41 protein-coding genes, 5 tRNA genes and 1 pseudogene are annotated in these 46111 nt (G+C 40.6%); 37 read left to right on the forward strand and 10 right to left on the reverse strand.

Annotated elements, in window-relative coordinates; all coding sequences use genetic code 11:
- Positions 1-22 precede the first annotated feature (22 nt).
- From C2M30_RS08000 to ihfA, 10 genes are all read left to right on the forward strand, one after another.
- A tRNA-Gly gene (locus C2M30_RS08000) sits at positions 23-98 on the forward strand.
- A gap of 32 nt (positions 99-130) precedes the next feature.
- A tRNA-Leu gene (locus C2M30_RS08005) sits at positions 131-217 on the forward strand.
- A 102-nt stretch (positions 218-319) separates the two neighbouring features.
- Positions 320-395, forward strand: a tRNA-Gly gene (locus tag C2M30_RS08010).
- Between the two features lie 101 nt (positions 396-496).
- Positions 497-570: transfer RNA gene (locus C2M30_RS08015), tRNA-Cys, on the forward strand.
- Between the two features lie 42 nt (positions 571-612).
- Positions 613-699, forward strand: a tRNA-Leu gene (locus C2M30_RS08020).
- A 95-nt stretch (positions 700-794) separates the two neighbouring features.
- Positions 795-1850, forward strand: coding sequence for a DUF2066 domain-containing protein (locus C2M30_RS08025; protein ID WP_100913497.1), 1056 nt, complete (start codon positions 795-797; stop codon positions 1848-1850).
- Positions 1850-2557: a DnaA inactivator Hda gene (gene hda / locus C2M30_RS08030; protein ID WP_010559932.1), complete on the forward strand. Its 708-nt coding sequence runs from the start codon at positions 1850-1852 to the stop codon at positions 2555-2557. Before C2M30_RS08025 ends, hda begins: the two co-directional genes overlap by 1 nt.
- A gap of 392 nt (positions 2558-2949) precedes the next feature.
- Positions 2950-3930 (forward strand): phenylalanine--tRNA ligase subunit alpha, encoded by a 981-nt coding sequence (gene pheS, locus C2M30_RS08035; RefSeq protein WP_105171274.1) that lies wholly within the window; start codon positions 2950-2952, stop codon positions 3928-3930.
- A gap of 13 nt (positions 3931-3943) precedes the next feature.
- Positions 3944-6331 carry a phenylalanine--tRNA ligase subunit beta gene (pheT, locus tag C2M30_RS08040; RefSeq protein WP_105171275.1) on the forward strand — a complete coding sequence of 796 codons (2388 nt, stop codon included), beginning with the start codon at positions 3944-3946 and terminating at the stop codon, positions 6329-6331.
- Between the two features lie 3 nt (positions 6332-6334).
- Complete coding sequence (gene ihfA, locus C2M30_RS08045; RefSeq protein WP_010559935.1) at positions 6335-6631, forward strand: integration host factor subunit alpha; 297 nt, start codon at positions 6335-6337, stop codon at positions 6629-6631.
- A 366-nt stretch (positions 6632-6997) separates the two neighbouring features.
- Here ihfA and C2M30_RS08050 read toward each other — a convergent pair whose 3' ends face one another.
- Entirely contained in the window at positions 6998-7789 is a 792-nt protein-coding gene (locus tag C2M30_RS08050; protein ID WP_010559936.1) for a DUF2989 domain-containing protein, read from the reverse strand.
- 248 nt (positions 7790-8037) lie between these two features.
- Between C2M30_RS08050 and C2M30_RS08055 the strand changes: the two genes are divergently transcribed.
- The 6 genes from C2M30_RS08055 to C2M30_RS08080 all read left to right on the forward strand — a co-directional run bounded on the left by C2M30_RS08055 (position 8038) and on the right by C2M30_RS08080 (position 15966).
- Positions 8038-9483: a glyceraldehyde-3-phosphate dehydrogenase gene (locus tag C2M30_RS08055; protein ID WP_010559937.1), complete on the forward strand. Its 1446-nt coding sequence runs from the start codon at positions 8038-8040 to the stop codon at positions 9481-9483.
- 123 nt (positions 9484-9606) lie between these two features.
- The gene (locus C2M30_RS08060) at positions 9607-10734 is read left to right on the forward strand and encodes a M14 family metallopeptidase (RefSeq protein ID WP_105171276.1); all 1128 of its coding nucleotides are present in this window, start codon (positions 9607-9609) and stop codon (positions 10732-10734) included.
- 215 nt (positions 10735-10949) lie between these two features.
- Positions 10950-12626: an alanine/glycine:cation symporter family protein gene (locus C2M30_RS08065; RefSeq protein ID WP_100913493.1), complete on the forward strand. Its 1677-nt coding sequence runs from the start codon at positions 10950-10952 to the stop codon at positions 12624-12626.
- Positions 12627-12676: 50 nt separating this feature from the next.
- On the forward strand, positions 12677-13000 hold the full coding sequence (locus C2M30_RS08070) for a hypothetical protein (RefSeq protein WP_105171277.1): 324 nt from the start codon (positions 12677-12679) through the stop codon (positions 12998-13000).
- A gap of 1 nt (position 13001) precedes the next feature.
- Positions 13002-13283 (forward strand): YeaC family protein, encoded by a 282-nt coding sequence (locus tag C2M30_RS08075; protein ID WP_010559941.1) that lies wholly within the window; start codon positions 13002-13004, stop codon positions 13281-13283.
- Positions 13273-15966, forward strand: coding sequence for a DUF349 domain-containing protein (locus tag C2M30_RS08080; protein ID WP_158683352.1), 2694 nt, complete (start codon positions 13273-13275; stop codon positions 15964-15966). The genes C2M30_RS08075 and C2M30_RS08080 overlap by 11 nt, the downstream gene beginning before the upstream one ends.
- A 183-nt stretch (positions 15967-16149) precedes the next feature.
- Here the strand turns inward: C2M30_RS08080 and C2M30_RS08085 are convergent, their stop codons facing one another.
- The 3 genes and pseudogenes from C2M30_RS08085 to C2M30_RS08095 form a co-directional block, all read right to left on the reverse strand.
- Positions 16150-16611 carry a DUF4124 domain-containing protein gene (locus C2M30_RS08085; protein WP_105171279.1) on the reverse strand — a complete coding sequence of 154 codons (462 nt, stop codon included), beginning with the start codon at positions 16609-16611 and terminating at the stop codon, positions 16150-16152.
- A gap of 61 nt (positions 16612-16672) precedes the next feature.
- A pseudogene (locus C2M30_RS21725) lies at positions 16673-18138 on the reverse strand (DUF3413 domain-containing protein).
- Positions 18139-18142: 4 nt separating this feature from the next.
- On the reverse strand, positions 18143-18355 hold the full coding sequence (locus C2M30_RS08095; protein WP_010559945.1) for a DUF1414 domain-containing protein: 213 nt from the start codon (positions 18353-18355) through the stop codon (positions 18143-18145).
- Between the two features lie 62 nt (positions 18356-18417).
- Here C2M30_RS08095 and yejK point away from each other — a divergent pair, with 62 nt between their 5' ends.
- Entirely contained in the window at positions 18418-19428 is a 1011-nt protein-coding gene (gene yejK / locus C2M30_RS08100; RefSeq protein ID WP_105171280.1) for a nucleoid-associated protein YejK, read from the forward strand.
- A 122-nt stretch (positions 19429-19550) separates the two neighbouring features.
- On the opposite strand, the gene C2M30_RS08105 is transcribed toward yejK, so the two are convergent.
- The 3 genes from C2M30_RS08105 to rne all read right to left on the reverse strand — a co-directional run bounded on the left by C2M30_RS08105 (position 19551) and on the right by rne (position 24873).
- Entirely contained in the window at positions 19551-19787 is a 237-nt protein-coding gene (locus C2M30_RS08105; RefSeq protein ID WP_105171281.1) for a hypothetical protein, read from the reverse strand.
- Between the two features lie 831 nt (positions 19788-20618).
- A complete protein-coding gene (locus C2M30_RS08115) occupies positions 20619-21476 on the reverse strand; it encodes a hypothetical protein (RefSeq protein ID WP_105171283.1) in 858 nt (285 codons plus the stop codon).
- Positions 21477-21888: 412 nt separating this feature from the next.
- Entirely contained in the window at positions 21889-24873 is a 2985-nt protein-coding gene (rne, locus tag C2M30_RS08120) for a ribonuclease E (RefSeq protein WP_105171284.1), read from the reverse strand.
- 522 nt (positions 24874-25395) lie between these two features.
- On the opposite strand from rne, the gene rluC reads away from it, so the two are divergent.
- A complete protein-coding gene (gene rluC / locus C2M30_RS08125) occupies positions 25396-26355 on the forward strand; it encodes a 23S rRNA pseudouridine(955/2504/2580) synthase RluC (RefSeq protein ID WP_010559949.1) in 960 nt (319 codons plus the stop codon).
- Positions 26356-26994 (forward strand): HAD-IIIA family hydrolase, encoded by a 639-nt coding sequence (locus C2M30_RS08130; protein ID WP_105171285.1) that lies wholly within the window; start codon positions 26356-26358, stop codon positions 26992-26994. It abuts the gene before it with no gap.
- On the opposite strand, the gene C2M30_RS08135 is transcribed toward C2M30_RS08130, so the two are convergent.
- Positions 26986-27591: a Maf family protein gene (locus C2M30_RS08135; RefSeq protein WP_105171648.1), complete on the reverse strand. Its 606-nt coding sequence runs from the start codon at positions 27589-27591 to the stop codon at positions 26986-26988. The genes C2M30_RS08130 and C2M30_RS08135 overlap by 9 nt on opposite strands.
- 118 nt (positions 27592-27709) lie before the next feature.
- Here C2M30_RS08135 and yceD point away from each other — a divergent pair, with 118 nt between their 5' ends.
- The 14 genes from yceD (at position 27710) to C2M30_RS08205 (ending at position 39394) form a co-directional block, all read left to right on the forward strand.
- A complete protein-coding gene (gene yceD / locus C2M30_RS08140) occupies positions 27710-28234 on the forward strand; it encodes a 23S rRNA accumulation protein YceD (RefSeq protein ID WP_040641640.1) in 525 nt (174 codons plus the stop codon).
- Positions 28235-28245: 11 nt separating this feature from the next.
- Positions 28246-28413, forward strand: a complete 168-nt coding sequence (rpmF, locus tag C2M30_RS08145) for a 50S ribosomal protein L32 (RefSeq protein ID WP_010559953.1) — start codon at positions 28246-28248, stop codon at positions 28411-28413.
- 10 nt (positions 28414-28423) lie between these two features.
- Positions 28424-29500 carry a phosphate acyltransferase PlsX gene (gene plsX, locus C2M30_RS08150; protein WP_051320891.1) on the forward strand — a complete coding sequence of 359 codons (1077 nt, stop codon included), beginning with the start codon at positions 28424-28426 and terminating at the stop codon, positions 29498-29500.
- A 72-nt stretch (positions 29501-29572) separates the two neighbouring features.
- Entirely contained in the window at positions 29573-30505 is a 933-nt protein-coding gene (gene fabD, locus C2M30_RS08155; protein ID WP_010559955.1) for an ACP S-malonyltransferase, read from the forward strand.
- Positions 30506-30520: 15 nt separating this feature from the next.
- The gene (gene fabG, locus C2M30_RS08160; RefSeq protein ID WP_010559956.1) at positions 30521-31267 is read left to right on the forward strand and encodes a 3-oxoacyl-ACP reductase FabG; all 747 of its coding nucleotides are present in this window, start codon (positions 30521-30523) and stop codon (positions 31265-31267) included.
- Positions 31268-31476: 209 nt separating this feature from the next.
- Positions 31477-31713: an acyl carrier protein gene (gene acpP / locus C2M30_RS08165; protein ID WP_010559957.1), complete on the forward strand. Its 237-nt coding sequence runs from the start codon at positions 31477-31479 to the stop codon at positions 31711-31713.
- 105 nt (positions 31714-31818) lie between these two features.
- The gene (gene fabF / locus C2M30_RS08170) at positions 31819-33057 is read left to right on the forward strand and encodes a beta-ketoacyl-ACP synthase II (protein ID WP_054981060.1); all 1239 of its coding nucleotides are present in this window, start codon (positions 31819-31821) and stop codon (positions 33055-33057) included.
- 60 nt (positions 33058-33117) lie between these two features.
- The gene (gene pabC, locus C2M30_RS08175; RefSeq protein ID WP_105171286.1) at positions 33118-33909 is read left to right on the forward strand and encodes an aminodeoxychorismate lyase; all 792 of its coding nucleotides are present in this window, start codon (positions 33118-33120) and stop codon (positions 33907-33909) included.
- Positions 33906-34892, forward strand: a complete 987-nt coding sequence (gene mltG / locus C2M30_RS08180) for an endolytic transglycosylase MltG (protein ID WP_105171287.1) — start codon at positions 33906-33908, stop codon at positions 34890-34892. Before pabC ends, mltG begins: the two co-directional genes overlap by 4 nt.
- Positions 34889-35518: a dTMP kinase gene (gene tmk / locus C2M30_RS08185; protein WP_105171288.1), complete on the forward strand. Its 630-nt coding sequence runs from the start codon at positions 34889-34891 to the stop codon at positions 35516-35518. Before mltG ends, tmk begins: the two co-directional genes overlap by 4 nt.
- Positions 35515-36405, forward strand: a complete 891-nt coding sequence (locus C2M30_RS08190; RefSeq protein WP_105171289.1) for a hypothetical protein — start codon at positions 35515-35517, stop codon at positions 36403-36405. The genes tmk and C2M30_RS08190 overlap by 4 nt, the downstream gene beginning before the upstream one ends.
- Before the next feature lie 13 nt (positions 36406-36418).
- Complete coding sequence (locus tag C2M30_RS08195; RefSeq protein WP_010559963.1) at positions 36419-36745, forward strand: PilZ domain-containing protein; 327 nt, start codon at positions 36419-36421, stop codon at positions 36743-36745.
- 14 nt (positions 36746-36759) lie between these two features.
- Positions 36760-37533 carry a TatD family hydrolase gene (locus C2M30_RS08200; RefSeq protein WP_010559964.1) on the forward strand — a complete coding sequence of 258 codons (774 nt, stop codon included), beginning with the start codon at positions 36760-36762 and terminating at the stop codon, positions 37531-37533.
- Between the two features lie 43 nt (positions 37534-37576).
- On the forward strand, positions 37577-39394 hold the full coding sequence (locus tag C2M30_RS08205) for a metallophosphatase (RefSeq protein ID WP_199775881.1): 1818 nt from the start codon (positions 37577-37579) through the stop codon (positions 39392-39394).
- 318 nt (positions 39395-39712) lie between these two features.
- On the opposite strand, the gene rsmF is transcribed toward C2M30_RS08205, so the two are convergent.
- Positions 39713-41152: a 16S rRNA (cytosine(1407)-C(5))-methyltransferase RsmF gene (rsmF, locus tag C2M30_RS08210; protein ID WP_105171291.1), complete on the reverse strand. Its 1440-nt coding sequence runs from the start codon at positions 41150-41152 to the stop codon at positions 39713-39715.
- A gap of 87 nt (positions 41153-41239) precedes the next feature.
- Between rsmF and C2M30_RS08215 the strand changes: the two genes are divergently transcribed.
- The 4 genes from C2M30_RS08215 (at position 41240) to C2M30_RS08230 (ending at position 44826) form a co-directional block, all read left to right on the forward strand.
- Positions 41240-42466 carry a nucleoside recognition domain-containing protein gene (locus tag C2M30_RS08215; protein WP_105171292.1) on the forward strand — a complete coding sequence of 409 codons (1227 nt, stop codon included), beginning with the start codon at positions 41240-41242 and terminating at the stop codon, positions 42464-42466.
- Positions 42467-42569: 103 nt separating this feature from the next.
- The gene (locus tag C2M30_RS08220; protein WP_105171293.1) at positions 42570-43163 is read left to right on the forward strand and encodes a Crp/Fnr family transcriptional regulator; all 594 of its coding nucleotides are present in this window, start codon (positions 42570-42572) and stop codon (positions 43161-43163) included.
- Between the two features lie 192 nt (positions 43164-43355).
- Positions 43356-43784, forward strand: a complete 429-nt coding sequence (locus C2M30_RS08225) for a hydrogenase (RefSeq protein ID WP_105171294.1) — start codon at positions 43356-43358, stop codon at positions 43782-43784.
- 277 nt (positions 43785-44061) lie between these two features.
- On the forward strand, positions 44062-44826 hold the full coding sequence (locus C2M30_RS08230; protein WP_105171295.1) for a hypothetical protein: 765 nt from the start codon (positions 44062-44064) through the stop codon (positions 44824-44826).
- A gap of 354 nt (positions 44827-45180) precedes the next feature.
- Here the strand turns inward: C2M30_RS08230 and C2M30_RS08235 are convergent.
- A partial coding sequence (locus C2M30_RS08235) for an IS110 family transposase (RefSeq protein ID WP_105171296.1) occupies positions 45181-46111 on the reverse strand: 931 nt, incomplete at its 5' end.

Consider the following 46111-nt stretch of genomic DNA (forward strand, 5'->3'; position numbering starts at 1 on the left):
TTGATTTTAGAATCAATTTGATGCGAGTATAGCTCAGCTGGTAGAGCGCGACCTTGCCAAGGTCGAGGTCACGAGTTCGAACCTCGTTACTCGCTCCAAATTGGTTTTTGCTGCAACGTAGAAACCCGATGCCCGGGTGGTGGAATTGGTAGACACAAGGGATTTAAAATCCCTCGCTAGTAATAGCGTGCCGGTTCAAGTCCGGCCCCGGGCACCACTTATTTGAGTTAAGCCTCACAAAAAGCCATTGGCAGCGAGTATAGTGCAACTGCTCGAAGTAACCTTTAGTTACTAAGCTAAAAAACGGTTGAAATGGAATGCGAGTATAGCTCAGCTGGTAGAGCGCGACCTTGCCAAGGTCGAGGTCACGAGTTCGAACCTCGTTACTCGCTCCAATTTTTAGGAAAAATAATTAATAATTTGGTTTCACCAAGCCAGAACTACTATCTTTAAGAGTTAGAACCAATTATTTATCCAGCTTCATTATGAAGACATTGGCGGAATGGCAGAGTGGCCATGCAGCGGATTGCAAATCCGTCTACCTCGGTTCGACTCCGGGTTCCGCCTCCATTATCGAAAGATAATACTCTCCACATGCGAAAGCAGCCCGATGCCCGGGTGGTGGAATTGGTAGACACAAGGGATTTAAAATCCCTCGTCAGTAATGACGTGCCGGTTCAAGTCCGGCCCCGGGCACCACTTTATATCAAATTTAATCCCTTATAATTCTAAGCATATTTTTAGCTAAATTTACTTTGCTTTGCATCATCTGATGTTTTAGGATCAGACCCACGATGGAATACAAGTTTAACACTTTGAAAAACGCACTGATTTTTACTTTATTACTGGTTTTCAGTAAGGCTATTCTAGCCGTTGAAGTGACCGACCTTTATCAATATAAAGCGGTAGTTGATGATAAATCTCAAGCGCAACAACGCCGAGCAAACCGTGTTGGTTTTATTGGTGTGCTTGAAAAAGTATCCGGCCGCAGTATTGATAAATCACACCCAGCAATTGGTGATGCGTTTAAAAACCTGTCTCGCTTTGTACTCAAATACGAGTATGAAGAGTCTTTATACCAAACGTATTTAAAAATTCGTTATCAGCCACAATTAATCGACGGCGTACTTAATGAGATGGAAATCCCGATTTGGGGTAACCGCAGACCGCTGACGTTAATTTGGCTTGCAATTGAAGAAGACGTGCAACGCTCATTAGTCACCAAAGAAGACTACCCACAAATTTTTCACTTACTCGATACTAATAGTAATAATGCAGGCTTACCGATTGTTATGCCGTTACTTGATCTCGAAGATCGTATGAATTTAACGGTTACAGATGTGTGGGCTAACTTTCCGCAGCAAATTTTAAATGCGTCGCGTCGTTACGAACCTGAAGTAATTGTGTCGGCAAGGCTGTATCAACGCGAGAATGTATGGCATTTGGATTGGCAATTTACCAACCAAGGCACATTCCAATTACACCAGCTTAAGGGTGACAAACTCACGATTATCGGAGAGCTTGTTAGTAGTATTTCAACGCAAATCGCCAAGCAGTATGCATCACTTAGTGAAACTGAGGTTACCAGCAGTGTGTCAGTACGCTTTTTTGGTGTAAAAGGTATTAAACAGCTTGAAGCGTTAAAAACTCGCTTACGTACGCTTACCCAAGTTGATGAATTAGATATAAGTTTCCGTCAAGGGGAACGTGTGGATTTAGTGCTATATCTTAATGCGCACGTAGATAGCTTGAAAAAAGCGCTACAATTGGATTCACAATTTGAGATTATTTTTGATCCATTTAGTCATCAAAGTACACAACAACTTGAGTATCAATGGCTAAGCCAGTAATGAGTGAATATCAACAAATGGCGTTGCCGGTAACATTGCCGGACGACGAAACATTTATGAGCTTCTTTGGCGGTGAAAATTCCCATGTTGTTAAACAACTTGAAGTGGGATTAACACAACTGCAAACAATGCCATTTAATTATGTGTACTTGTGTGGTTTTTCCGACTCAGGTAAATCACATTTACTGTATGCAACGTGTATTCGCGCACAGGAGCTCGGTTTATCGTGCTTTTTGTTATCCTGTAAAGATCTCGCTTGGCTTGACCCTCACGTACTTGACGACCTAGAAAAGCTCGATGTTATTTGCATTGATGATATTCAGCAAGTAGCAGGCGACCCACTGTGGGAAAAAGCGCTATTTAACTTTTTCAATCGCTTCAATAGTGAAGGAAAAATGTTAGTAGTAGCAGGGGATTTACTGCCTAATATGCTTAATATTGCATTGCCAGATCTCGAATCGCGACTCAACTGGGGCACCACTTTTCAAATCCGCTCGATGAGTGATGATGATAAAGCCGAAGCGTTAGTAAAACGTGCGAAAATGCGTGGCCTAACACTCACTGAAGAAGCGACACGTTTTTTATTGTCACGCGTTAGTCGTGATATGCGTGCATTACTGGATATTTTAGATAAGCTTGATCATGCTTCAATCGTTGAACAGCGCAAGCTTACCATTCCGTTTATTAAGTCTATTTTAGATCTATAAAGCATGAGCACGTTTTGAAAAATAGTGCTCGTGTCTATTTTATTTGTAACACAGGCATCGATGCGAGCGAAACGCAGCAAAGACTGTGTTGAAAATCAAAATATAAGCTCGCTATCTATTAAATCTTCAGCTTAGTTCTAAATTGTTTTTTATCGCAATATACGACCACTAAATTAGTGCAATCGAAATAAGCCAAAAAAAACCACCTAAAATTAACAATAACGTGCCTTTTTAACCATTATCGCTCTAGTAAAAACAATTGTTTTTCGGGTATCATAATGGGCTAATTTTTATTAAAAAATGTTACGTTAATCGATAGTTAAACGTTACGAGAAATCAAGCCAACTCAATGTAATATTGAGCTGGTTGGCAAAAACGAGTGAAAAGCCCTTATGAATTTAGAAGCAATCTTGGCTGAAGCCCTTGAAGCTGTTGAGAAAGCCAGTGAAATCGCTCATTTAGAAGATGTGCGCGTAAATTACCTAGGTAAAAAAGGCGAAATTACTAGCCTATTAAAAAGCCTTGGTAAAATGGACCCAGAAGAACGTAAAACTGCAGGTCAGGTAATTAACCAAGCAAAGCAGCAAGTTCAAGAAAAAATCAATGCGAAGCGCGAAGCGCTTCAAGAAAAAGCATTAGCAGAGAAGCTAGCAAAAGAAACTATTGATGTGACGCTACCGGGTCGTACTCAACCGACTACGGGTCTACATCCTGTAACACGTACTATCGAACGAATTGAAAGCTTTTTTGGTGAGCTAGGTTTTGCTGTTAAATCTGGTCCGGAAGTGGAAGACGATTTCCATAACTTTGACGCGTTGAATATTCCTGAACATCACCCAGCACGTGCTGATCACGATACCTTCTATTTTAATCCAAAGCTGGTATTGCGTACGCAAACAAGTGGTGTACAAATCCGTACTATGGAAGCGGAACAACCACCACTGCGTATCATTTCACCGGGTCGTGTATACCGTAATGATTACGACCAAACGCATACGCCAATGTTCCACCAGGTAGAAGGCTTGATGGTTGATAAAAACGTAAGCTTCACAGAGCTTAAAGGGATTTTGCACGATTTCTTACGTAACTTTTTTGAAGAAGATATGGAAATCCGTTTCCGTCCTTCGTACTTCCCATTCACTGAGCCATCAGCAGAAGTGGACGTGAGAGGTAAAAACGGTAAATGGTTAGAAGTATTAGGCTGTGGCATGGTTCACCCAAATGTACTTCGCTCTGTTGGCATCGATCCTGAAGAATACACAGGTTTCGCATTTGGTATGGGCGTTGAGCGCTTAACCATGTTGCGTTACGGCGTAAATGACTTACGTGCATTTTTCGAAAACGACTTAAAATTCCTAAACCAATTCAAGTAAGAGTGAAGTAACAATGAAATTTAGTGAAAAGTGGCTAAGAGAATGGGTAAACCCAGCAATTGATACTGATGCACTTTCTGAGCAACTGTCGATGGCAGGCCTTGAAGTGGATGGTTTAGACGCCGTTGCCGGTGATTTTTCAGGCGTTGTTATTGGTCAAGTGGTTGAATGTGGCCAACACCCAGATGCAGACAAATTACGCGTAACTAAAGTAGATGTTGGCGAAGACGAACTACTTGATATCGTTTGTGGTGCTGCAAACTGTCGCCAAGGTTTAAAAGTAGCGGTTGCTAAAGTTGGCGCGGTATTACCGGGCGATTTTAAAATTAAGAAAGCAAAATTACGCGGTCAACCTTCTCACGGCATGTTATGTGCGTTCGAAGAGTTAGGTATGGCTGAAAGCTCAGACGGCATTTTAGAGTTACCTGAAGACGCAGTAATTGGCACAGATATTCGCGAATACTTCGGCTTAGATGATGTGACTATTGACGTTGATTTAACGGCAAACCGCAGTGATTGTCTTGGTATTAAAGGTCTTGCACGCGAAGTAGGCGTATTAAACAGCCTTGACGTTACTAACGTTGAAATTACGCCGGTTACACCGACAATTGATGACAAAATTGACATTGAATTAGTTAATCCTGAGTCATGTCCTCGTTATTTAGGTCGTGTAATTAAGGGCATTAACCTAAACGCTGAATCACCACTTTGGATGGTTGAGAAATTACGTCGTAGCGATATTCGTTCAATTGATCCTGTGGTTGATGTAACAAACTACGTATTACTCGAACTTGGTCACCCAATGCACGCGTTTGACTTAAACGCAATTGAAGGTGGTATTAAAGTACGTAACGCAAATCCAGGTGAAGAGCTTGTATTACTTGACGGCAATACGGCAAAGCTAAAAGAGAACACGCTGTTAATTGCTGATGACCAAAAAGCACTTGCGATGGCTGGTATCTTCGGTGGTGAGAAATCAGGTGTTACCGAAACAACACACGATATCTTATTAGAAAGTGCTTTCTTCAGCCCGCTGGCAATTGCAGGACAAGCGCGTAGCTACGGTTTACATACGGATGCATCGCACCGTTATGAACGCGGTGTTGATTACAAACTTCAGCATGACGCAATGGAGCGTGCAACCCAACTATTACTCGATATTGTTGGCGGTGAAGCAGGCCCTGTAGTTGAAGCTGTATCTGAAGCGCACCTACCAAAAGCTAAATCAGTGACATTGCGTCGCGCACGTTTAGACCGTGTTATCGGCTACCACATTGATGATGCTACGGTAACAAATATTCTTACCCGTTTAGGTCTAACAGTTAGCTTTGAAAATGACACATGGCAAGCTGATGTACCAAGTTACCGTTTTGATATTTCAATTGAAGAAGACTTAATTGAAGAAGTCGCACGTGTATTTGGTTACAACAATATTCCAAACGTAGCACCAACAGCGAAATTGGCGATGACAGATCACCAAGAAGCCGTGCTGCCGCTTAAGCGTTTTCGCAATGAATTAGTAAGCCGTGGTTACCAAGAGGCAATCACCTACAGTTTTGTTGACCCTAAAGTACAAAGCTTACTACACCCAAGTGCTGATGCGCTGGTATTACCGCACCCAATTTCAATTGAAATGTCGGCAATGCGCGTAAGCTTATTACCTGGCTTATTAGGCTCTGTGGTATATAACCAAAACCGTCAGCAATCACGTATTCGCCTATTTGAATCAGGCTTAAAGTTTGTTAAAAACGATGCCGCTGAAAATGGTGTTGAGCAAACGCAAATTATTGGTGGTGTGATTTACGGTAACACGCATAACGAACATTGGGGTATCGCATCAACACCAGTCGACTTTTTTGATGTAAAAGGCGACGTTGAAGCACTGTTAAACCTAACTGGTGATATGGCGAATATTTCGTTTGTTGCTGAGCAAAATGAAGGTTTACACCCAGGTCAATCAGCTTCGATTATAAGAAATGGTAAAAAAATTGGTTACTTAGGCTGTATTCACCCAGAAATACAGTCTAAACTAGGAATTAACAATCAAGTTTTTGCCTTTGAAATCGAGTTGTTAGGTTTAGAAAACCGTGTATTACCTGAAGCGGTTGAGGTTTCTAAGTTCCCATCTAACCGACGCGATATTGCGATTGTTGTTAAAGATTCGGTAAATGCTGGTGATATTTTAGAGTCAATTAAAAAAGTTGGCGGAAATCAACTAGTTGACCTAAACTTATTCGACGTGTATAAGGGCAAAGGAGTTGAGGCTGATCACAAGAGTTTAGCGATTGCATTAACACTGCAAAATTCAGAGCGAACCCTTGAAGAGAAAGACATCAACTCAATTGTAGACTTAGTGGTGGCCGAATTGGCTGAACAATTTAACGCATCGTTGAGGGACTAGATTATGGCGCTTACAAAAGCCGACATAGCTGAACACCTATTTGTAAAACTGGGTATTAACAAAAAAGACGCTAAAGACCTTGTCGAAAGCTTTTTTGAAGAGATTCGTACTGCACTAGAAGCAGGCGAGCAAATTAAGCTTTCTGGCTTTGGTAATTTTGATCTTAGAGATAAGAAAGAGCGTCCGGGGCGCAACCCTAAAACGGGTGAAGATATTCCAATTTCTGCACGCAGAGTTGTTACATTCCGCCCAGGTCAAAAACTGAAGACACGCGTAGAAGTTGGTACCAGTAAAGACTAACCAAGCGTATGTATGAAGCCAATTCGAAAAAGCCTGCTTAATGCAGGCTTTTTTATTTGCTCTTTACTAGGGTCTGTTGACCTTTCAAGTTCATTTTTGCAGCAGTTTGATTGGGTTTTATACAAGGCAGAGGCTGCGTGGCATAGTTATTCTATGTGAGTCAGCCGATAATACAGTAGAAAAGCCAATCAAGCGCTGCCGAATGGTTCTTTTGAGCGCACTTTTCTCATTGTTGCTCGATATTTGCTTAGATTACTAGGCCACACATCGAGCGCCGCGATAAACGCACGCTCAAAAAGAACAAAAATAGAACAGCAAAGGTCAGCAGACCCTACAAGCAATCGAATTTTACTTGATGTAAAAACCTTATCGTGGCGACGTGAAATTACCGTCTTCAATACGCGATAGGGTATCTGCCGCAAGATTTGCGAGCTCACTTAATGATTTACCTTGATTCGTAAGCTCATATTCAAGCGGTGCTAAGTCAATATTTTGCACGCCAGCTTCTTTTGCTACTAATGCCCAAATATAAGAAAGCTTATGCTCTTCCATTTGATAAAACATATTTGTCAGAGCGGTGTAGATTTCTGGCTTGGCTTCGTTGCCAGCCGGGTTTAACTCAAGCGCATGGTAAAGCTTATCTATTGCCAAATCGCTATCAAACTTAGTGTAGTAAGTAGCTAATTTGTATTGGAATTCAGACGTTTCTAACTCACGTTTTTCATCCATTGCAATCAGTGATTGAATGGCGCCTTCGTCACCATTTCGTGACCAGTGATAGAATAGCAGGTGTGGATATTGTGAATTTCGCGTTTCTTTCGATAAACGGTTTATCTCTTTTAGTGCAGTGAGGTGACCATTTACGCGCGACGTGGTTTTTTCTTTTAGTTTAATGTGTTCAATGCTAGCTGCTAACTCAACACATTTCGCATAATCGTGAAATGCGCTGAGTAGTTTGTATTTAGTTGCATCATCAGGCGTTTTTGATTCTGCATAACGCCCTAAAATAACGTCGGCACGCTCGGTATTACAATGGCTGTCGGTATTAAGATCGGCGCAAAACTGGCTATTTTCGTCACAAATTTCACGAATACTTTTGGCATTGTCGCAGCCAACGAGAAGAGAAAGCAAACAAAGTGCAGATAGTTTTTTTAACACAATTTAATGACATAACTACAATAGGATGTTCTAAGCTTAGCGAATCCTTTGCTTAAATGTAATAGTGCATTGGTCATAATTCGCATAAATTTGTTTTCGCTCAAGGGGATTATCGGTACGCGGCAAAAGTCTGATATTGAAATGGTGGAAAAAACAATGTTTTTCAATTAGAATGCACGCGTCTAAAGCACTTCTCACAATTAACGCTTTAGGCTATCCGTTCAAAATTTTACGTTTAGGTAGACAAAATGACCTCATCTCACGAGCAAGATTATCTGAATAGCTGGCAGGAACGCCAAGACTTCGCTGAAAGCATGCAACCAATTATTGGTAAGCTTTACCGTAACCGTGGCATCGAGATTGCCATCTACGGTCGTCCACTAATTAATGCAAGCACAATTGACGTTATTAAAGCACACAAAACTGTTGCACAATTTGAAGACAGCAAACTACGTCTTCGCGAAAGCTTCCCGTTTTTAGAAGCTATCGACAAAATGGAACTGACTTCAGCACGTATCGATTTAGGTAAACTAGCTTATGCTTATATCTATAAAAATGCGGGTGAAGGTCGTTCAATCGAAGAGTACCTAGCAGCAGAACTTGCTGAAATCCACAATAAAGAAGACAAAATTGAACCGCGCGACGTAGTCCTTTACGGTTTCGGTCGTATCGGTCGTTTATTAGCACGTCTTCTAATCGAGAAAAGTGGTCCTCACACAGATTTACGTTTACGTGCAATTGTTGTACGTGGCGGTAAAAAAGGCGACCTTGAAAAGCGTGCAAGCTTATTACGCCGCGATTCAATTCATGGTCCTTTCAACGGCTCAATCACTGTTGATAATGAGCGTAATGCAATTAAAGCAAACGGTAGCTACATTCAAGTTATCTACGCTAACTCGCCAAGCGAAGTAGATTACACGCAATACGGCATTGAAAATGCGCTTGTAGTTGATAACACAGGTATCTGGAAAGACGAAGATGGCCTTGGTCAGCATTTAGCGGCAAAAGGTGCGTCAAAAGTACTTCTTACAGCACCAGCTAAAGGCAATATCAAAAACGTTGTTTACGGCGTAAATAACAAAGATATCCTGTCTGAAGATACAATTATCTCAGCAGCAAGCTGTACAACAAATGCGATTACGCCAACGCTAAAAGCATTAAATGACAAGTTCGGTATTAAGAACGGTCACGTTGAAACAGTTCACTCGTACACGAACGACCAGAACTTAATTGATAACTATCACAGCGCTGAGCGCCGTGGCCGTGCTGCGGCACTTAACATGGTTATCACGTCAACGGGTGCTGCAAAAGCAGTATCTAAAGCATTACCTGAGCTTGAAGGTAAGCTTACAGGTAACGCTATTCGCGTACCGACACCAAATGTGTCAATGGCAATTCTTAACCTTAACCTTGAAACTGCAACATCAGTTGAAGAGTTAAACGAATTCCTACGTGAAACCGCACTTTACTCAGATTTACGTGATCAAATCGATTACACTGCATCTACTGAAATCGTATCAACTGACTTAGTTGGTAGCCGTTATGCAGGTGTTGTTGATTCACAAGCAACGATTGTTGATGGTGATCGCGTAGTACTTTACGTTTGGTACGATAACGAGTTTGGTTATAGCTGTCAGGTTGTTCGCTGTATGCAAGATATGGCTGAAGTAACACACCCAAGCTTACCTCGTTAATCTAATTTTTTATCTAAAAGCCGGCCATTGTGCCGGCTTTTTTATTCAATTACTCGCATATTGTTTCAGCCCACTCGTTATTTTGATAGGCTTAAAGCTATTGTGCGTTAGGGAACACAGTTTATGAGAATTACAAGCCAATTCGATAGCGGTAATATTGAGGTACTTAGCCTTGAGAACCGTGAAGATATTCAATTAAAAATTAAAAATGACAACCAGTCTGAATTTTTCCAGTGGTTTCACTTTAAATTAGAATCACAAATTGATTTATTACATCGTTTGACGATTGTTGATTTAGATAAATCAGCGTACCCAGAGGGGTGGGTTGATTACCAAGCAGTTGCATCGTATGACCGTCAAACATGGTTCCGAGTACCAACTAAGTTTGAAAATAACCAATTAGTTATCGAGTTTACACCAGAGTGCGAACAAGTATATTTCGCATACTTTGCACCATACAGCTATGAGCGCCATCAAGACTTACTTTCTTGGGCGCAATCACACGAAAGCTGTACCATCGAAACATTAGGTGAAACACTTGATGGCCGCGATATTAGCGTATTACAAATCGGCGAACCTGCTGATGATAAGAAAACAATTTGGATGATCGCCCGTCAGCACCCTGGTGAAACCATGGCAGAGTGGTTCATTGAAGGTGTGCTTCACAAACTATTGGATGACGAAGACGCACATGCCGCTGCACTATTAAATAAAGCGGTTTTCTATATTGTGCCTAATATGAACCCAGACGGTAGTGTACGTGGTCACCTTCGTACCAATGCGGCGGGCGTTAACCTAAACCGTGAATGGCAAACACCATCAATCGAAAAGAGTCCAGAAGTATATTTTGTACGCGAAAAAATGTTCGCTACCGGTGTTGATATGTGTCTTGATGTACACGGCGATGAAGCGATTCCGTTTAACTTCTTTGCGGGCAGTGAAGGCATTCCACGTTACGATGCGCGCTTAAAAGACCTAGAAGATAGCTTTAAAGCGGCGATGTTTGTTACTACACCAGAGTTCCAAGATGAACATGGTTATCCAAAAGATGAACCAGGTCAGGCAAATTTAACTGTGGGTTCTAGCTGGGTGGGCCAAGAATTCAATTGTTTGTCTTACACAATTGAAATGCCATTTAAAGATAATAATAATTTACCAGATCTTGATTACGGCTGGTCAGATCGCCGTTCGTATTCATTTGGACAAGACACACTTGCAGCAATCGTAAGTGTGGTAGATAAACTACGATAATAAAAACAGGGGAGCTTATACCAATTCACTTAAATAGCTGGTCATTTTAGCGGGTTAAATATCATGCTAACTGCGTTTGAATTTATCAATGTAGAACAACTACATAAGAAAAATTCTGCCTTGTTATCATTTTATTTCTCCAGCGCTAGTTCTGATCACATACTTAACAGAATTGGTATTGCTCCCCAAAAAAATAATAACAAGAGGAACAAGTTGTGGAAGCATTTGGCAATTTTTTAGATATGCTAGATGGTATGTTAGGGAGTGCCTTTTGGTTTCCTTACGTGCTACTAGGGGTTGGTCTATTTTTTACCATTTACTTAAAATTTCCACAGGTGTTGTATTTTAAACACGCCTGGAAAATTGTAAGTGGTAAATACGATAAAAAAGAACACGAAGGTGATACTACGCACTTCCAAGCGTTAGCAACAGCGCTTTCAGGTACCGTGGGTACGGGTAACATCGGTGGTGTCGCACTGGCAATATCAATTGGTGGTCCAGCGGCGCTTTTCTGGATGTGGATGACTGCGTTTTTCGGTATGACAACCAAATTTGTTGAGGTAACGTTATCTCATAAATACCGTGTTAAAACAGAAGACGGCACTATGGCCGGTGGCCCAATGTACTACATGGACCGTCGCTTAAATATGAAATGGCTAGCGGTACTGTTTGCAATCGCAACCGTAATTAGCTCATTTGGTACAGGTTCACTGCCACAAATCAATAATATCGCCCAAGGTATGGAAGCAAGCTTTGGTCTTGAACCGATGCTAACGGGTGGCGTTTTAGCAATTTTATTAGCACTGGTTATTTTAGGTGGTATTAAACGTATTGCGGCAATTACTTCACGCGTTGTGCCATTTATGGCAGCCGTTTATATCATTGGTGCGTTTGGCGTAATTTTTTATAACATCGAAAATATCGGCCCTGCATTTGCCTCGGTATTTACTAATGCCTTTACCGGCTCTGCAGCAGCAGGCGGCTTTATTGGTGCGTCATTTGCCTATGCGTTTAACCGTGGTGTAAACCGTGGTTTATTCTCAAACGAAGCAGGTCAAGGTTCTGCGCCAATTGCCCACGCCTCAGCGAAGGCGGATGAGCCAGTATCTGAAGGTATGGTGTCAATTCTTGAACCGTTTATCGATACAATTATTATTTGTACGTTAACGGGTCTTGTAATTTTATCATCAGGCGCGTGGACAGAAAAATTTGATACACGTTTTGAACGTACCAGCATGGAATTTATCGATGGTACATATCATGAGCGTGTTGATGCACAGCGCAACGAACTTTACGCGTATTTAAATGGCGGTGAGTCAAGCGTTAAGCCGTTTAATGGTACGCTAAATGTTGTTGAAGGTAAGGCTGTAAATCAAAACTTTACCGTGTTACATAATCGTTCGGTGGGTGAGAAAATTCGTTTCTTACTTGATGGCGACCACTTGCATACCGGTACAATTGTTATCAAAAAAGGTAAAATTGTTGATAAAAGTATCGTTGTTAAGGGTAAGTCGCTTGTACACTCAGCAGAGCTAACAACGCTTGCATTCCAGCGAGGCTACTTTGGTGAAAATGGTCAATACATTGTATCGATTGGTTTATTACTATTCGCGTTTTCTACGGCAATTGCATGGTCTTACTATGGTGACCGCGCAATGACCTATTTACTAGGATCTCGTTCAGTAATGCCTTATCGCGTATTTTATGTAGCAGCGTTTTTCTGGGCATCATTTGCAGACACCACTTTAGTGTGGAAATTGGCGGCAGTTGCCATTGTTGTAATGACCTTACCTAACTTATTCGGCATTATGTTGCTGCGTAAGGAAATGAAACAGTCAGTAGATGACTATTGGGTGAAGTTTAAAAAAGACAACAGCCAAGAAAAAGAGTAAAATAGAAGGCGCCTTAAGGCGCCTTTTTTATTAGTTTAATGGAGCAGTAAATGGCGAGGATAAGTTGTCCAGCGTGTAGCAAACCGATTTCCGATAAACATAAAGTATGTCCACATTGTGATACTGCTGTAGCAGGGCTTGATGATCATGAAAGAGCAAGGCTCGCTGGTCGTCGTTACGTTAAGCGTAAGCAAGCGCTGCTCAATCAGTCATTTGTTGCATTGATTATTTTCTTAGGCGGTTTTTTGTACCTTTACTCACGAGAGCCAGCTGCAGATAGCATCGAACAAATGACAACCTATGGCGCCATTGCTGTGGGTTTTATCTGGTACCTTATTAACCGTATTCGCATCATTTTATTGAAAAAGTCTTAGCATGAACATTGAACATTTAGTTAACACCTTAACGCCAGAAATTTTCGAACGCCTTGAGTACGGCGCTGCAACCGGAAAGTGGCCAGATGGCACGCCACTGTCTGATGAGCAACGAGAGCAAACTGTTCAGCTAGTGATGTTGTACCAAGCAAAAGTAGCTAAAACCAATGAGCAATTCACGATTGGTGAAGATGGCCAGATGGTGCAAAAGTCAAAAGCAGAATTAAAGAAAGAATTCAGTCCTAAAAATGAGATCGCAAGGTTCGCGCAAGATGATATTTAGTAGTTTATTCACGCCGAAATGGAAAAGTAAAAAAGCATCAGATCGTTTATTAGCAATTAGCCAACTTGATGCCAATAAAGTAAAAGATAATACAATCTTAAACCAGTTAGCTAATAATGATGACGACGACAAGGTTAAGATTGCAGCATTAAAACGCATTAATGACATTAGTTTATGGTGGCAAACATATAAACAAGAAAACAGCCAGCCAGTTGTTAGTGCAGCTGAAAAAGAAATTTTTAATCAGCTTGAACAAAAAAAGCCAACTAACGATGAACTCGAGTTACTGGTAAAACGTTGTGATAAAACCCAACAATTAGAAGCGTTACTGCCACTAGTAAACGATTTTAATGTGCAAGTTTCGTTACTAAAGCGAATCGGTAAAAAGCCGTTAATCACAGATTTCTTTGCTCACGCCAGTGATTCGCAACAACTGGAGTTAGTTCCAGTTATGCAGCAATATCAATTAGATAAAGCATTGTTGAAGCATGCAAAACCAGCACTTGCTGAACAACTAAAACAACAAGAAGAAACGCGTAAATGCGAAGCGCTTAAACCAATCGAGGTGAATAAGGCAAGTACATTAGTATTGGCTAAACTAAACGCATTGCGCGATAAGTTTGATTTTGTAAAGTGCGATACCGAATACAAACAACTTGAAGCCCAGTGGCAGCAGCTTGAATTAGATTACTTAGACGATAAGCAAAGTGTGGTTGCTAAATACCAAGATATTACGGCAAAAGCACAAAAGCATTTAGTTGGTTTAAAAGCCAAGTTTGATGAAGAACAAGCGGCTAAGTTAAGACAAGATAAAATTAAGTCAATAAAGCAAACAAGCGTAAGCTTGAAAGAACGCGGTGAAAATGCGCTAGATGCGCTATTGCTTGAACCGACAGCTGATAATGTATCAGCACTAGAAACGGCATTATCAGCAATGAATGCGCATCAAGCAGAGCTAGATAGCTTATCACAAAGCGATAGTGACTTTACTAAGTTCACTCAGCGTTTAACAGCGCAATGTGCTGAAATAAAAGATGTTATTGAGTCATTGCCTGCGATTGCTGAGCAAGTTAATTTAGGTAAAACATTAATTTTTGCAAGTGACTTACAAGGGCTTGATGAAGCGCAAGAAGCTAAGTCTCAGTGGTATAGCACCACGTCAGATATGCTAAAACAGTTACCAAAACCGTTATTGCAAAACTATCAAAAGCAAATGCGCGAAATGGATAAGCACTGGAAAGCGTCGCATCAAGACCTGCTTAAAGAAGTTAAATCGCTTCAGCAGGATATAACGAAACAGCTTAAAGATATCAAACGTTTAATTGACGCGGGTCGCTACAAGGTGTGTTTTGGTATTTTTAAAGGTGTACAAGAAAATATTGAAAAGCTACCTAAGTCATCACAACAAAAGCTTGAAGCAGAATATCAACTTGTTGATCAAGAATTAACGAAGGTAAACGAGTGGCAACGTGAAATTAGTTTGCCGAAACGTCATGAGTTAATTGAAGAAGTTAAGCAGAAAATTGCACTAAATGATGTAGATATTGCCGAGTTAAGCCAATGGATTAAGGTAGCACGTAAACGTTGGAACGAACTTGGCTACATTGCAACGGATGAAGAAAAAACGCTAGATGAAACTTTTAATCAACAGTTAGAAATCGCGTTTACGCCGTGTCGAGAGCACTATGCTGCACTTGAAGCCGCTCGCGAACAAAATGTTGTGACACGTAAAAATCTGATTGTGCAATATCAAGCGTTAGCAGATAGCGTAAGTACGCTAACACTAAAAGAGGTAGAAAAGCAGTATAAGCAGCTTAAGCAAAATTGGCGTAATGCGGGCGAAGTTGATAACAAAAATTATAAACAGCTGCTTGCAGAGCTAAAACCGATTGATAACCAAATATTTGCGTTTATTAAAGCGGCGTATGCGGTTAATGCAGATACAAAAGCGAAACTCGTAAAAGAGGCTGAAGCCTGTTTAACAGACGATAATATTGAAAACGTGATTGAGCAATTAAAGTCATTGCAACAACGTTGGAAAGATATCGGTTTTGCCGGTAAAAAGCTTGAAAACCAGCTGTGGAATGAGTTTAGAGCAGTTAATGATCGTGCGTTTTCATTGCGCGACAGTGAGCGCCAAGCCAAGCGAGAGCAGCAAGACGAGAAACTCGTTTCGTTGCAAAGCGAGTTCACGCGCATTACACAAGACGTTGAATTAGATAATGTAGATTCACTAACAAACGCAATTTCAGCGCTAGCGAATTTGCGTGATGAACTGAAGCAGGCCTATTTACTGAAATCTCAGTTATCAAATGAAGTAAGCAGTACGTTGACTGAGTATGCAGCAAAGCAAGAAGTACTCAAAAACAGTAAAGATAAAGAAAAGCTAATTTCACTTTTTGAACAGCTTGAACAAAGTATCATCCCCGCGTCGTGGCAACAAAAAGTGCCTAGCGAGTTAACGCGCCAGCAAATTACTATTCGTATTGAATTGTTAAACGAAATGGGTTCTCCAGAATCTGATGATGCGGTACGACTGAGTGAACAAGTAACATTGCTTCAAGAAAAAGTGAATGGTGCTGCGTTAGATAATGAAACCTTGTTAAAGCAGTGGCTTAGTAAAGGTGAAATTGACAGTGAATCGTTAGCGCTGTTAGCACGCATTAAACCAGCGTTTGTATAATGGACTTTTAACTCTAAAAATTGAGTAAAGCCCGTTTTAAAAAGCCACGTTAGTGGCTTTTTTTATTGCCATTCCATTGTAGTTAACCAGAAGCAGAGCGGTGTTAGTACTTAGCTATTTAGACTTCGTTTATTCACATATTAGTTAAATAGTAAGTAAGTTAAAAACGTTAGAAAATGATAGTTATTTTCGACTGTTGCTGAGCTTTTTCTTTAGCCTTTTTAATTCGTCTTGTTGCAAGTCGATCAAATCCCTGTACTCTTCCTTGATTTGCTTGCGTTTGGTTTTAACCTCTCTTTTTAAGGCTGTTTTATCTTCTTTTGACATGTGCTTATCGAGCTGTGTTTTTAATTGTGCCAGCTCATTTAATCGCGCCTTTTTCAGTGCACTTATTTTATGCTCAACCCCTTTTATGTCGGATTTAATTTTCAGCACATGTTGTTTTTGGGTGTAGCGATCGATAGTGTCTTTTTTTGCGAAGGGCTTAGAGCTGGTGTTAACCGCTTTCAATGTCAGTGTTTGTTGTTGCTGTTTCGATTCACATGGAAATTGACTGAAAATAATGCCGTTTTCCGTTGTACATTTATAGTAATCCAGCGCTGAACATGTGAATGGAATAAAGAGTAGGGTGGTGAGTAGTTTCATTGCGATTCCCTCATAATCTAGTGACATCCTGTCTCGTCACTAGATTATAGAAAGAGAATAGCTATTGCTCAAATTGCTTTAATTTCTTCAGGCTTTGCACTAAAAATGGCACTTCAAGGTGACTATCAATCGCGAAGCCTTGCTGTGCTGATACTGTTTCATGTTTACCGTCAGACGTAAGCAAGGTTAGTTTATCTTTTTTATAGATAAGTAAGGTATTGCCACTAATATTCACACCTGTGTCGCTACCATTATACAGGTTGTTACCTAACGTCGTATTTTGCACGTTTTGGCAATTAAACGTGTTGGCAAGCACGGTTGTAATCACATCTTGTGGTGTGATAATGCCTGCAGGTGTAATGTGTGCAGCTGTATAAAGTGTTGATTTTGACCACGCATCTTCTTCGCTATTTGCCAGAGAAAATGCAAAATCTACAACGCTATTTTTAATGGTTGCAAGTTCGTCTTGTGTTTTCACATAGTGAACCGTTAAGCTGGCGTTTTCATCTTCTGCTAAGCGCGGAAGATTAATAAACGATGCATTAACGCTATTGCTCCATGCCGGTAAAATCCCCTGTGCACGAATCACTTTTTGATAGTAACTTGGCAAGCCATAAACTAGGTTGAAAAGTGATTCACGCTTATTTGCTGGCTGATAAAAGTTATCTGTGGCATTAAGCACTTTGTCGCTTAAATACTGATTTAATAATGCCTGGTTATCAAACACTAATATTTCTGCAGAAGCAGAATTTGTATTACAGGTTAGCGGTTGGTTTGGCGCAACATAAGTCACTTTTTCATTGGCAAAGCTAACATTCTGCGCTTCTTTGTATTCGTCTAAATCGACAAGTTGGTAACGCGCTAATAAACTTTTTGCTGTGGTTGGGTAAGAAAGCGGTAACACGTTATCTTGCTTGGTGATATCTAGCTTAACATTCGCATCAGCCCAAATATAAGTAGGTGACTGGCGACAAAGGCGACAATAAATACCGGAGAAATATAACGACGAAACGGTTTTTGTCTTAATTCTGTGAGGTGTCGCCACGTAAAGTTACTAGCAACGAGTTCAAAAAACAAAATTACAAAAATAATGCCACCCGCGATAAATAGCGAAAGGCTAGGATTAGTAGAAATTGTGTCACTGATCAAGGACACAATCTGTTCAAATACCTGCGGCGACAAATGATAGCCAAGTTGAAAATAAACATAGGCGTCTAATGCCAGAAGCGACATGGTGAAGGTTGCAATTACCGCAGCCATGCCCCGAATATGCCGCGGGTATGGAAAAATAAGACTGAGCGGAAAAATTGTCAGCACAAAGCATAAAAATGTCAAAAAGCTAATGTGACCTAGCCAGTTTAACAACAAGAATACTTTGCCGCTAAACGTCATCGGCATTGGGTCTGAAATTAAATAGAGGCTACTCACAATCAATGCAAATAAAATATTTGCAAAGGTGAACCAGTGGCCCCAGCTCAACAGTTTTGCCGCTTTAGACGAAAACGCTTGTTGTGATGACAAATTCATAGCGTTACTTTACGGAGTCTTTTAATGCTTGTGTAAAATTATCTATTAGGGCTTGTCGTTGTGCTGCCGGCACTTTTTCATTAATGATATGTGAAAGTGTATTGCCAAGACTCATTAGGCTTAAATCTAATGGCGCTTTGTGGGCTACAAGGGTTTTTAAAAGGTCATCAACAAGATTTTCTACTTGCTGGTCTGAATATTTTGATAAGATAGGCATCAATTAAGTTCTAATTTTATAAAATTACTCATATTTTAACATTTGAGGCGCGAAAAACAAAGATGACAGTGCAAGTAGAAAGACTCGTCGTTCACTATGTCGACAAAAAAGACGAAACAGTTGAAATTCATCTTCGTAATGATGAAATGCCAGTCAACGATAAGGTTAATGTGTTTATCGAGCAGTTACACCATGCCTACAACGGTAAGCCAGGAAAAGGCTTTTGCGGTTTTAGTCCAGAGAAAAACGGCGTGGTAAGTTCGAGTATTCAAAGTTATCGTCAAGGTGAAATGCATTTTTATCATTTAACTGAACAGGCTGCCGAGGTTTTAAAAGAAGAATTAAACAAATACGCGTTTAATGAAACGGGTTACCTTATTTTTTGTCACTACCGCTTTGTTGCCGACGACTATGTGATGATTGCATTAGTGAATGTAAAAGAGCATTACTCGATTAACCAAGAGCTCGACCTTACTTCGTCGCGTCATTTAGATATCGCGAAAATGCAGTTAGCGGCACGTATCGATCTTAACGGTATGGCAACAGCGCTTGAAGATAATCGTTATATTTCATTTATTAAAGGCCGTGCAGGGCGTAAAGTGGCCGATTTCTTCTTAGACTTTTTAGGCTGTGAAGAGGGAATTGATGCGCGTCAGCAATCGCAAGCAATGTTATCTGCGGTTGAAGACTATTTATCGGATAGACAATTTGATAAAACCGAAAAAGATGACTTACGCAAGCAAGTCTTTGATTATTGCTCAGACTGTGTTGCTACTGGCAGCGATGCTGACGTATCACAGTTATCAAGCACCATAAGTAAAGATGATGAAGTAAGCTTTGATAGCTTTTATAAAGAGCAAGCCTACGATTTAGAAGAGTCATTCCCAGTTGATAAAAAGACGGTAACGTCTATGGTGAAATTTTCTGGTCAAGGCAGCGGTGTAAGTGTGAGTTTTGAGCGCAAGCATTTAGGCGAACGTGTTTTATATGATAAGTACAGCGACACCTTAACTATAAAAGGAGTTCCACCTAACTTGAAAGACCAATTAGAACGTTTCTTTGAAGAAAACTAACGTGAATAAGTTTTAACTCGATCTGCCAGATTTGATTTACAGAGCTGAATCAAATCTGACAGTGAATAGCCGATTTGTGCCAAACTCGGCCGCTCGACACCTTTGTCTTTTGTTAGGTTTACTTAGCTCTTGATGCTACTTGGATCTGATTTTAGTTTGTTAAGTAGATGCTTTAATGCTTCACTTTCTGAATCAAACTCAACCCTTAAGTTTTTATTGCCTCTTTCGGTATAGAACACTTCCCATTTATTGCCTCGCTCACCTAAACAATATCTTTCATTTGAAGGTCCATTTAGCCAAAATGCTGATGAATTTATATTGAGTTCATCAATGTGCTCTAAAAACTCAAATCTATCCATCAACTGTCATTCGTGCTAACTCTAAACCTAATACACAACGAAAAACGACAGTTTTTCAGTAGGTTAATTCCTATTCTTCCATTGGAATTCATATCTTACCCAGCATTCATACAAAAATAAGAATAGAAATATTGGTAATAGCCCGAGTAAGCCTTTCCAAAAATATAGTATTACACTACCAACACCACCTAATGAAAAAAATGCTATTAAAAACCGCCCGTGATTATCATATGTCTTTTTGCTAATTTGATTAGTTTTCTGATTAAAGTAAAGCTCTAAACTCTCTAATGTACGTTGTTTTGAATAGAACAAATTAAGCCCTTTTTTCAATAAATACCAAATCAAGAACATTATGAACGCTGCTGGTGAAAACAAATTATACTTACTAACTTCTATCAATTTAGGATTCCATAACTGCATTACAGACAGCCAAAAGTCTTGTTGTAATAGCAGAATAAAGGAAATAGGTACAACAAAGCAGCTAAGAGCCCACGAGATGTCACTTAAAGCACTTTTATGTGGATCCTTTTCTGGGAATTCTCTCTTAACAAACATAAATGAGAAAAAATAAAAAAAACTCAGTAACTTCACAACTCTATTCTAAGCCTCTTTGAAATTTAAAATTGGGTCGTTTTGAATTTTGCATGTTGATGACAGTTTTAGCAACGTCTGCTATTCGCTCATTACTGCCGGATACATAATTAAATTCAGAGGGTTACTTCCGCTTTGTGCCAACAATTGTCATTCTTAACGCTTCAATATGGGGCGGACATATGCTTGGCCAAAATTAGCGATGAAGGAGCACAAGCCAAGCGTTTTGCGTCCATTCCATTATTGACTTGTAAGGTAATCAATTTGTTCCTGTACCGTGGCGATTGAGATCTCACTATACTTTTGCATTTTCATCAGACCAATTATTTTTTGCCAGCCTTGAATTGACTTAGAGTTAATATTTTTCACAATTTCATGTGCGATTTCAAAGTCGTAACCACTAATACCAACGGAGCTTAGAGAATTAAGAAATATATCGACATCTGTTCGTTTACCACTAAAGGTCGATACCATAAATGTCTTCCCGTCTTTCATTTCATGATATTCAAACCCGTGCTCCTGTCTGATAAGAAAAGCATTTCTACCATCTACATTAATTACATCAATAGCTTGATAGGGTGAAAAATTTGCTTTGAGCAAAACTAACATGAGTCTCTTTACAGCATCTTTTTGGGTGCCTACGTCGCTTAAATTTAAATTCTTGTAGTCGTCACAGTTAACATCATTAATAGAAACAGAAAAACTATTTTTTAAAGCATCAAACGCTGTATGACCAACTAGCTCGGGGTATTTATCTTGGTCTTCAATTACCCTAGAAAAAATAGTGTCAAAACTGATCGTTTGAATAGATTGTGAGGTTGATTTCTCACTAGACTTAAAAGTTAATTCAGGACTGCCTATCATTCCCATAGCAGTGGCTTCACTATTTGCCCCTGTTACTACAGGAATACTCAGGTTTCCCGTATTAAATAAATTTGTAGTTTCTTTAGTTTCGGGTAAATAAGTAGACCACGTAATGTCATATGAAGGTCTTTTTTCAATAGTTTTTTTAGTTTCAATGCATGCTTTGAAGATATCTTTTGCAAAGACATCGACAGACAACAAAAGCAGTACTGTCACTAGTAGTTGAAACTTCATGATTACCTAACAATTTAATATCGACCCATTGGGTCGTTTTTATGACGCGCCACGAGTCATTTTTATCATTGTACCAGTTCTACCACACTAACTAACTTGTTGCTACAGATATACTTTTAATCATTATTGAAATTGTGAAAAGGATAAAAGCGACCAAATGGGTCGTTTTCTTAAATATAGGTGAAATTCATAACAACTGGAGATAAAATCAGTATTGAAAAATAATTTTCTAATGACAGCTGTTCGCTCATGGCGGCCTGTCAGGAGAAGTTCAAACCTATTCATAGAAACTACAAGAACAAATATTAGCTGCAACAATTAATGCTAGCTGAAGAGTTACTATTTCAATTTGCTCTAAATTTCAGACAAAAAAAGAGCCGCATAATGCGGCTCTTTTAGTTACAACTTAAGATTAAACTGTTTTTGCCATCGGTGCGCTTGCTTTACCAACTGGGTTAATGCTACCCGGTTGCATACTGCTTGCACTTGGCACTTGGCGCTCACTGTGTGGCATTGCTAATGGCATTTCAAAACCTTCAGTCATTGCGCCACCAGACGCTTTTGTCATTGGCGCACTTGCATGGCGATAAGCTACGCCGTTTGTCGCAGGTGCTGTGTTTGTTTCAGTTTGAGCAGCAACCGCTGCAGCACTTGGTGTTTCAACCGTCGTCGTTTCTGCTTGTTGCGTTTCAACAACGTGTTCAGCAACTGGAGCGACAGCTTCAAGGTTTTCACCGTTAGCATCTTCAACTACTTCAGCTTTTACTTCAGATTGCGTTTGTTCAACTTTTGGAGCTTCTTCAGCTTTAGTTGGTTCAACGACAACCTCAGCTGCTTCAGTTTCTGCTACCTTTGTTTCAACAATCGGTGCTTCAACAGCTTCGGTTTTAGTCTCTTGCACTTCAGCTGCTGCAACTGAATCAACTTCCACTTCTGCCATTGCTTGATCAGCAACTGGTACAAAGCCTGGTGACTCTGTTGTCTCAAGTTCAATATCAGACTTAGTTTCGCTTGGCTTTTTACGACGCTGACCGGCTGCACGTAAATGGCGCGGCGAACGGCGAGAGCGAGTACGCGTCTCTTTTTCGTCGTCGTTTTGTGATTCAGCGCTTTCAGTCGCGGCTTTTGGCTCACTAACTAGTTCTACAGGTTCATTGGCTACGTCGTTAGCAACAACCTGTTGCTCGGTAACTTCATGTGTTTTTTGCTCTGCAACCGGCGCGTCAGCGTTTGTTTCTGAAGCCGCTACAAGATCAGCGTTTTCTACTTCTTCAGTCACTTTTGCTGGCTTTTTCGCTTTTACAGGCTTAGAACGCTGTGGCTTTTGCTTTTCAACCGGAGCTGTATTTTCAATTACAGGCGCTTGCGTTTCTGTATTTGTCTCTAACGCTTCATTGGTTTTCTCAATGCGCACTTTTTTACGCATATTGCGACGTTGACGACGCTCTTTTACTTTAACCGGCTGTTGTTGATTTGCTTCCACCTCAACAGGCTTTTGTTCTTTCTCAACCTTGTTAGCGTTTGAGCGGTTGTTACGGCGGCGACGATTGTTGTTCTCTTTTGAGTTACGTTTTTCATCGCGCTGTTCGCGTTGCTCTTTTTGCTCACCAGCAGCTTGCTTATTACGGTTGTTCGGTTTGCGCTGATTGCGACGTCGATTGTCGTTACCACGTTGGTTATTACGACGACCACCGCGCTTTTGTACCGGCTTTTCTGGTTCTTCAGAAGCAAACAGGCTACCAAACCACTTAGCGATCTTAGCGAATAAGCCTTCTTTTACTTCTTTTTTAACTGGCGCAGGTTCGCTTGGTACAACAACACCTTGTAGTACTGGTTGCTCTTTAACCGCTTTTTCAGCGTGAACAATGGCATCCGTTTTTACTTCAGGTGCTTGAACTTGGTCAAAGCTTACCGTTTCAATCGTTTCATCTTTCTTTAAACGCAATACTTCGTAGTGTGGTGTCTCTAAATGTGGATTTGGAATAATCACGACATGACAGCCGTGGCGTTTTTCAATACGGCGCACGCTCTTGCGTTTTTCGTTTAGCAAGTAAGTTGCTACTGGCACAGGTACTTGTGCATTTACTTGTGACGTATTGTCTTTAATCGCTTCTTCTTCTAGTAGACGAAGAATCGATAATGCAAGTGATTCGTTTGAGCGTACAGTACCTTGGCCGTTACAACGAGGGCAGGTGCCTTGGCTTGCTTCACCCAGTGATGGACGAAGACGCTGACGCGACATTTCAAGTAAACCGAAACGTGAAATCTTACCAATTTGTACACGTGCGCGGTCTGGTTTAACTGCTTCTTTTAATTTGTTCTCAACAGCGCGTTGGTGACGCGGCGGTGTCATATCAATAAAATCGATAACAACTAGGCCACCTAAATCACGTAAGCGAAGTTGGCGCGCAATTTCATCTGCTGCTTCTAAGTTAGTGTTTAGTGCCGTTTCTTCAATATCGCCGCCTTTTGTTGCTTTAGACGAGTTGATATCAATTGATGTTAACGCTTCAGTTGGGTCAATAACGATTGAGCCACCTGACGGTAAACGTACTTCACGTTGGAATGCAGATTCAATTTGGCTTTCAATCTGATAATGGGTAAACAGTGGCGCATCACCTGTGTAAAGTTTTACACGGTTAATGAAGTCTGGGCGAAAACGTTCAATGTGTGCTTTTGCTTCATCGAATACGCGCTGTTTATCAATTAAAATCTCGCCAATATCACGACGCAAATAATCACGAATAGCACGGAAAATTACATTGCTTTCTTGGTGGATTAAAAATGGTGCAGGGCCGCTTTCTGACGCTTTTTTGATAGCATCCCAATGTACAAGCAGGGCGCGTAAATCGTATTCAAGTTCTTCGAAAGATTTACCAACGCCAGCTGTACGTACAATTAAGCCCATGCCTTTTGGTAATTCTAAACGAGACAGCGCTTCTTTTAGCTCTGTACGCTCATCACCTTCGATACGACGAGAAATACCGCCAGCACGTGGATTGTTTGGCATTAATACTAGGTAGCTACCTGCAACGCTAATAAAGGTAGTCAGTGCTGCACCTTTTTGGCCGCGCTCTTCTTTATCAACTTGTACAATTACTTCTTGGCCTTCTTTTACAACATCTTTGATGTTTGGGCGACCGTTGAAAGTGTAACCTTCAGGGAAGTAACTGCGGGCAATTTCTTTAAGAGGGAGGAAACCGTGACGCTCAGCGCCGTAGTCGACAAAAGCAGCTTCTAGAGATGGTTCTACGCGAGTAATTTTACCCTTATAGATATTTGCTTTTTTTTGTTCATGGCCAGGGCTTTCGATATCTAGATCATATAAGCGCTGTCCATCAACCAGTGCAACGCGCATTTCTTCTTGTTGCGTTGCATTGATCAGCATACGTTTCATATTGTTAAACTCTGTAATAGTAGTAAGAGATTAACAACCAGTGTTGTTCAGACACCCACGAGTTTGTGCAGTCTCACGACTGGGCTGTCTGGGGGGAGTATAACTCCGATTTTCTGTTAAATTGCCATTCTAGGCAGGTGCTCGGTATTTGTTTCTTACCCAGCACAAAAATTCATTTAATTTTATTCTGAACGACGTTTGGTCGTAAATCTCGTATTTTATCTTTTAAAATACGTTTATTAGCTGAGTTAGATGGGGCTTTTCTGAATTACAATCTAGTACACTCATTGGTTCAGGGGGCCGCTACATGCGCTTTAAGATCGTTAAAAGCTTTAGAAAGCTGTCATAGACCTGTATGATCTGCGTCTTAAAGCGTGTTTCATCGTTAGCTTTGGCTAATAAAACACCAAATTGACACGTGAAGCGTGAATTTTGCTCACAAAAGGTCAATTTCAAGCGCGATTATCCCATTAAATATGGACGCTTCGCAACTAAATTATTACTCAAATCAGTGATTAGGCAATGTCAGAACAGCAAAAAAATCAGGTCCAATTTGTTGACATCGATGAAGGCAACCATGGGCAACGAATTGATAACTTTTTAATTACTGCTTTAAAAGGGGTGCCAAAAAGTGCAATTTACCGAATTTTGCGTAAAGGCGAAGTGCGCGTAAATAAAAAACGCATTAAGCCAGTTTATAAGCTTCAAGCGGGTGATGTGGTACGTATTCCGCCAGTTAAAGTGGCTGAGAAGCAAGAGTTTGTACCTAAAAACTTAGATAAAATTGCAAAGCTTGAAGACGCAATTTTATTTGAAGATAAATACCTTATGGTACTAAATAAGCCATCTGGTATGGCTGTTCATGGAGGCAGTGGCTTAAGTTATGGCTTAATCGAAGCACTGCGTAGCATTCGTCCAGATGAACGTAATCTTGAACTGGTTCATCGACTAGACCGCGATACGTCAGGCTGTTTACTCGTTTCTAAAAAGCGTTCGGTATTACGTGGGTTACATGAACAACTGCGTGAAAAAACCATGGAAAAAAATTACTGGGCACTGGTTACAGGTAGCTGGGCAAGCAAAATCAAGAATGTTACTGAGCCACTTCGTAAAAATACCTTGCAGTCGGGTGAGCGAGTAGTGCGCGTAGACGAGGCAGAAGGCAAGCCGAGCCAAACCCGTTTTCGTGTTTTAGAGCGTTTTGGTCAATTTGCGACGTTAGTGCAAGCGTCACCAGTAACGGGTAGAACCCATCAAATTCGTGTACATACGCAATGTAAAGGTCACCCAATTGCTTGCGATGACAAATATGGTGTTGCTGAGTTTGATAGCGAAATGAAGAAAAAAGGCTTAAATCGCCTATTTTTACACGCACATGACCTTACCTTTATTCACCCTAAAACAGAAGAGTCGATGCGAGTAGAAGCGCCATTGGATAATCAGTTAAAGAACTGCATCAAAACACTACGTGAAGAAGCATAGATGACAGCGAAAGAACTTATCATTTTTGATTGGGACGGTACCATTATGGATACCGTGCCAAAAATTGTGAATACGGTAAAGCTTGTTGCAGATCGTCACCAGTTAACAAGGCCAAGTGATGATGCTATTCGTCAAATTATTGGTCTTAGTTTAGAGGTCGCAATTGAAAAGCTTTTTAATGAACCAAGTGCAACGTTTGAATTAGCGCAATCATATAAAGAGGTGTATGTGTCAGAAGACGATACGCCATCGACGTTGTTTCCCCATGTGTTTGAATGTTTAACAGCATTAAAAAACAAAGGTTATACATTGGCTGTAGCGACGGGCAAAAGTCGCAAAGGACTTGATCGTTTAATGCACGAAACTCAGCTAAGTTCATTTTTTAAAGCCACACGTACCGCTTGTGAGTGCGCCTCTAAACCATCACCAGAAATGATTTTAGAAATTTGTAGCGAACTTAATATAGCTCCTAATAAGGCCGTGATGATAGGCGATACCAGCATGGACTTGGCAATGGCTCAAAATGCCAAGGTAGCCTCTATTGGTGTTAGCTTTGGCGCACACCCGGTTTCTCAATTAGAGCCTTATGCGCCAGTCGCGATCATCGATCAGTTCGAGCAGCTAGTCGATTTATTTTAAATCCAGTGGGTCAATACCAATTTGTGCAAGCAGGTTGGTTAGCTTAATTAACGGCAGACCCACAAGGGAATTGGGATCCTCACCTAAGATCTTATCAAATAACACAATACCTAACCCCTCCGATTTAAAGCTGCCCGCGCAGTTCAGTGGCTGTTCTTTATCTATGTATTGTTCAATTTGAGCTTGGCGCAAGGTTTTAAAGTACACATCGGTGGTGTCGTGAGTTACTAAGGTGTTATTAGTTGCAATATCAAGCACGGCAAGTGAGGTGATAAAACGCACTTTATTACCTGAAAATAACGAAAGTTGCTTAATTGCGTTATCGCGCGTATGTGGTTTTCCGAGTATTTGCCCTTTGTTATTTGGCGTTTCAAATACGGCAACTTGATCAGAACCAATCACCACACCTTGTTGATAAAATTGAAGCGCTGTTTTGGCTTTTTCAAGCGCTAATCGCTCAACCAATTCAATCACATTTTCATTGGCTTTTGGCGATTCATCAATATTAGGTGAAAAGCTCTCAAATACCGGTAAAATTTTTTCTAAAATTGATTTTCGAAACGGCGAACTTGACGCTAAAATAAACGGGGTTTTCATGATAATTTTCATCGAATACTTACTTTTTGCGCAGAATAGGATTCAATTGCGCTAAATGCAAAGGAAAGTTGAATTTTATTTTGACTCTAAGTCTAACAATCTATATGATGCAGCCCCTATGCAAAAGGTGAAGATTCCGATCACGCTTGATCCTATACGAACCGCACAAAAACAGGTCACTTATGACGGTATTGTGTTGTTCGAGCAACTTCCTCGATTACTCGATGTAGTTGTACGGAACGAGGGTGAGGTCGAAGTTAAGATTCATTTCAGAAAAGACGAACAGGGAATTAGTGTTGTTGAAGGCCATGCCAACGCCAACATTACAACTATTTGTCAGCGCTGTAATGAAGAGTTAGGGTTGGATTTGGAACTAGACTTTGCTTATTCGCCAATAGGTATAGGTAAGTCATCTGAGCATCTACCGTCATGTTATGATGTGGTAGAGATGGATGAGGAAGGTGAAATTAATTTACATCAACTTGTTGAAGATGAATTAATGTTAGCCATCCCAATAGTACCGATGCATGAAGAGTCTCATTGCAGATTTTCAGAAAAGCCTTTGAGCTTTGGTGAAATAGAAGCAGAAGATGACAAACCAAATCCATTTGAAATTTTGAAACAACTTAAGAAAGATTCTTAGGAGATAAGGCAATGGCTGTACAAAAAAGCAAGAAGTCTCGCTCTAAGCGTGGTATGCGTCGTTCACACGATGCGATCAATGGTCCAACTCTAACAGTTGATCCAGTATCAGGTGAAACGCACCGTCGTCACCACGTAACTGCAGACGGTTACTACAAAGGCGAAAAAGTAGTTTCTTAATAGAGCTATTTTGATGTCTAATCTAACCATAGCGTTAGATATAATGGGGGGCGATTACGGCCCCCGTTCTTCGTTGCCTGCAGCAATTGAAGCTGTAAACTCGCACGATAATATCACCCTGATATTATGCGGTAACGAAACCCTCATTCGCACAGAGCTTGAAAAGCTCGACGCTTTGCAACACCCTCGATTACAGATTAAACATTGTAGCGAAGTCGTTAATAACGACGATAAGCCATCCACAGCGTTACGCTGTAAAAAAGATTCCTCAATGCGAAAAGCCCTTGATTTAGTTAAATCAGGAGAAGCACAAGCATGTGTGTCTGCCGGTAATACTGGTGCACTGTTTGCAATGGCGTATTGCATCTTGAAAATGCTGCCGGGCATTAGTCGACCTGCATTAATCAGTTCGGTTCCAACTGAAAAACCTAAACCAGTTTATTTATTGGATTTAGGGGCTAATGTTACTGCGGATCCAGAAACATTGTTTGATTTTGCCGTAATGGGCAGTGTGGTTGCCGAACAATCGCAAGGCATTGAAAACCCGACTGTAGGTTTACTCAATATCGGCGCAGAAGATATTAAAGGGCATGAAGATATTAAGCGCGCGTCGGAGTTGTTTGAACAATCAAATGCACTTAACTACATCGGTTATTGTGAAGGCACCGACATTTTTAAAGGCAAGGCCGATGTTATTGTATGTGATGGCTTTGTTGGCAATATTGCATTAAAAACCTGTGAGGGTATTGCCAAAATGATCATTCATAAACTCAATAAAACCCTCAAAAAAAGCATTTTTTACCGCGCCGCAGCACTTTTAATGTTTCCAGTGCTAAAAAAACTCTATAAAAAGATGAACCCCGACCAGTATAACGGTGCAAGTTTGGTAGGATTACGCGGTATTGTGGTTAAAAGTCACGGTAATGCAAAATCGCCGGCATTTTTGGCGGCGATAAATGAAGCCGTGCGGGAGGTTGAAAAGCAACTTCCTGAGAAAATAGCAGCACGATTTGCTGCGCTGAAAGGGCAACAACTCGCGTTGGACAATGAGGAAAATGATCCACTTTGTTCACCGTGCAATAAATAGCGGCACTTTCACCACCAAAAGAATTTTATAACCAGCAAATGCTGGTTTTGTTTTGTTATAGAAGAAGAAACTATGTCAAATAACACAGCGATTTTATTTCCAGGCCAAGGTTCACAAACTGTGGGCATGCTGGCTGAACTACTTGCAGAATCAGATGTTGTTAAAGCAACCTTTGCCGAGGCAAGTGATGCACTTGGTTACGATTTAGCAGCACTTGTGCTTAATGGTCCAGCAGAATCATTAAATGAAACGCACCGTACTCAACCTGCGTTATTAACGTCAAGTGTGGCTATTTATCGTCACTTTATTGAAGCAGGTGGCGAAAAGCCAAGTGCAATGGCTGGTCACAGCTTAGGTGAATACTCAGCATTAGTTTGTGCTGGCGTTATTTCACTTTCAGAAGCAGTAAAGCTTGTTGAAAAACGTGGCCTTTATATGCAAGAAGCAGTACCAGCGGGTACTGGCGCAATGTACGCAATTATTGGTCTAGCCGATGATGCAATTGCAAAAGCATGTGAAGATGCAGCGCAAGGCGAAGTAGTATCGCCAGTAAACTTTAATTCACCTGGTCAAGTTGTTATCGCTGGTCAAAAAGCAGCAGTAGAGCGTGCAGGGGAACTGTGTAAAGAAGCAGGTGCAAAGCGTGCATTGCCGCTAGCTGTAAGCGTGCCGTCACACTGTGCGTTAATGAAGCCAGCAGCTGATAAATTAGCGGCTGATTTAGAAGCGATTACATTTAATACACCTGAAATCTCGGTGATTAATAATGTTGACGTGGCTACTGAAACTGCAAGCGAAGCAATTAAAGATGCATTAGTACGTCAACTTTACAGCCCAGTTCGTTGGACTGAAACAGTACAAAAATTAGCGCAAGATGGCTTAACAACGACTTATGAGTTTGGTCCAGGTAAAGTATTAACAGGTCTTGCAAAACGTATTGATAAATCGGTAAGTTGCGCTGCAGTTAACGATTTAAACACTCTTTCTAGCGTTTTAGACGCATAATTTACGGAAAATTTTATGAGTAACTTATTCTCTTTAGAAGGCAAAGTAGTACTAGTAACCGGTGCAAGCCGTGGTATTGGTAAATCAATTGCTGAAACACTGGTATCGCTAGGTGCTAAAGTTGCAGGCACTGCAACAAGCGAAAGTGGTGCGGGTAAAATCAGTGATTACTTAGGTGAAAACGGTAAAGGTTATGCACTTAACGTAACAGACGCTGAGTCAATTGAAGCGACATTAGCGGCTGTAAAAGCTGACTTAGGCGATATTGATGTATTAGTAAATAATGCGGGTATTACTCGTGACAACCTACTTATGCGTATGAAAGACAGCGAGTGGGATGACATTATCGACACTAACTTATCATCAATCTTCCGTTTATCAAAAGCGGTATTACGTCCAATGATGAAAAAGAAAAATGGCCGTATTATCAATATTGGTTCAGTGGTTGGCACTATGGGTAATGCAGGTCAAGCTAACTATGCAGCGGCAAAAGCGGGCGTAATCGGTTTTTCTAAATCTATGGCGCGTGAAGTGGCTTCTCGTGGCATTACAGTTAACGTAGTAGCGCCTGGTTTTATCCAAACAGATATGACTGACGAGCTAACAGATGACCAAAAAGCAGCAACGCTTGCTAACGTGCCTGCAAACCGTTTAGGTCAACCGAACGAAATTGCAGCAGCAGTGGCTTATTTAGCATCTGACGCGGCTGCATACGTAACCGGCGAAACATTACATGTAAACGGCGGTATGTACATGATCTAAGTCGTCACGCAATCGTAATTTCGGCGAAATAGTGAAATTTAGGGTTGAAATTGCGGTGAAAGTAGGCGATAAAAGGTTAGTTTTAGATTTATGAGGTTCGACCAGATAATAAAAATCGAAATGAATCTTGAATCATAAAATTTTGCAGCGTAAACTACGCCGCAATCTGAAAAATAACGCAAAAGCGTTTTTTAATTAAGGAAACAAGAATGAGCAACATCCAAGAACGTGTTCAAAAAATCATCGTAGAGCAACTAGGTGTTCAAGAAGAAGAAGTAAAAGCAGAAGCATCATTTGTTGATGATTTAGGCGCTGATTCACTAGACACTGTAGAACTAGTAATGGCTCTAGAAGAAGAGTTTGACACTGAGATCCCAGACGAAGAAGCTGAGAAGATCACTACAGTTCAAGCAGCTATCGATTACGTTACTGCTCACGCTGAGTAATTAAAGCATAGACATTAAAGGCAGCATTCCAGCTGCCTTTAGTTTTTCAAAAGCCCTCATTAGGGCTTTTGTATTATCTGCACCTAATATATTTTGGAGATGACTGTGGCTAAACGTCGAGTAGTGGTTACTGGCCTAGGTATGTTAACCCCACTAGGTAATGATGTTGATTCAACATGGCAAGGTTTATTAGCGGGTCAAAGTGGCATTGGTTTAATCGACCATTTTGATACGTCTGATTTTGGTACTAAATTCGCGGGTCTTGTAAAAGATTTTGACCCAACACTTTATATGGCGAAAAAAGATACCAAAAAAATGGATTTATTCATTCAATACGGTATTGCTGCTGGTGTACAAGCATTTAAAGATTCAGGTTTAGAAGTAACTGAAGAAAATGCTGAGCGCATTGGTGTCGCTGTGGGTTCAGGTATTGGTGGTCTAACACTTATCGAAGAAAACCATGTTAAATTACTTAACAGTGGCCCTCGCAAATTATCACCGTTTTACGTGCCTTCAACCATTATCAATATGATTTCAGGTCATTTATCGATTATGCACGGCCTAAAAGGTCCAAATATTTCGATTGTTACGGCATGTACGACAGGTCTTCACAATATTGGTCATGCAGCACGTATGATCGCCTACGGTGATGCAGATGCAATGGTTGCAGGTGGTGCAGAAAAAGCATCAACACCAATCGGTATGGGCGGTTTTAGCTCAGCACGCGCGCTTTCAACACGCAACGATGATCCACAAGCGGCATCGCGTCCGTGGGATAAAGACCGTGACGGTTTCGTACTTGCAGACGGTGCAGGTGTAATCGTACTAGAAGAATACGAACACGCAAAAGCGCGTGGCGCAAAAATTTATGCTGAGCTTGTAGGCTTTGGTATGAGTGGCGATGCGTATCACATGACGTCTCCACCAGAAGACGGTGCAGGCGCGGCGTTAGCGATGAAAAACGCACTAAATGACGCAGGCCTCAATGCTGAGCAAGTGGGTTACATCAATGCACACGGTACATCAACGCCGGCAGGTGATATTGCTGAAACCAACGCGGTTAAGTCTATTTATGGCGCAGCAGCAAGTGATGTGCTAGTTAGCTCGACTAAATCAATGATGGGTCACCTACTTGGTGCTGCAGGTTCTGTTGAATCAATCGTAACGATTTTATCGCTGCGTGACCAAAAAGTAACACCAACAATCAACCTTGATAACCCAAGTGAAGGTTGTGATTTAGATTACGTTGCACACACAGCACGCGATGCGAAATTGGATTACGCGCTGTGTAATTCATTTGGCTTCGGTGGAACTAATGGCTCTTTATTATTTAAGAAGATATAATCGTTAGCAGAAATCGAATTGCGAATAAAAGCCTAGGATTTCCTAGGCTTTTTTGTGTGTATGGATATAACAATAATAAAAAATAGCCAAACTCAAACCGTCGCCTCTAACGACCGAGCATTGCAATATGGCGATGGCTTTTTCACTACCATTAAAGTAGAAAATGGCAAACCGTGTTTGTTAGAACTGCATTTAGCACGGCTAGCGCGCTGTGTGGCGCGTTTGTATTTTGATAATGTTGATTTATCAGCCATTGAAAACCAAATAAATGCGCTTGCAAGCCTCCATTCTCTGGCTGTTATCAAAGTCATTGTCAGTCGTGGTCAGGGTGGTCGGGGTTATCAACTGCCTACCGTACAAGCGCCGCAGGTTTATATTTACACTGCTGATTTTCCCGAGAATTATTTAACGCTCAAACAACAGGGCATCGCCCTCGATACCTTATCAACGCAATTGGCAGTTAATCCTTTACTTGCAGGGTTAAAAACCCTTAACCGTTTGGAGCAGGTGTTAGCAAAGCAAGAATTACAACAAAAAGGTGTTAGTGAAGGGCTTTTGCTTAACTGTAACCATGAAGTTATTGAAACCACGGTTGCTAATATTGTGCTATTAAAAAATGGTCAGTTAATTACCCCAAAACTCGACAAATCGGGTGTATTTGGTGTTTATTTAGCGCATTTAGCGAAGCATATCGATATTAAATTTGATACTGTGTCTTTAAGCGACTGCTACAGCGCAGATAATTTATTTTGTTGTAATAGCTTAATGGGAATCGTACCAATTACACGCCTTGATACACATTACTACAGCCTTGAAAACGCACTTCAATTTTTAAACGAGCAAGCATTATGATACGAGCGTTTGCGTTTTTATTTACGACCTTAATTGCAGCGGTTGCCTTTGTGGGTATTCAGCTTAAGCAGTTACAAGCGACACAAATTAGCATTTCTGAACCAACACTTTATAAAGTAAAGGCAGGTACGGGCGTTAACGCAATGTGCCGCACATTTAAAGCAAATGGTTGGATAAACAACTGCTTTTGGCTCAAGGTATACGCCAAAATAAACCCTCAGTTAGTGGAATTAAAACAAGGCATGTACTTAATTGAGTCGCAGCCTTTTCTATCATTAATTTCAAAGATGAATAAAGGGCGCGATCATCAATTTGCGTTTACCATTGTCGAAGGCTCAACCTTTAAACAGGTATTAGCCAGCTTTAAAGATGCGCCGTATTTAGAATTGGTGTCAGAGCAATCATTACGAACTACGCTTGGCATGTGGGGCATTAATCAAACTAATCCTGAAGGGTGGTTCTACCCAGATACATATCATTATTCTGCTGGCGATAGCCAGTTAGATATTTTAAACCGCGCCTATGAAAAAATGGCTAATACCTTAGATATCGCATGGCAAACTCGCGATACCTCAGTACCACTTAAATCAAAATACGATGCACTTATTCTTGCATCGATTATTGAGAAAGAATCTGGCCACAATGCAGAGCGTGATTTAATTGCCTCGGTATTTGTAAATCGCCTTCATAAGGGCATGCGCCTACAAACCGATCCGACTGTGATTTACGGGTTAGGAGATGAATATCAAGGTGATATAAAAAAAGAGCATTTAAAACGCTACACCGATTATAATACGTATCGTATTAATGGATTGCCGCCAACACCCATTGCCATGCCATCAGAGCAGGCTATTTACGCGACTTTAAATCCACGATACTCTGATTTTTATTATTTTGTTGCATCAGGAGATGGTAAGCACCATTTTTCAAAAACATTAACTGAGCATAATGCAGCAGTTAGGAAATATATTTTAAAAAAATGAACGGTAAATTTGTTGTTATTGAAGGCCTAGAAGGGGCTGGTAAATCGTCTGCAATTGCAGTGTGTCAGCGCGTATTAAATGACGCGCAGGTTAAATTTGTTAATACCCGAGAACCCGGTGGTACACCGCTTGCTGAATCGCTGCGCAGTTTAGTGAAAGCAACGCACGAAGAAAAAGTAAGTGATGCAACTGAATTACTGTTAATGTACGCAGCACGCTCGCAATTGGTTGAAAATGTTATCAATCCTGCGCTTAATCGCGGCGACTGGGTATTAGGCGATAGACACGATTTATCATCGCAAGCATATCAAGGTGGTGGCCGAGAAATCGATAAACACAAACTTGAAGCGTTGGCGGATATTGTGTTGGGCGAGCTTAAGCCTGATTTAACCTTATACCTTGATATCGACCCAAAGATTGGATTAGCGCGCGCTGCGAATCGTGGTGAGCTAGACCGTATTGAACTTGAACAATTAAGCTTTTTTGAACGTACTCGCGAAGTGTATTTAAACGCCGCAAAAAACGATAGTTCAATTGTTACCATTGATGCCAGCTTACCAATGGAAACTGTTCACACGCACATTGAAAAAGCACTTAAGCAGTTTATTGATGGAGCGAATGCGTGATCCCAAGCTGGCTTCAACATAATTACCAACAGCTTCAGCAATTAGGGGCTACGGGGCAGCTTCACCACGGCCTATTGCTACTTGGAAAAGAGGGCGTTGGTAGTTTCGATTTGGCATATCAGCTGACGTTAGATTTATTGTGTATGTCTAACGGCACGCAAGCATGTGGGGTTTGTAAAGCATGTACCTTAAATAAAAGCCAAACAAACCCAGATTTTATGTTGGTCAGTGCTGAAAAAGATAGCATTAGCGTTGAACAAGTGCGTGCGATCAGCGACTTTTTTGTCAGCACAGCAAGCTTCCAAGGTAATAAAGTGGTTATTGTAAAAGATGCCCATGCTTTAACCTTATCAGCAAGTAATGCACTGTTAAAAACCTTAGAAGAGCCCAACGCTAATCGCTATTTGGTACTGCTAAGTGACCCCAATACGCCACTACCTGCAACAATTTTAAGCCGTTGCTTCAAAATTACGTTGACGGTAGACGCCAATCAAGCAAAACAGTTTATTGGTGATTTAGGTATTGATGCCACACAACCTTGGGTTAATGCGTTTTTACATAGGCCGTTATGTTTAAAGCAATGGCAAGAAGACGGGCAACTAAGTGCTGTTGAATCTTTGTATCATTTATCTCAGCAGCAAACGTTACAATCATGTCATAAGCAATTGCTTGAACTTTTTAACCAAAACACTGATTATATAGATATATTTGCGCAATTTTGCGCCCAAAAATTGCAAACTGAGCTACTCAGTAATACGCTTGATGTAAAACGCTATCAAGAAAAAAATCAAGCATTGCTCAGTTTTGCGCATAAGTTTAAAGAAGTTAAAGGACTTAATTTATCGTTGCAGTTAAACCAACTGTTAAAACAATTAAGTTATTTATAAATAGGACATTATTTTGCAAGAATTACTAGTCGATTTTGAAGATACACGTGAATTGTACAAGAGCTACATGCCTTATTTAAAAACAGGTGGCTTATTTGTACGCACCAATATGCAATTTGAAATGTCTCAACCATTAGCATTGCGCATTAGCTTGCCAGATGCACTTGAAGAAGATGTTATTACCGGTGAAGTCGTGTGGATCACACCACAAGGTAGCCAAAACTCAAACCCTCCGGGTGTTGGTGTGAGCTTTATCGATGATAAGAGCCAAGTGCGCGATAAAATCGAAAAAATGCTAGGCGGTATGTTAAACTCTAGCGATCCCACTTATACCATGTAGTTTATGGATTTTTTGTGATTGTAGATTCTCACTGTCATTTAGACAGACTTAATTTTGATGAGCTTGGTCTTTCTCTTGACCAAGTATTAGAAAACGCCCGCGCTAAAAGTGTAGAGCACTTTTTATGTGTGTCGGTAACCTTAGATCAATTTCCAAGTATGTTGGAAAAGGTTAAAGCGTATCCCGATGTGTCAGTTAGTTGTGGTGTACATCCGCTAGACCAAAAAGACGTACTTGATAAAGCTCGTTTAGTTGAGCTTGCAACGCACGACAAAGTAGTGGCGATTGGTGAAACAGGTCTTGATTACTACTACAGTAAAGACACGCATCAAGTACAACAAGATTCATTTGCAGGGCATATTGATGTTGCCAATGAATTAAACAAGCCGTTAATCATTCATACCCGCGATGCAAAGCAAGATACCCTTGATATTATGCGCGCCCACAACGCACAAAACTGCGGTGGCGTATTGCATTGCTTTACTGAAGATTGGGAAATGGCAAAGCAAGCGCTAGATCTAGGTTTTTATATTTCTATTTCGGGCATTGTAACCTTTAGAAACGCCGCAGCGCTTCGCGAAGTGGTAGAAAAAATTCCGCTTGACCGTTTGTTAATTGAAACGGACTCGCCTTATTTAGCGCCAGTACCGCATCGTGGTAAAACTAATCAACCTGCATATGTTGAAGATGTTGCGTACTTTATTGCGGATCTTAAAAAGTTATCGTTTAAAGAGCTTGCAAAGGCAACTACAGATAACTTTTACGACCTCTTTAAACTAGCCAAGTAAACAGGATAACTGCGTGACACTGCCTATTCTGTTAACAGGACCTATGATCCGGCGAGCAGAACCGAGACAGGTCACGTTATTTATTGTTAGTTCCCAGCAAGCGCCGTTTAAAGTGAATGCCCAGGCGCTTGGTGAATTTGAACAAACCCAACAAATTTTAGCGCTTGGCGAACACTGTTTTTGCCACTTTTACTTTCTAAATAGCACATCGACTACAGGGTTTGTGGTTGATACGCTAATTTCCTATCAATTAGAGCACAACAATGCACCCGTTGACTTGTCGGCGTTTTATCTTGATGGCCAATCATCGTGCAGCTTTGTTATTGCTAAACAGCTTAGTAGCATTTTGCATGGCTCGTGTCGTAACCCTCATCATGAATCAAAAGATGCGCTTATAACCGCAGGCCATTTCTTGGCAAGTAAACGCAAAAATAATGAGCCAGAACCAAGTTTACTGGTGATGTCGGGCGATCAGATATACGCAGATGATGTTGCGGGCCCTATGTTATTAGCGGTTGAACAGTTAATCCACCAGCTAAAGCTGTTTAAAGAGCCCAATCTGATTGAAGAACTTCAGGCTGATGCAAAACATACGCTTTATACGCGCGATACTGTTTTACCGATAACCAAATGGCATGAGCGCTCTAAACTCGAGTTTGGCTATTGGCTGCGCCAAGATTTAGAACACTTTACTAGTTTAAAATCGCATAACCACTTGGTGCATCTTGAAGAATTTTTTGCGCTTTATTTATTAACAACGAGTGCAGCGTGTTGGCAGTTGGTTGGGTTAGATGATTTAACATTCGAATCGAATAATCAAAAACACAGCAATACATTTTTACAAGAAAAACAAAACTTACTCGACTTTGTTGATGGTTTACCCGAAGTTGAAAAGCTATTTGCTAACATTTCTCATATCACCATGTTTGACGATCATGATGTTACCGATGATTGGAATTTAACGGCAGGGTGGGAGCAGGCAGTTTATTCAAATCCGATAAGCAAACGCATTATTGCTAACGGCCTGATAAGTTATTTAGTGTTCCAAGGTGTGGGTAACGATGGCGGCGAATATACCAAGGCGCTGTTAAATTCATTAGATGAGCAAATAACCACCCAGTATCGTCATTTAAAGCAATTTGATAATCAAATATTGGCATTTGATAGATGGCATTACACCCTTGATACTCACCCTAAAATTATTGCGCTCGATACCCGAACACACCGCTGGCGTAATGAAACCGATTTTAACGAACCGTCAGGTTTATTAGATTGGGAACAATTGGTCGAGCTTGACGATAATATGACAGGGCTTGAAGAGGTTATTTTAATCTCACCAGCGCCGGTATTTGGTGTTAAATCAATTGAAGCGATTCAAGCAATTTTTAACTTTTGTGGTCAGCCATTATTAGTTGATGTGGAAAACTGGATGGCCCACGAAGGGGCGGCGCGAAAATTAATGCAAATATTTAAACGCGCAGACACGCCAATTGAAACGCTTATTTTGTCAGGTGATGTGCATTATTCGTTTTGTTTTTCGGTGCAAAGCCGTTTTTCAAATCGTGATAACCGTATTTGGCAACTTACCGCCAGCGGCATTAAAAATGAATTTCCTAAATCTTTGCTCAGAAAATTAAACACATTAGATAGCATTTTGTACCATCCAAGTAGCCCGCTTAATTTCTTTACCAAACGCTGGCAAATGAAGGTGCATAAACACCGCCATAAACAATCAACAAAGCATTTAGTGAGTGATTCGGCAATTAGTTTAGTGTGTTTAGATAACGAACGGCTGACCCACTACCAGCTATTACATGGTGATGGAAACATTACAGAATTTGATCTAAAAGAGAAAAGTTAAATTAAGCCCCGATTTTAACCTTCAATACCGCTTAAAAGTTGCAAAATACGGGGCTAAAGCCAAGTTTGTTGCGCTTTTACAAACGCCCAATAAAAATCGCCTAGGACCAATCCACATTGTCCTGGGCTTAGGGGAATGGCTCATTTAATGAGCCGTGCGCTAACTTACAAACTTGATCATTTCATAGGGAGAAGTGAAAAAGTATTACTAATTGTAGTTAAATTAATCAAAAAAAGGAAATTTTTGCTCAAAAAATAAACTTATAAAAAACAATTGGTTATAAATTGTTTAAAAAATTGTTAACAAGTTTTCATTGAGTTATTCCCAAGTTATCAACCGACTATCCCGAACTAACTCACGTGGTAAGCCATTTTTGATTTTGTTCTTTTGCCATTTGCCTAAGCCAACGCAAGTATCGTTTAACAAAAGTAATACCTCGTCTTTCGCGCTAGTAACTTGTGCTAATTTAATATCTTTTCCTTGAAAGTAGTCACAAGCCTCTGAAACTGACAGTTTATGGGTGTTTTTAAGGCCTTCAGCGCCAAAGCAAGTTGCAAATTCATGGTGTAATCGAATGCCATTTTTATGCACCTTACCAAGCAAAATCCCAATGCGACTGTATTTAATTTTGTCTATTACCGAGTCTATATTGCTAGGGAACAACCAAAGCTCTTGCTCGCGTTGCCAAAGCTCGCCTGTAAGCGGTTTCATACCAAATTGCTTTTTGATTATTTGGTTAAATTGCTCGGTTGTTTTTTTATCGGCAGCAGTAAACGGAAACGCCCCTTTTTTAACTTTAGGCTCAGGCTGTGGCACATGGGATTTTTTAACAAACTTGGCAACAAAAAAACCTTCGGTATCGTAAATTTGTGGCCAAATATGTAAGTAACCTTCATCGGTTGCCGAGTCTTTCGCATTTTCAAATAGGTGATTTAGTGGCACTACCTCGATATGGTCGGCAAATGTGGTGAGTAAATATTGGCATACCGCTTGATTTTCAAGTGGCGTTAAGGTGCAGGTTGAATAAACCAAAGTACCACCGGTTTTTAACGCATAAAATGCACTTTCTATTAGGCGTTTTTGTACATCGGCAATTTCAATATTAGATTCAATAGACCAATTTTTTAATGCATTCTCGTCTTTACGGATAGTGCCTTCGCCTGAGCATGGTGCATCAAGCAGAATATGGTCAAAGCTCTGTTCCATATATTGACCAAAAATACTGGCGTCAAAATGCGAAAGGGCACAGTTGCTAATACCTAAACGCTGCATATTGGCACTTAACGACTTAATACGCGAACTCGAATATTCATTGGCAACTAATACACCTTCGCTTGAAAGGGCCTCAGCAATTTGAGTTGATTTACTGCCGGGGGCGGCTGCCATATCAAGCACACAGCAGTCACTTAAGTCGTTACCATCTAACAGGGCGGTAACAGGCATCATTGAGCTGGCTTCTTGCACGTAAATACAACCAGATAAGTGAATATCGGTATTACCCAGCGAAAGTGATTGTTGGTGTTCAGGGCGTTCTAGCCAAAAGCCATTTTCACACCATGGCACTTGCGTTATTTGCCAGTCGTTTTGTTGCGCGTACTGTTTAAAACTGTCGACTGACATTTTTTTGGTATTTACGCGAACGGCCGTTCTAAGTGGCTTCTTACATGAGGCGAGGTAATCATCTATTGAAAGGTGATTTGGAATATAGCTTTCAACATCATCAATAAACGTTTGTGGAATATAAATATTAGAATGCACTTTTTATCTGCCATGTAAGGGTAATTGCGACAATAATACAGGAAATGTGGCACACTAAGCAGCATTCAAAATAATAATAATCTGATTATGCTTAACAAAATTTGGCTTTCATTTTTCATTATCGCGTTTGTGTCTGCACTAGCTACTTGGATTGGCGGTGACGGTCTTGTATTTGAAAGGTTGGTACAAGCTGTATTTAGTATGGCCAAAGTATCCGTTGAAATTGCTATAGGCTTAATTGGCGCGCTGTGCTTTTGGTTAGGGGTAATGAAAATTGCCGAGCGCGGCGGCATGGTAGATGTACTTGCCAAAGGCTTATCGCCACTGTTTACCCGCTTAATGCCTGGTGTACCTAAAGGTCACCCAGCGTTTGGCTCAATTACTATGAATTTAAGCGCTAATTTACTTGGTCTTGATAATGCAGCAACGCCAATGGGCATTAAAGCCATGCATGATTTACAATCGCTTAACAAAACGCCCGATACAGCAACCAATGCGCAAATACTGTTTTTAGTATTAAACACCAGCTCAGTGACGCTATTTCCGATCGCGGTATTTGTTTATCGCGCGCAGCAAGGCGCTGCCAGCCCAACCGATGTATTTATTCCCATTTTATTAGCAACCTTTGCTTCAACCTTTGTTGGTTTGCTCGTCACCTGTGCTATTCAACGAATTAAACTGTTTAATACAGTTGTGCTGCTATACCTTGGTGGGTTAGTAGCCATTGTGATGGCACTTATTTTGTATTTTATGAACTTGAGTACAGAGTTAATGCAAACCCATTCGGCAATATTCAGTAACTTTTTAATATTCGCGTTTATTATTGTGTGTTTATGTTGGGCAAGTATTAAAAAAATAGATGTATACGACAGCTTTATCACTGGTGCCAAACAAGGGTTCGAGCTATCAGTTTCATTAATACCCTATTTATTAGCCATGTTATGTGCCATTGGCGTATTTAGAGCGAGCGGGGCGCTTGATTATGTATTGGATTGGCTACGTACCTTAGTTATTACATTAGGTGGAGATACACAATTTGTAGATGCCATGCCCACCGCTTTTATGAAGCCACTTTCAGGCTCTGGCGCGCGGGCAATGATGTTAGAAACCATGAATACTCATGGTGCAGACTCATTCGCAGGGCGTTTAGCATCTACCATTCAAGGTTCAACCGAAACTACTTTTTATGTTTTAGCTGTGTATTTCGGCGCGGTAGGCATTAAGCATACCCGCCATGCGGTGGGTTGTGGCTTAGCTGCAGATTTTGCCGGTATTCTAACTGCCATTGGCGTGTGCTACTGGTTTTTTGGTTAGATCGCTTTCGTTAGGGAAGTCGAAATTGTTCGTTAAGTTCCATGACACACAAATTTAGTAAACTAACTTGGCTTGGCACTATAAAACTGATTACTGTAGCTCTATGAAATATTTTAGAAAAATGATTGAACATTATATCCCTGTCGATGATGCTGAGTGGGAAGATGCGTGTGCAATGTTTGATGTAAAACATGTTAAAAAAGGCACAAGGGTACATTGCGCAGGTGAAGTGTTCGGTGAAATCTGGTTTATAAAAAGTGGGTTAGCGAGGTCTTACCTTACTGATGTAAATGGCAAAGATCATACGTGGCAGCTCTATTTTCGCGGCAAGAGCAAACATGGCTTAAATCACTTTATGGATGACAGTGTCAGTTTTTATGAAAAAACAGGTTCAATGCTTAACTTTGAGATTCTTGAAGATTCGGTTTTTTATGTAACGTCTCTTGAAACTCTTGATAAGTTTATTGCGCAACAAAAAAAGTGGGAGACATTGGCGAGAATCTGGCTACATAACACATATTATTCATCAACATATAAGCGAGTACTTTCACTTATGTCAGAAACCGCCGCTGAAAGGTACACGCGCTTACTAGACGAATACCCGTTAATATTAAAACAAGTTAAATCCTATCATATTGCCTCATATCTCGGTGTTGCTCCCCAAACATTAAGCAAGTTAAAAAATGAATCTAGGTGAATGAATCACAGTATTTTGTTGTTTAACATTCCATTTTTAGTAATGGAGTTAAGCAATGAAGACGCAAAAAAAATTAAATCCCTATATACAAGCAAAAAATCGGCAGTTGTTGTTACGCAAATTTGATCTTGTTTTTTCTCTCTTAAGCCTCCCGGACGACGCAGTTCGCGCTGTTAATACATGGAGGTCTTTATGATTGAACTTACTAAAATCGGAGGGCTCCTAATATTTATTGGAATTGTGTTTTTTCTTATTGGTTTAATACAAGGTGCGGTAATACCTAGAGCAAAAAACTCCAGAATGGCGCTTTCAGGTCATTTAACAGCTGTTCAGTGCGGCATGGCTCTGGCAATCTTTGGTGTGATTTGGTCGCTGGTAGAGTTGCCGTTATTTATAGAGGTTGTGGTGGCTTATGGTTCTGCCCTTGGGTTTATACTTATTTGGCTTGGAATAACGATAGCCTCCCTTACAGGTGCAAGTAAAGCGCTTCCAATCGCTGGAGCAGGCTTTTCAGCAACCGTTACTTTTGAATTGGTGGTTAAGGTTATGGTACGTACAGGTTCATTACTCTCATTAATCGCTTCTACAATATTGGCTTTTGCATTAATGCCACTAATTTAATAACTGAAATATATGCATATAAAAACCATCAACCTTTTAGCTTGTTATAAAGATTACGCATAACGATATGTATAGGTGTGGCGGATTCCGACGCCGGGCAGTGATAAGAGTTATTCACTAAGTTGATGACTAGTAAATGTTTATAGCAAATGTTATAAACTGGCTTGAAGATAAACAGGCGATGTTGCGGTAGAAAAAGAGGCAACTTACCTCTTAATAAACAGTTATGCTTCAAACTTACCCAGAATACTTTACTAAAGGAATGACTATCTGAAAAATGGAAATAGACACCTCATACTGGCAACTAGATGACCCAAATTGGGTTTCTGATAGAAAAGAAAAGTGGAAAATATTCTTGGATTGGTTTGATAAAAATGATCATTGGAACCCTGATTATCCCCCCGAACAACATCGATTAGCATTAGAGCAGTATTATGAAACCGGGAAAATTGATAAAGAATTCACATGGTGGTTAGATCTAGCGATCCTTCACCCTCATATTTCTGAAATTACAGTAAACGAACTAATTCAAATGAATTTTGAAAGTGGGAATACTTCACTTAAAGGTCAGTACCTATTCTACGCTGGAAATGCATATAGCTATAAACCATTGGTCAAATTAGGGTTTCTTGAGGAAGATGATTTAAACATAATCTGTATAACATATTGCGGAAATGACTATATAGAAATGTCTAAACTTCGCGAATTCGATGCAAATGAGAAATTATGCTTGGCACTAGATAAGATGCTGATAGGCGTAGGGAATTGGTTGAAATGGTGTGACCCAAATGATAAACCGATTGAGCTCATGTTTTCTCATGTAAAGTCTATGTTGACCTTAGTGAGGCCAGAGCATATTGATAGGTTATCATTTCGTTTAAATCGAAACTTCAGAAATCTTGGACGATATAAGCAGATAAACTCTACTAATCCTGAATTACAAACAAGAGTAGCTAATGAGATGAAGGTGTTCCTTCTTTCTGATAATGTACACAAGTGCGTAAGAGAAATAGCAAGAGAACATATCAATCTAGATAAATAGGCATAACAAGGCCATGCACCAGCCCTCCGGCAGGTGATGGCGGCGTTGGTATGACTCCCACTGTCAAGTTAAACACATAGATCCTTGCCTAACTTTAAGCCATAATCTTGAACTCGAATTAGAGCGAGTTAACGCATAGGATGAAGCAAGTAATTTCGTCGGTTTTCATGCTGGTATTCGTTGATTATTACTATTTATAGTAACAGAGCAGACTTTACTTAATTCGACGTGGCACCTGTCTTCAGTCTATGTTCGTGGTTCAATGCTGCGTTAGCAGCATCGCCATCCTAACGCCGTCGGTGGTTGTGCCACACCCGATGCTTGACCCAATACATTAACTCTAATTCGTTCATATTAAGCCGGTACTCTCGATAATCTTAATTTAGGATTTATCGGAGAGAGTACAATTTGTTTTGCGATTGCCCAGATATACGCAATCATTTCACGGGCAATGGCGGTGACAACAAGGTTGTAATGCTTACCTTTGTTAATAAGCTTTTTATAACGTTTACAGAGTCTTAATTGTGCTTTCCAGGCGATATCAATAATCTGTTTTGGTAAGCCTTCTTGTCGCTTTTGCAGTTCAGTCGAGATGTTGGCAGCATGGCGGTAACTATGCGCTCCTTCGACTAACAATCGTCTTGCTCGACCATTGCCGCATTTAGTAATTGCGCCAATATGCCTTTTACCGCCACTTGAGTGTTCACTTGGTACAAGGCCGAGGTAACTCATCAGCTTACGCGGATGGTCGAAGCGGGTTAAATCGCCAAGCTCAGCGACAACGCCTGCAGCCACAAGTAAACGCACACCACGCATCGCTTGGATTGCTTTAACAACGGGGTAATAACGCCATTGATAAACATGGTGTGTTAGTTCGTTATCAAGTCGCTCTAATCGAGTAGTTCGTTCGTTTATAGTTTGTATAAACTCTTGTAACACAATGTGTTGTGCGGGGTGCGGCAAAACAAGCTCTGTGAGCCAACGTAAGTGTTTGAGAGACCAGTTTGCAGTACCCGCGTAGTTAATATTGTTGCGAAGAAGCAGTGCCTTAAGTTGGTACTTCGCATCTTTTAAATCCTTCATGGCGACTTCACGGGCACGAGACAAATCTCTGATTGATTCATCTTCAGGCTCAGGGACGTAAATAGGGGTTAAGTCTTCAGACTTAAGTAACTTAGCCAGTTTAAGGGCATCACGCTTGTCCGTTTTGACACATTCTCCTGGTTTTTTAGGAATGAGAGAAGGTGCAACGACATAACAGCAATGGCCAAGAGAAGTAATTAAG

This window comes from Pseudoalteromonas sp. T1lg24, from assembly GCF_002964745.1.
Taxonomy (GTDB): Bacteria; Pseudomonadota; Gammaproteobacteria; order Enterobacterales; family Alteromonadaceae; genus Pseudoalteromonas; species Pseudoalteromonas spongiae.

Coding starts and splice junctions, on each gene's coding strand:
- fabG (WP_010559956.1), top strand. CDS start 30,521: ATGAGTAACTTATTCTCTTTAGAAGGCAAAGTAGTACTAGTAACCGGT.
- C2M30_RS08080 (WP_158683352.1), top strand. CDS start 13,273: ATGATATTTAGTAGTTTATTCACGCCGAAATGGAAAAGTAAAAAAGCA.
- C2M30_RS08225 (WP_105171294.1), top strand. CDS start 43,356: ATGATTGAACTTACTAAAATCGGAGGGCTCCTAATATTTATTGGAATT.
- tmk (WP_105171288.1), top strand. CDS start 34,889: ATGAACGGTAAATTTGTTGTTATTGAAGGCCTAGAAGGGGCTGGTAAA.
- yejK (WP_105171280.1), top strand. CDS start 18,418: ATGACAGTGCAAGTAGAAAGACTCGTCGTTCACTATGTCGACAAAAAA.
- ihfA (WP_010559935.1), top strand. CDS start 6,335: ATGGCGCTTACAAAAGCCGACATAGCTGAACACCTATTTGTAAAACTG.
- C2M30_RS08055 (WP_010559937.1), top strand. CDS start 8,038: ATGACCTCATCTCACGAGCAAGATTATCTGAATAGCTGGCAGGAACGC.
- C2M30_RS08135 (WP_105171648.1), bottom strand. CDS start 27,591: ATGAAAACCCCGTTTATTTTAGCGTCAAGTTCGCCGTTTCGAAAATCA.
- C2M30_RS08205 (WP_199775881.1), top strand. CDS start 37,577: ATGATCCGGCGAGCAGAACCGAGACAGGTCACGTTATTTATTGTTAGT.
- pheS (WP_105171274.1), top strand. CDS start 2,950: ATGAATTTAGAAGCAATCTTGGCTGAAGCCCTTGAAGCTGTTGAGAAA.
- pabC (WP_105171286.1), top strand. CDS start 33,118: ATGGATATAACAATAATAAAAAATAGCCAAACTCAAACCGTCGCCTCT.
- hda (WP_010559932.1), top strand. CDS start 1,850: ATGAGTGAATATCAACAAATGGCGTTGCCGGTAACATTGCCGGACGAC.
- rne (WP_105171284.1), bottom strand. CDS start 24,873: ATGAAACGTATGCTGATCAATGCAACGCAACAAGAAGAAATGCGCGTT.
- C2M30_RS08215 (WP_105171292.1), top strand. CDS start 41,240: ATGCTTAACAAAATTTGGCTTTCATTTTTCATTATCGCGTTTGTGTCT.
- C2M30_RS08230 (WP_105171295.1), top strand. CDS start 44,062: ATGGAAATAGACACCTCATACTGGCAACTAGATGACCCAAATTGGGTT.
- mltG (WP_105171287.1), top strand. CDS start 33,906: ATGATACGAGCGTTTGCGTTTTTATTTACGACCTTAATTGCAGCGGTT.
- C2M30_RS08025 (WP_100913497.1), top strand. CDS start 795: ATGGAATACAAGTTTAACACTTTGAAAAACGCACTGATTTTTACTTTA.
- C2M30_RS08070 (WP_105171277.1), top strand. CDS start 12,677: ATGGCGAGGATAAGTTGTCCAGCGTGTAGCAAACCGATTTCCGATAAA.
- C2M30_RS08085 (WP_105171279.1), bottom strand. CDS start 16,611: ATGAAACTACTCACCACCCTACTCTTTATTCCATTCACATGTTCAGCG.
- C2M30_RS08130 (WP_105171285.1), top strand. CDS start 26,356: ATGACAGCGAAAGAACTTATCATTTTTGATTGGGACGGTACCATTATG.
- C2M30_RS08060 (WP_105171276.1), top strand. CDS start 9,607: ATGAGAATTACAAGCCAATTCGATAGCGGTAATATTGAGGTACTTAGC.
- C2M30_RS08115 (WP_105171283.1), bottom strand. CDS start 21,476: ATGAAGTTTCAACTACTAGTGACAGTACTGCTTTTGTTGTCTGTCGAT.
- C2M30_RS08220 (WP_105171293.1), top strand. CDS start 42,570: ATGAAATATTTTAGAAAAATGATTGAACATTATATCCCTGTCGATGAT.
- C2M30_RS08095 (WP_010559945.1), bottom strand. CDS start 18,355: ATGCCTATCTTATCAAAATATTCAGACCAGCAAGTAGAAAATCTTGTT.
- rluC (WP_010559949.1), top strand. CDS start 25,396: ATGTCAGAACAGCAAAAAAATCAGGTCCAATTTGTTGACATCGATGAA.
- fabD (WP_010559955.1), top strand. CDS start 29,573: ATGTCAAATAACACAGCGATTTTATTTCCAGGCCAAGGTTCACAAACT.
- yceD (WP_040641640.1), top strand. CDS start 27,710: ATGCAAAAGGTGAAGATTCCGATCACGCTTGATCCTATACGAACCGCA.
- C2M30_RS08105 (WP_105171281.1), bottom strand. CDS start 19,787: ATGGATAGATTTGAGTTTTTAGAGCACATTGATGAACTCAATATAAAT.
- acpP (WP_010559957.1), top strand. CDS start 31,477: ATGAGCAACATCCAAGAACGTGTTCAAAAAATCATCGTAGAGCAACTA.
- pheT (WP_105171275.1), top strand. CDS start 3,944: ATGAAATTTAGTGAAAAGTGGCTAAGAGAATGGGTAAACCCAGCAATT.
- rpmF (WP_010559953.1), top strand. CDS start 28,246: ATGGCTGTACAAAAAAGCAAGAAGTCTCGCTCTAAGCGTGGTATGCGT.
- C2M30_RS08075 (WP_010559941.1), top strand. CDS start 13,002: ATGAACATTGAACATTTAGTTAACACCTTAACGCCAGAAATTTTCGAA.